This window comes from Stutzerimonas urumqiensis, from assembly GCF_003640395.1.
GTDB lineage: Bacteria > Pseudomonadota > Gammaproteobacteria > Pseudomonadales > Pseudomonadaceae > Stutzerimonas > Stutzerimonas urumqiensis.
This window is the reverse complement of the sequence record NZ_RBZQ01000008.1, coordinates 1-56,664: the sequence shown is the minus strand read 5'-3', so window position 1 is coordinate 56,664 and position 56,664 is coordinate 1. Positions and strand designations below refer to the sequence as shown.

Sequence of the window (56,664 nt, the reverse complement as noted above, 5' to 3'; positions counted from 1 at the left end):
GATTGCCGGAAGCCGGAGCCGGGGTTGTTCAGGCGGATTGCCAGCCACTTCGGATTGCCGGACCTGACGGGCGTTCCGGTAGTGGGCGACAGCCTGCGCGACCTGCAGGCAGGCATGCTGCTCGGCGGCGAACCATGCCTGGTTCGCACCGGCAAGGGTGAACGGACACTGCGTAGCGAGCTGCCGCCGGGTACTCAGGTGTTCGATGATCTATCCGCCGTCGCGGACCATCTACTCGAGTCGCGCCCATGAGAGCTCTGCAAAGCGTCCGCACCTTCGTTTTCTATTTCTTGCTGGCCTTCTCGGCGTTCGCCTGGTGCCTGGTGAGCATGGTCGTCGCGCCGTTTCTGTCCTTTCGCAAGCGCTACCGCTTCGTCGTCCAGGCTTGGTGCCGTAGCGCTGTCTGGCTGGCCCGCACGATCGTCGGCATCAACTATGAGGTCAGTGGCGCCGAGAACATCCCGCAGCAGCCGTGCGTGATCCTGGCCAAGCATCAGAGCACCTGGGAGACGTTCTTTCTCTCCGCCTACTTCGAACCCCTGAGCCAGGTGCTCAAGCGCGAACTGCTGTATGTCCCGTTCTTCGGATGGGCCATGGCCCTGCTGCGCCCGATCGCAATCGATCGCAACAACCCGAAGGCCGCGTTGAAACAGCTCGCCAAGCAGGGCGATGAGCGCCTGAAGCAAGGGGTCTGGGTGCTGATCTTCCCCGAGGGCACCCGAGTGCCGGTGGGCCAGATTGGCAAGTTCTCGCGCGGAGGCACGGCGCTGGCGGTCAACGCCGGCATGCCCGTGCTGCCAGTGGCACACAACGCCGGCGAGTTCTGGCCGCGCGATGGCTGGGCCAAGCGTCCGGGAACGATCAAGGTGGTGTTCGGTCCGGCCATGCATGCCGAAGGCAGCGGACCGCGCGCCATTGCCGAGCTCAACGACCGGGCGTTCGAGTGGGTCAAGCAGACCCAGGAAGCGCTCAGCCTCGAGAGCGGCACGGTGGAAGTGACGTCAGCGGCGCCTCTTTGACAGTACCCGCAACTTGCAAAGGCCCCTCGCGGGCCTTTCTTATTTCCGTCAGTGCGTCAGCGAAACCTGCCTTGCCTCCTGTCTGCCTGGACACAGTTTCCAGAACAGCGGCTCGTTCGCTCCGCTAGTAGGTGCAGCGATCCAGAGTCGGTGAAGTTCCGACGAGGGAGCTTGCCACGTTGAGCTTGGCGAATAAAAAACCGCGCCCTAAGGCGCGGTTTTGAAGGGCCGTGAGGGCCGATACTCAGAAATCCAGATTCGACACCGCCAGCGCATTGCTCTCGATGAAGTCCCGGCGAGGCTCAACGGCGTCACCCATGAGCGTATTGAAGATCTGGTCCGCCGCAATGGCATCTTCGATGGTGACCCGCAACATGCGGCGCACGTTCGGATCCATCGTGGTTTCCCACAGCTGGTCCGGGTTCATCTCGCCAAGCCCCTTGTAACGCTGGACGCTATGGCGCTTCGTACCTTCGGTCATCAGCCAATCGAGCGCCTCCTTGAACGACGCAACCGGCTTCTTGCGCTCGCCACGCTGCACGTAGGCACCCTCTTCAAGCAAGCTGTTGAGCTTCTCGCCGAGCGAGGTAACGGTTCGGTAGTCATTGCTGGAAAAGAAGTCACGGTTGAAGGTGATGTAGTTGGCCAGGCCATGCGACGTCATCTCGACCTCGGGTAGCCACAGGTGCCGTTCCTTGTCTTCCCGCAGCGAGGCCGTATAGGCCAGACCGGATTTTTCCACGTCCTTGAGCCGTGCCGAATACCCGGCCAGCCACGCGCCCATGGCCTTTTCGTCGGCCAGCATCTCGAGGCTGACACGCGGCAGATAGATGAAGTGTTCGGTCAGCTCCAGCGGGTACAGGCGAGACAGCCGCTGGAGCGTCTTCATCACCGTGCGGTAGTCGTTGACCAGAGCCTCGAGAGCAGGACCTGACAGGCCCGGGGCATGCTCGTTGACATGTAGGCTGGCATCTTCGAGCGCCGACTGCGTGAGGTACTCCTCCATCGCCTCGTCGTCCTTGATGTACTGCTCTTGCTTGCCGCGCTTGACCTTGTAGAGCGGCGGCTGGGCAATGTAGATGTAGCCTCGCTCGATCAGCTCCGGCAGCTGGCGGAAGAAGAACGTCAGCAGCAGCGTGCGGATGTGCGAACCGTCCACGTCGGCATCGGTCATGATGATGATGTTGTGATAGCGCAGCTTGTCGAGGTTGTATTCCTCGCGCCCGATCCCGCAGCCCAGCGCAGTGATCAGGGTGCCGACTTCGGCAGAGGAGAGCATCTTGTCGAAGCGTGCCTTCTCGACGTTGAGGATCTTGCCCTTGAGCGGGAGGATCGCCTGGGTACGGCGATTGCGCCCTTGCTTGGCCGAGCCGCCTGCGGAGTCACCCTCCACGATGTAGAGTTCGGAGAGCGCCGGGTCCTTCTCCTGACAGTCCGCAAGCTTGCCCGGTAGCCCGGCGATATCCAGGGCACCCTTGCGACGCGTCATCTCACGGGCCTTGCGAGCCGCTTCGCGGGCGCGTGCCGCGTCGATCATCTTGCCGACCACTGCCTTGGCTTCGTTCGGATGCTCAAGCAGGAAGTCCGCGAAATGCTTGCCCATTTCCTGCTCGACGGCGGTTTTCACTTCGGAGGAAACGAGCTTGTCCTTGGTCTGCGAGCTGAACTTGGGATCCGGCACTTTGACCGAAATGATGGCGGTAAGGCCTTCGCGCGCGTCGTCGCCGGTGGTGGCGACCTTCAGCTTCTTCGCCAAGCCCTCCTGCTCGATGTAGGTATTCAGGTTCCGAGTGAGTGCCGAACGGAAGCCCGCCAGGTGGGTGCCACCGTCACGCTGCGGAATGTTGTTGGTGAAGCAGAGAATGTTCTCGTTGAAACTGTCATTCCACTGCAACGCCACTTCCACACCAACGCCATCATCGCGTTGGACATTGAAGTGAAACACCTGGTTGACCGGCGTTTTGTTGGTGTTCAGATACTCGACGAATGCACGCAGACCGCCCTCGTAACGGAACAGCTCCTCTTTTGCCGTGCGCTCGTCGCGCAGAACGATGCCGACACCCGAGTTCAGGAACGACAGCTCGCGAAGACGCTTGGCCAAGATGTCCCAGCTGAAGTGTATATTCTGGAAGGTCTGCGCGGACGGCTTGAAATGTACCTCCGTACCCGAGCTATCGGTCTCGCCGACGGCCGAGAGCGGCGCCTGTGGAACGCCATGCCGATAAAGTTGCTCCCAGACCTTGCCGTCCCGTCGAATGGTCAGCTGTAGCTCTTCGGACAACGCATTGACGACCGAGACCCCGACACCGTGCAGGCCGCCTGAAACCTTGTAAGAGTTATCGTCGAACTTACCGCCAGCGTGCAGCACGGTCATGATGACCTCTGCTGCAGAAACGCCTTCTTCCTTGTGCATATCGACCGGAATGCCACGGCCGTTATCTCGCACCGTTATCGACTCATCCGTATGAATGGTGATGCTGATTTCGCTGCAATAGCCAGCCAGGGCTTCGTCGATCGAGTTATCGACCACTTCGAAAACCATGTGGTGAAGGCCGGTACCGTCATCGGTGTCGCCAATGTACATCCCTGGGCGCTTGCGGACTGCATCCAGACCTTTCAATACCTTGATGCTAGACGAGTCGTAAGTATGGTTTTCACTCATGCGTTCACTCCGAGGGGCCATGCATCTGAACGATGCGGCCGTGTTCCACGTGAAACATCGAGACTGGCGTAGTGGACTGCCAGCACTCACTTAAAGGTTCTCGATCTACACAGGTGATAAATACCTGGCAATCGAGTTGCTCCAGAAGTCGACACAGCGATTGGCGATGCAAGCCATCGAGCTCGGAAGGAAGGTCGTCAACCAGATAGATGCACTGGCCGTGTTTGACTTCACTGACCAAGTGACCCTGTGCAATACGCAGGGCGCAAACGACGAGCTTCTGCTGCCCCCTGGAAAGTACATCGGCGGCGTTATGCCCCTTGCTACGTAGGCGCAGATCCGCTCGCTGCGGTCCTGCTTGTGTGTACCCTACCAATCGATCGCGCTCGACGGATGCGTCGAGCACTTCGCCTAGCGAACGATCCTTATCCCAACCGCGGTAATAACTCAGCTGCAGCTCGTCATCCAGCGTGCACAACTGAGAAAGCGTGCGCTCGAAAACAGGCTTCAGCCTGGCGATGTAGGCTCTGCGATAGTCATCCAGCTCGTTGCTGGCTAGCTCGACTTCGCGATTCCAAGCGGCCTGTGAAACGGCGTCCAGTCTACCATGACGAAGCCACGAGTTTCGCTGGCGCAGGGCTTGCTGAACGCGGTGCCAAGCGGAAAGAAAGCGTCGTTCCACGTGGAACACACCCCAGTCGAGAAACTGCCGCCTGAGTTTCGGCGAGCCTTCCAGCAATCGGAAGCTGTCAGGATTGATCAGTTGGAGCGGAACACAATCGGCAAGCTCGGCAGCAGATCGGACGCTCTGTCCGTTGATGCGAATGGTGGTGTCTCCGGAGCGCTGCCGGGAGATCCCTATCGCACGCTGCTCTTGCGCAGCAAGTTGAACCTGACCGAAAAGCACACAGCCCTCGGCGTCGTGGTTGATAGCTGACTGGATGCGGGAACTGCGAAAAGAGCGCGCGAGACCAAGCATGTGCACGGCTTCAAGAAGGCTTGTCTTGCCGCTTCCATTGTCGCCGTACAGGATGTTGATGCGAGGAGAGAAGTGCAGCGTCACCGGGTGCAGATTGCGAACCCCGGTGACGTCTAACCGCTGGAGGGACATCAGTGAGGGCGATTACAACCGCATCGGCATGACGACATAGGCCGAGTCGTCGTTGTCGGCTTCTTGCACGAGCGCGCTGCTGTTGGCGTCGGAGAGCGTCAGTCGAACCTGGTCACAGGTCATGACACCAAGAACGTCCAGGAGATAGCTCACGTTGAAACCAATCTCCAGACTGCCGCCTTGATAGTCGACCGCGACTTCCTCTTCGGCTTCTTCCTGCTCAGGGTTGTTGGCCTGGATCTTGAGCAACTCGCTTTCCAGCGAGAGCCGGATGCCTCGGTACTTCTCGTTGGAAAGGATGGAAGTGCGGTTGAATGCTTCACGCAGCGCCTGACGATCGCCGGTAACCAGCTTGTCGCCACCACGCGGCAGTACGCGCTCGTAGTCGGGGAACTTTCCATCGACAAGCTTGGAAGTAAAGGTGAACTCGCCGGTGGTCGCGCGTACATGGTGTTGACCCACCACGATGTTGACCTCGCCATCCTGGTCGCTCATGAGGCGGGCAAGCTCCAGGATACCTTTGCGCGGCACGATCACCTGGTGCCGATCCGATTGCTCGATCGATGCCTGAAGCGTGCACATGGCAAGTCGATGGCCGTCGGTCGCCACCGCTCGAAGCTGTCCGGACGAAACCTCGAGCAGCATGCCGTTCAGGTAATAACGCACATCTTGCTGCGCCATCGCAAAGCTCGTCCGCTCGATGAGGCGGCGCACCTTGGCTTGCGGAAGAACGAACTGAAGGGAGCCCGGACCTTCCTCAACCGAAGGAAAATCGTTAGCCGGCAGCGTCGACAGGCTGAAGCGACTGCGTCCGGATTTGACCAACAACTTTTGATCGTCGAGCTTGATATCGATCGAGGCGTCGCTGGGCAGGCTCTTGCAAATGTCCATCAACTTGCGCGCCGGAACGGTGATCTCGCCATCGCCGGCCGACTCCTGCAAGGCGACACGCCCGATCAGCTCGACCTCGAGGTCGGTACCGGTAAGCGACAGCTGGGTGCCCTGGACCGAAATCAGCACATTGGACAATACCGGAAGCGTTTGCCGCCGTTCGACGACACCGGCGACCAGCTGCAAGGGTTTCAACAGGGCTTCGCGTTGGATGGTGAAATGCATCGTCGATGTCCTTCAGGTTGGGACCGGCTCACTTAGGTGGTCAGGGTACGCAGAAGATTTTTGTAGTCTTCTCGTATGTCCGCATCTATTTCCCGTAGCTCGGTGATTTTACGACATGCATGAAGCACTGTCGTGTGGTCACGGCCACCAAAGGCATCGCCGATTTCAGGAAGGCTGTGGTTGGTCAGCTCCTTCGACAGCGCCATCGCTACCTGCCGTGGCCGCGCCACCGAGCGCGATCGCCGCTTCGATAACAGGTCCGCGATCTTGATCTTGTAGTACTCAGCCACCGTACGCTGGATGTTGTCGACGCTGACCAGCTTGTCCTGAAGCGCCAGCAGGTCCTTGAGCGATTCCCGAATCAGCTCGATGGTGATGTCGCGCCCCATGAAATGGGCATGCGCAATGACGCGTTTGAGCGCGCCTTCCAGTTCACGCACATTCGAGCGGATCCTTTGCGCGATGAAAAACGCCGCATCGTGGGGAAGCTCTACCTTGGCCTGCGTCGCCTTCTTCATCAGGATCGCTACCCGGGTCTCCAGCTCCGGCGGTTCCACGGCAACGGTCAGACCCCAACCGAAACGGGATTTCAAGCGCTCTTCAAGGCCGTCGATCTCCTTCGGATACCGGTCACTGGTGAGAATGACCTGCTGCCCGCCTTCCAGCAGCGCGTTGAAGGTATGGAAGAACTCTTCCTGCGAACGTTCCTTCTTGGCAAAGAACTGGATGTCGTCGATCAGCAGCGCATCCACCGAACGGTAGAAGCGCTTGAACTCGTTGATCGCATTCAACTGGAGCGCCTTCACCATGTCGGCGACAAACCGCTCGGAATGCAGGTAAATCACCTTGGCGTTAGGGTTCTTCTTGAGCAGGTGATTGCCCACCGCGTGCATGAGGTGGGTCTTGCCCAAGCCGACGCCGCCGTACAGGAAGAGAGGGTTGTAGCCGTGCTTGGGATTATCGGCGACCTGCCAGGCCGCGGCGCGTGCCAACTGGTTCGACTTGCCTTCGACGAAATTCTCGAACGTGAACGCACGGTTGAGATAACTGGTGTGCTTGAGCGCGCCTTCGACCTGCACCTCCCGCGGCGCAGGGCTCGCCTCTGACGGTCTGGCCTGCTCGGCAGGGGTGGTCTGACGTTCAGCTCCGCTTGCGGCAGGCGTAGCGACAGCCGCCGGACTTGCCGACGTTGACAACGAAGAGGCCGGCAGAGCCCCGGTCGGCACACGGCGACTGCCGATCAGCAGGGACAAGGACGGAGCTGCACCATTGCCGCGTTCGTTCAGCAGCTCGAGCAGGCGCGTAAGGTACTTTTCGTTGACCCAGTCGAGAACGAAACGATTAGGCGCATAGACCTTCAATTCGTCGCCCAAGGCTTCCACCTGCAGGGGGCGAATCCAGGTGTTGAACTGCTGTGCCGGCAGCTCGTCTCGCATGCACTCGAGGCATTGCTGCCACAGCTCCAGGGACACGGTCATACCTCTTTCAAAGCGCCTGTCATGCAACCTGGAATTGAGCTGGTAGCAAGGCGGGCCGACATTCTACTGACCTCACGCTAAGTTATCCACACTCGCGCTTGGTAACCGAGCGATAAAGTCTGTGCATAACCGGTCGCGAGCCCTGCGGAAAAGCCTTTCAAAAACGATCGCCCGCCCCGGGCTGTTGGTAACTTCAACAATTATCAACAGGCAATCTGGCTGAAAGGCACAGGTCTCGGACTACCTTTTGCACAGTGCAAAAACCCTTGTAACGCCTGACACGCCTGCCTTCCGGGTTGTTTTCCACAGGCAGGCAAGGAGCCAACATAAATAGCTACCACCTTAAAAACTCTTCTCTCCTTACTTCGCTAGGTGAGCCGTACGAGCGCATCCAAAAGATCCGCTATGTGCGACCTTCTTGGGTACTGGTCCTTCGCACAAGGGATGGCTCATCCGAAATTGACCCGAGGCTTTCGCTTCACTACAATCGCCGGTCTCTCAAAACCCGGGGCTTCTTTTCGCCTCTTTCGATCACCAGGTAACGCATCATGAAACGCACCTTCCAACCCAGCACTCTCAAGCGCGCTCGCACCCACGGTTTCCGTGCTCGTATGGCGACCAAGAATGGCCGTCAGGTTCTGTCGCGCCGTCGTGCCAAAGGGCGCAAGCGTCTCACCGTTTGAGACTTCGGAAGTTCTGGTGAGTCGAGGTTTTGCCCGGGAAAAACGTCTGCTGACGCCCCGCCAGTTCAAGGCAGTCTTCGACTCCCCTTCCGACAAGGCTTCAGGTCGCTGCGTGTTGCTACTGGCACGCAACAACGACCTGGGATTTCCCCGATTAGGTCTGGTCATCGGCAAGAAGAGCGTCAAGCTTTCGGTCGAACGCAACCGGATCAAACGGCAGATCCGTGAATCCTTCCGGCATCACCAGGAACAGATCGGAGCTATGGATCTCGTGATCATCTCCCGGCGCGGTCTGGCCGATCTGGAAAATCCCGAGCTTGCCAAGCTATTCGCCAAGCTATGGCGACGCATTCGTCCCAACGGATCGGAAAACAGCGCTCCCTCGGCTGTTTCAGACCATGCGTAACCTGGCCCTGGCCTCCATTCGCGTTTACCGCTACGCACTCAGCCCCCTGATGGCACCTCGTTGCCGTTTCTACCCGACCTGTTCGGAATATGCGCTCGAAGCAATCGGAACGCATGGACTGGCACGGGGCGGCTGGCTGAGTGCCCGACGGATTGCCCGCTGCCATCCCTGGCATCCTGGCGGGTATGACCCCGTTCCACCCGTACCCACCACGAACCCTCCGACGGCCGAGTAATCATGGATATCAAACGCTCGATCCTGCTTGTCGCCCTGGCAATTGTGGCTTACCTGATGGTGCTGCAATGGAACCAGGACTACGGGCAAGCAGCCTTGCCTTCACCTGTTCAACAGACCACGGCAGATGAAACACTGCCGAGATTGCCGGAAGGGCAGCAGGCCGCCGCCACCCAGGACATCCCCAGCCTGAACGCCGACGCACCGGCAGCCGAATCCGCCCAGCCCAGGGGGCAGCTGATCGAAGTCCAGACCGATGTGTTCAACCTGCACATCGATCCGAAGGGTGGCGATATCGTCAGCCTGTCGCTGCGCGAATATCCCGTCAGTCAGCAACGGCCGGACGTACCCTTCCGTCTGTTCGAGCGCAGTGGCGAGCGCACCTATCTCGCGCAAAGTGGCCTGATCGGCGACGGCCCGGACCAGGCGAGCGGTCGTCCTCTCTACCAGAGCGCCAAGCAGCGCTACGAAATGGCGGAAGGCCAGGACCGTTTGGTCGTCGACTTGACGTACCAGGCCGAGGGCGTCGAGTACATCAAGCGCTTCACCTTCGAACGCGGCGATTACGATCTTGGCGTCAGCTATCTGGTCAACAACCAGAGCGGCGAGCCATGGACCGGCCACCTGTTCGGCCAGCTCAAGCGCGACAGCAGTGGCGATCCGTCCTCCAGCACGGCAACCGGAACGGCCACCTACCTCGGCGCCGCCATGTGGCTGCCGGACGAACCCTATCGCAAGATTTCCATGGACGACATGGATGAGCAGGCCGTTCGCGAGCAGGTCGAAGGCGGTTGGGTCGCCTGGCTGCAGCACTATTTCGTCACCGCCTGGATTCCTCAGGAAGGCAGCGTCAACCAGGTACAGACCCGCAAGGATAACCAGGGCAACTACATCATCGGCTTCACCGGTGAAGCGGTAACCGTTGCGCCTGGCCAGCAGGGCGAGCTGAGCGCCACGCTCTATGCGGGCCCGAAGATCCAGGAAGAGCTCGAAGCGCTCTCACCCGGCCTGCGCCTGACCGTGGATTACGGCTTTCTCTGGTTCCTTGCACAGCCGATCTTCTGGCTGCTCGAGAACATTCATGACCTGCTCGGCAACTGGGGCTGGTCGATCATCGTGCTGACCATCCTCATCAAGCTTGCATTCTTCCCGCTCTCGGCCGCCAGCTATCGCTCCATGGCCCGGATGCGCGCGGTGTCCCCCAAGATGCAGGCGCTAAAGGAGCAGTACGGCGACGATCGCCAGAAGATGTCTCAGGCGATGATGGAGCTGTACAAGAAGGAAAAGATCAATCCGCTCGGTGGCTGCCTGCCGATCCTGGTCCAGATGCCGGTCTTCCTGGCGCTGTACTGGGTATTGCTGGAAAGCGTCGAGATGCGCCAGGCGCCGTGGATGTTCTGGATCACCGACCTGTCGGTCAAGGATCCCTTCTTCATCCTGCCGATCATCATGGGCGCGACCATGTTCATCCAGCAGCAGCTCAATCCCACGCCGCCGGATCCCATGCAGGCCCGGGTGATGAAGCTGATGCCGATCATCTTCACCTTCTTCTTCCTCTGGTTCCCGGCTGGCCTGGTGCTGTACTGGGTGGTGAACAACGTCTTGTCCATCGCGCAGCAGTGGTACATTACGCGCCAGATCGAAGGCAGCGCCAAGAAGGCCTGATCGAACCAACCCAGCAAAACGCCCCGTGATCGGGGCGTTTTGCTATCTGACAGTCGGAGATTCGCCATGAACGCAGCTACGCAGACGATCGCCGCCGTCGCGACCGCTCCGGGTCGGGGTGGGGTGGGCATCGTTCGGGTCTCTGGGCCGCGCGCCAGGGCGATCGCGATTACCCTGAGCGGTCGCGAGCCGATACCCCGTCACGCGCATTACGGACCCTGGCACGCCGATGACGGCGAGGTCATCGATGAAGGCATCCTGCTGTTCTTTCCCGGCCCCCACTCCTTCACGGGCGATGACGTGCTCGAGCTGCAGGGGCATGGCGGCCCGGTCGTCCTGGATATGCTGCTCAGCCGCTGCATCGAGCTGGGTGCCAGGCCCGCTCGGCCGGGCGAGTTCAGCGAACGTGCCTTTCTCAATGACAAACTGGATCTCGCCCAGGCCGAAGCCATTGCCGATCTCATCGAAGCGAGCTCCGCACAGGCCGCGCGCAATGCGGTCCGTTCGCTTCAGGGGGCTTTCTCCGAGCGCGTCGCTGCCCTGACCGAAGCGCTGATCCGCCTGCGCATCTATGTCGAGGCCGCCATCGACTTTCCGGAAGAAGAGATCGATTTCCTGGCCGACGGTCATGTGCTGGGACAACTGGAGGTCCTGCAGGCCGAGCTGGATACCGTGATACGCGACGCCGGTCAGGGTGCGCTGCTACGCGAAGGCATGACCGTGGTCATCGCGGGTCGCCCCAACGCCGGCAAATCCAGCCTGCTCAATGCGCTGGCCGAACGGGAGGCGGCGATCGTCACGGACATCGCCGGAACGACGCGCGACGTGCTGCGTGAGCACATCCAGATCGACGGCATGCCCCTCCATGTCATCGACACGGCCGGACTGCGCCAAGCCAGCGATCAGGTCGAGCGCATCGGCGTGCAGCGCGCGCTGGCCGCTATCGAACAGGCCGACCGGATCTTGCTGGTCGTCGACGCCACGGCGGCTGATGCCGATGACCCCATGGCGCTCTGGCCGGAATTTTTCGAAATCGCGCCGGCCCCGGCCAAAATGACGCTCATCCGCAACAAGATCGACCTGCTTGGCGAGCCCGCCGGAATGACGCATCCCATCGGCGAGCCCACCCTCATTGCGCTTTCCGCCAGCAGCGGAGAGGGCATGCCGCTGCTGCGCGAACACCTCAAGGCCTGCATGGGCTACGACCAGACGGCCGAAGGCGGTTTCAGCGCCCGTCGCCGTCATCTGGACGCCCTTCGGCAGGCAGCGGCCAGCCTCGTTCATGGACGCACCCAGCTCACCGCGACCAGTGCCGGCGAACTGCTCGCCGAAGACCTCCGCCAAGCCCAGCAGGCCCTTGGCGAAATCACCGGCGCCTTCAGCTCAGATGATTTGCTTGGGCGCATCTTCTCGAGCTTCTGCATCGGGAAATAAGCCGCCGCAACTTCTCCTTTACCAACCGACCGAGCCTCCTTCGGTCGGTTCGGCATCGTCATACCCTGTGGAAAAAAAACCCTGAGCTCAGTAGACAACCCCTTGCGTGAAGGTTGGATAACCACCGCCTGTGGACAACCATCCTGTTTATGCACAGGCACTGTACGGGAGATGCACCGTGATCCCACCGGAATGTGACAACCTTATCCTCCAAGCAAGCCCAACAGAAACGGAGCCTCCAGGCGGTTATCCACAGAAATCTAGCGACATAAGAATAAACATAAAAACAGGCTCTTTAACTTTCTTTCCAAGCTATGAATGCAATGCGGCCGCGGCTATCGGCTCAGCTGGTCAAATTTTGCTCAAGGCGCTTCTTAAAGGACCTTGAATTCCCTATACTTGCGCGCCTGTTTTTCTCCCCTCTGACGAGGTTCCTGTGGATTTCCCGACCCGTTTCGACGTCATCGTCATCGGTGGCGGCCATGCCGGCACCGAGGCCGCGCTGGCTGCCGCTCGCATGGGCGTGCAGACCCTGCTGCTGACCCACAACGTGGAAACCCTCGGGCAAATGAGCTGCAACCCGGCGATCGGCGGGATCGGCAAAAGTCATCTGGTCAAAGAGATCGATGCACTTGGCGGCGCCATGGCCACTGCCACCGATCTCGGCGGCATCCAGTTTCGCGTCCTGAATAGCCGCAAGGGACCTGCCGTACGCGCCACTCGGGCGCAGGCCGATCGTGTGCTGTACAAGGCTGCGATCCGTCAGATGCTGGAAAACCAGCCCAACCTGTGGATATTCCAGCAGGCGGCGGATGACCTCATCGTCGAGCAGGATCAGGTACGCGGCGTGGTGACCCAGATGGGCCTGCGCTTCCTTGCCGATAACGTCGTGCTGACAACCGGAACCTTTCTCGGCGGACTTATCCACATCGGCCTGCAGAATTATTCCGGTGGCCGCGCCGGCGATCCGCCGTCGATTGCCCTGGCGCGCCGCCTACGCGAGTTACCGCTGCGCGTGGGCCGGCTGAAGACCGGTACGCCGCCGCGCATCGACGGACGCAGCGTCGATTTCTCGGTAATGAGCGAACAGCCGGGCGACACGCCGCTGCCGTTGATGTCGTTCCTCGGCCATCGTGAACAGCACCCGGAGCAGGTGAGCTGCTGGATCACCCATACCAATTCGCGCACCCACGACATCATCGCCAGCAACCTCGACCGCTCACCGATGTATTCGGGCGTCATCGAAGGCATCGGACCGCGTTACTGCCCCTCGATCGAAGACAAGATCCATCGCTTCGCCGACAAGGACAGCCACCAGGTCTTCCTCGAGCCCGAGGGGTTGACGACCCACGAGCTCTATCCGAACGGCATCTCCACATCGTTGCCATTCGACGTGCAGCTCCAGATCGTGCGCAGCATCCGAGGGATGGAGAGCGCCCACATCGTCCGCCCGGGCTACGCCATCGAGTACGACTACTTCGATCCGCGCGACCTGAAATACAGCCTGGAGACCAAGGTGATCGGCGGGCTGTTCTTCGCCGGGCAGATCAACGGCACCACCGGTTACGAGGAGGCAGGGGCCCAGGGCCTGCTCGCCGGCGCCAACGCAGCCCTGCGGGCGCAGGGCAAGGACAGCTGGTGTCCGCGGCGTGACGAGGCGTACATCGGTGTTCTGGTCGATGATCTGATCACCCTCGGCACGCAGGAGCCTTACCGGATGTTCACGTCGCGGGCCGAGTATCGGCTGATCCTGCGCGAGGACAACGCCGACCTGCGGCTCACCGAGCAGGGCCGCGCGCTGGGCCTGGTGGATGACGCGCGCTGGGCGGCCTTCTGCGCCAAGCGCGAGGGTATCGAGCGCGAGGAGCAGCGCCTCAAAGCCACCTGGGTACGCTCGGGCACGCCGCAGGCCGAGGCGCTTGCCAACCGATTCGGCAGCGCACTGACCCGCGAGTACAACCTCCTCAGTCTGCTCGCACGTCCGGAAATCGACTACGCGGGGCTGATCGAAGCGGTCGGTGGCGAGGCTGCCGAGCCACAGGTCGCCGAACAGGTCGAGATCAAGACCAAGTACGCCGGGTACATAGATCGCCAGCAGGATGAGATCGACCGCTTGCGGGCCAGCGAAGCGACCCGGCTGCCGGCGGATCTGGATTACGGCTCGATTTCCGGGCTGTCGAAAGAGATCCAGCACAAGCTCGGCCAGGCTCGCCCGGAGACGCTTGGCCAGGCTTCGCGTATTCCAGGGGTCACGCCGGCCGCGGTGTCGCTGCTGATGATTCATCTGAAAAAGCGTGGTGCTGGCGCCCGCCTGGAGCGAAGTGCCTGATGTTCCTTGCCACTGCCCGACAGGCCGAGCAACTCGACGCCGGGATCCGTGCCCTGGGTGTGTCTTGCACCACGGAGCAGCAACGGCAGCTGCTCGCCTACCTCGCCTTGCTGGTGAAATGGAACAAGGCCTACAACCTAACCGCGGTGCGCGACCCCGACGAGATGGTGTCTCGTCATCTGCTCGATAGCCTGAGCGTCGCGCCCCATGTCGAGGCCGGCGGCGACGCGTGGCTCGACGTTGGCAGCGGCGGCGGCATGCCAGGCGTCCCCTTGGCGATCCTGTTCCCCGAGCGGCGCTTCACGCTCTTGGATGCCAACGGCAAGAAGACCCGCTTTCTCACCCAGGTGAAGCTCGAACTCAAGCTGGTCAACCTCGAGGTGGTGCAGAGCCGAGTCGAGGCCTTCCACCCCCCGGTGCCCTTTGCCGGCATCGTTTCTCGAGCCTTCAGCTCCCTTGCCGATTTCGCCGACTGGACGCGCCATCTGGGCGACGAGGCCACGCGCTGGCTGGCGATGAAGGGTGTCCAGCCCGATGACGAACTGCAGGCACTGCCGCCCGACTTCCAGCTGGAACGCTGCCACCTGCTGACCGTGCCCGGTTGCCAAGGGCAACGCCATCTGCTGATACTGCGCCGCACTTCATGACCCGGACCGCCTGACCATGGCCAGAGTATTCGCCATCGCCAACCAGAAGGGGGGCGTCGCCAAGACGACCACCTGCATCAACCTGGCGGCATCGCTGGTCGCCACGCGTCGACGCGTATTGCTCATTGACCTCGACCCACAAGGCAATGCCACCACCGGAAGCGGGGTCGACAAGCTGGCGCTCGAGCATTCGATCTACGACGTGCTGATCGGCGAATGCAGTCTGGTCGACGCGATGCAGTTCTCCGAGCACGGCGGCTATCAGCTGCTGCCCGCCAACCGTGACCTCACCGCGGCCGAAGTCGCCTTGCTCAACCTGCCGGCGAAAGAGCACCGGCTGCGCGAGGCGCTTGCGCCGGTGCGTGAAAACTACGATTACATCCTGATCGATTGCCCGCCTTCGCTGTCCATGCTGACCATCAATGCGCTGGCGGCGGCCGATGGGGTCATCATTCCGATGCAATGCGAGTACTACGCGCTCGAGGGGCTCACCGACCTGGTCAACTCGATCCAGCGCATCGCCCAGCAACTCAACCCCGAGCTCCGTATCGAGGGCCTGCTCCGCACTATGTACGACCCGCGCAGCAGCCTGACGAACGACGTTTCCGATCAGCTCAAGGCGCATTTCGGCGACCGCCTGTACGAGACGGTGATCCCTCGCAACGTGCGCCTGGCCGAGGCGCCGAGCCACGGCATGCCAGCGCTGGTCTATGACAAACAGTCCCGAGGCGCCCTGGCCTACCTGGCCCTCGCCAGCGAACTGTCCCGCCGCCAGCGCCGTGTTGCGCGTGCGGCCACCGCCTAAGGAAATTGTTCATGGCAACGAAGAAAAGAGGCCTAGGCCGCGGTCTCGACGCCCTGCTGGGCGGCGCCAGCGTGGCGGCTCTGCAGGACGACGCGGCCAAGGCAGACACACGCGAACTGCAACACCTTCCGCTCGAACAGATCCAGCGCGGCAAGTATCAGCCGCGTCGCGACATGGACCCGGCCGCGCTGGAAGAACTGGCGCAATCGATCAAGTCCCAGGGCGTCATGCAGCCGATCGTGGTTCGGCCCGTGCGCGCCGATCGCTACGAGATCATCGCCGGCGAGCGTCGCTGGCGTGCCAGCCAACTGGCTGGTCTGGAGCGTATTCCGGCGCTGGTCCGCGAGGTTCCGGACGAAGCGGCGATCGCAATGGCGCTGATCGAGAACATCCAGCGCGAGGACCTCAATCCGGTCGAAGAGGCCCTGGCCCTGCAGCGCTTGCAACAGGAATTCCAGCTCACCCAGCAGCAGGTGGCCGATGCGGTCGGCAAATCGCGCGTGACGATCAGCAACCTCTTGCGCCTGATCGGCCTGCCCGAGGAGATCAAGACGCTGCTCTCCCACGGTGATCTGGAGATGGGGCATGCCCGGGCGCTGCTCGGTCTGCCGGTCGATCGGCAGGTCGAGGGCGCGCGTCACGTTGTCGCACAGGGGCTGACCGTCAGGCAGACCGAGGCGTTGGTACGGCAATGGTTGAGTCCCAAGGAGACACCCGCCGCGAAGGGCGCAAGCGATCCGGACATTACCCGCCTGGAGCAGCGCCTGGCAGAGCGCCTGGGCTCTCCGGTGCAGATTCGCCACGGCGCCAAGGGCAAGGGGCAACTGGTCATTCGCTACAGTTCGCTGGACGAACTGCAGGGCGTGCTCGCTCACATTCGCTGAAACAATTGCACATGGTTGCCGTGTAGCGGGCAGTCGGAAATCACTACCTCCCGGTTGAACGGGCCGGTAGCCGAACCTATACTCTGCGCGCATTTTGCTGGGCATAAAACATGCCAAGCGATTGATGGCGGTCATTTTCAGAGGGACGTCGACGATGGATGCCCGCACGCCGAACCGCCTGCCGTTCCATCGTTTACCCGTGTTTCCCCTGCTGCTGGCCGAGTTGGCGGTTGCAGTGATTGCCCCACTTGTCTTATGGGGCTGGCAAGGGACGGTAGCGGGCTATTCGGGGCTGTGTGGAGGCGTGATCGCCTGGTTGCCGAACCTCTACTTCGCCCACAAGGCCTTCCGCTTCAGCGGAGCGCGGGCGGCACAGAACATCGTCCGGTCGTTTTACGCCGGCGAGGCAGGAAAACTGATTCTCACGGCAGTGCTGTTCGCATTGACGTTTGCAGGCGTGAAACCGTTGGATGCGCTGGCCGTGTTCGGGGTTTTCCTCCTGACCCAGGGGGTCGGTTGGCTGGCACCCCTGCTGGTGAACAAAAGAATTTCGAATTGATGCGTTGAGGCAGAAATGGCAGCAGAGAATGCTTCGGGTTACATCCAGCACCACCTGACGAACCTCACCTTCGGCCAGCACCCGGTCAACGGCTGGAGCTTCGCGCATACGGCCGAAGAGGCCAAGGAAATGGGCTTCTGGGCGTTCCACGTCGATACCCTTGGGTGGTCGGTTTTCCTCGGGCTGGTGTTCATCTTCCTGTTCCGCATGGCAGCCAAGAAGGCGACTTCGGGCCAGCCTGGCGGCTTGCAGAACTTCGTCGAGGTGCTGGTCGAATTCGTCGACGGCAGCGTGCGCGACACGTTCCACGGGCGTAATCCACTCATCGCGCCACTGGCCCTGACGATCTTCGTCTGGGTCTTCCTGATGAACTTCATGGACCTCATCCCGGTGGATTGGCTGCCGATGGCAGCGGCGGCGATCACCGGCAACGAGCACCTGTTCTTCCGCGTCGTACCGACCACCGACCCGAACGCCACGCTCGGACTGGCGCTATCGGTGTTCGCGCTGATCCTGTTCTACAGCATCAAGGTCAAGGGTATCGGTGGCTTCCTCGGCGAGCTGACCCTGCATCCGTTCAGCAGCAAGAACATGGCCGTCCAGATCATCCTGGTACCGATCAACTTCCTGCTCGAGTTCGTGACCCTGATCGCCAAGCCGGTTTCGCTGGCGCTGCGACTGTTCGGCAACCTGTACGCCGGCGAGCTTATTTTCATCCTGATCGCGATCATGTTCGCCAACGGCGTCGTGCTCGGGGGTCTGGGTGTCGTGCTGCAGTGGGCATGGGCCGTGTTCCACATCCTGATCATCGTGCTGCAGGCGTTCATCTTCATGATGCTGACGATCGTCTATCTCTCGATGGCGCATGAAGACAACGATCACTGATCCTTTCGCAATACCAAACCCTTAAACCAAGACGACATAGTGTCGGAGGAAAAATGGAAACTGTAGTTGGTCTCACCGCGATCGCCGTTGCCCTGCTGATTGGTCTGGGTGCCCTGGGTACCGCCATCGGCTTCGGTCTGCTGGGTGGCAAGTTCCTGGAAGGCGCTGCGCGTCAGCCGGAAATGGTCCCGATGCTGCAGGTCAAGATGTTCATCGTCGCCGGCCTGCTCGACGCCGTGACCATGATCGGCGTTGGTATCGCCCTGTTCTTCACCTTCGCGAACCCCTTCGTTGGTCAGATTGCCGGCTAATTCCTTCCACCTTTCAGTGGAATGGTTTGACGGACAACGAACGAGCGAGGTGTTGGCGTGAACATTAATGCAACCCTGATTGGCCAGTCCGTTGCCTTCTTCATCTTCGTGCTGTTCTGCATGAAGTTCGTGTGGCCACCGGTCATCACGGCTCTGCGCGAGCGCCAGAAGAAGATTGCGGACGGACTGGATGCTGCCAACCGCGCCAATCGTGACCTGGAGCTGGCTCAAGAGAAAGTGGGCGAGCAACTGCGCGAGGCGAAGGCCCAGGCGGCGGAAATCATCGAGCAGGCCAAGAAGCGTGCTAACCAGATCGTCGACGAGGCGCGTGACCAGGCCCGTGGCGAAGGTGAGCGCATCAAGGCTCAGGCACAGGCCGAGATCGAACAGGAACTGAACAGCGTCAAGGATGCCTTGCGCGCCCAGGTGGGTGCTCTGGCCGTCGGCGGCGCCGAAAAGATTCTGGGTGCCACTATCGATCGAAACGCGCACGCGGAGCTGGTTAACAAACTGGCTGCCGAAATCTAAGCGAGGGCGATCATGGCAGAACTGACCACGCTGGCCCGACCTTACGCCAAGGCTGCTTTCGAGTACGCCCAGGCCCATCAGCAGCTGGCCTCCTGGTCGGCGATGCTTGGCCTGGCCGCAGCGGTCGCGAACGACGACCGCATGCAGCGCGTGCTCAAGGCCCCGCGTCTGACAAGTGCAGAGAAGGCCGATACCTTTGTCGAGGTGTGCGGCAACGAGCTCGATGCACAGGCCCGGAACTTCATTCACGTCCTGGCAGAGAATGAGCGCCTGGCGCTTCTGCCGGAGATCTCCGAGTTGTTCGAGCTGTACAAGGCCGAACAGGAACGCTCGGTGGACGTGGAAGTGACCAGTGCCTTCGCATTGAGCGCAGAACAGCAAGACAAACTCGCCAAGGTTCTCAGCGCACGGCTCAGCCGGGAAGTGCGTCTGCACGCCGCGGAAGACCCCGCCCTCATCGGTGGTGTCGTGATCCGCGCCGGCGACCTGGTTATCGATGGCTCGGTTCGCGGCAAGCTCGCGAAACTGGCCGAAGCGTTGAAATCCTGAGTTTGAAGGGGCAGCAGAGCAATGCAGCAACTCAATCCATCCGAAATTAGTGAAATCATCAAGGGGCGCATCGAGAAACTCGACGTCTCTTCCCAAGCCCGCAACGAGGGCACCATCGTCAGCGTTTCCGACGGCATCGTGCGCATCTACGGTCTGGCCGACGTGATGTACGGTGAAATGATCGAGTTCCCGGGCGGCGTTTACGGCATGGCCCTGAACCTCGAGCAGGACTCGGTCGGCGCGGTGGTACTGGGTAACTACCTGGGCCTGGCCGAAGGCATGAGCGCCAAGTGCACCGGACGCATCCTCGAGGTGCCGGTCGGTCCTGAACTGCTTGGCCGCGTGGTCGATGCGCTGGGTAACCCGATCGATGGCAAAGGCCCGATCAATGCCGCCGCTACCGATGCCGTCGAGAAGGTCGCCCCGGGCGTGATCTGGCGTAAGTCGGTCGACCAGCCGGTGCAGACCGGCTACAAGGCTGTCGACGCGATGATCCCGATCGGCCGTGGCCAGCGCGAGCTGATCATCGGTGACCGCCAGATCGGCAAGACTGCCCTGGCCGTCGACGCCATCATCAACCAGAAGAACAGCGGCATCCGCTGCGTCTACGTCGCGATCGGCCAGAAGCAGTCGACCATCGCCAACGTGGTCCGCAAGCTGGAAGAGCACGGTGCGCTGCAGAACACCATCGTGGTGGCTGCATCGGCCTCCGAGTCCGCTGCGCTGCAATTCCTGGCGCCATACGCCGGTTGCACCATGGGCGAGTACTTCCGCGACCGCGGCGAAGACGCGCTGATCGTCTATGACGATCTGTCCAAGCAGGCCGTGGCCTATCGCCAGATTTCCCTGCTGCTGCGCCGTCCGCCGGGACGTGAAGCCTACCCAGGTGACGTGTTCTATCTCCACAGCCGCCTGCTGGAGCGTGCCTCGCGCGTTTCCGAAGCCTACGTGGAGCAGTTCACCCAGGGCGCAGTGACGGGCAAGACCGGTTCGCTGACCGCGCTGCCGCTGATCGAGACCCAGGCCGGCGACGTATCCGCGTTCGTCCCGACCAACGTGATCTCCATCACCGACGGCCAGATCTTCCTCGAAGCGTCGCTGTTCAACTCGGGTATCCGTCCGGCCGTCAACGCCGGTATTTCGGTTTCCCGCGTCGGCGGTGCGGCCCAGACCAAGATCATCAAGAAGCTGTCCGGCGGCATTCGTACCGCACTGGCGCAGTACCGCGAATTGGCGGCCTTCGCCCAGTTCGCCTCGGACCTCGACGAAGCGACCCGCAAGCAGCTCGAGCACGGACAGCGTGTCACCGAACTGATGAAGCAGAAGCAGTACGCGCCGATGTCGATCGCCGAGATGGCGCTGTCGTTGTACGCCGCCGAGCGCGGCTACCTGAGCGACATCGAGCTGCCCAAGATCGGCAGTTTCGAAGCTGCGCTGATTGCCTACTTCAACCGTGATCACGCCGACCTGATGGCGAAGATCAACGAGAAGGGTGATTTCAACGACGACATCGATTCCGCCATCAAGGCAGGCATCGAGAAGTTCAAGAGCACCCAAACCTGGTAAGCCGCAGCGGGCGTCGATGACGCCCGCCTGCTAAACCGAAAGGTGTGAAATGGCAGGCGCAAAAGAGATTCGCAGCAAGATTGCGAGCATCAAAAGCACGCAAAAGATCACCAGCGCCATGGAAAAGGTGGCGGTCAGCAAGATGCGCAAGGCTCAAATGCGCATGGCGGCCAGCCGTCCCTATGCCGAGCGTATCCGGCAGGTGATCGGCCATCTGGCCAACGCCAACCCGGAGTACCGCCATCCGTTCATGGTCGAGCGCGACGTCAAGCGCGTCGGCTATATCGTGGTGACATCCGACCGCGGCCTGGCTGGTGGACTCAATACCAACCTGTTCAAGGCCCTGGTCAAGGACATGGGCGTTCAGCGCGAGCGTTCGGTCGAGATCGATCTGGCCGTGATCGGTAGCAAGGGCGCCTCGTTCTTCCGCAGCTTCGGCGGAAACGTCGTCGCCGCGATCAGCCATCTGGGCGAGGCGCCGGCGATTGGCGACCTGATCGGCAGCATCAAGGTGATGCTCGATGCCTATATGGACGGTCGCATCGATCGCCTGTACGTGGTCTCGAACAAGTTCGTCAACACCATGACGCAGAAGCCCACCGTCGAGCAGCTGGTCCCGCTGGTCGCCGACGATAGCCAGGAACTCCAGCATCACTGGGATTACCTGTACGAACCCGACGCCAAGCAACTGCTGGAAGGCCTGCTGGTGCGTTACGTGGAATCGCAGGTTTACCAGGCGGTGGTCGAGAACAATGCAGCCGAACAGGCGGCCCGGATGATCGCGATGAAGAACGCCACCGACAACGCGGGCGAGCTGATCAACGAGCTGCAGCTGGTCTACAACAAGGCCCGCCAGGCGGCGATCACCCAGGAAATTTCCGAAATCGTTGGCGGCGCAGCCGCGGTTTAAGACCGGTTCAACTAGTTAGAGGACCAGAAGATGAGCAGTGGACGTATCGTTCAAATCATCGGCGCCGTCATCGACGTGGAATTTCCGCGTGATCAGGTGCCGAACGTCTATGACGCGCTGAAAGTCGTGGGCGCGGAAACCACCCTTGAAGTCCAGCAGCAGCTGGGCGACGGCATCGTCCGTTCGATCGCGATGGGTTCCACCGAGGGCCTCAAGCGCGGCCTGGACGTGAGCAACACCGGCGCCGCCATTTCCGTTCCGGTCGGCAAGGCGACCCTGGGCCGGATCATGGACGTGCTGGGCAACCCCATCGACGAAGCGGGCCCGATCGGCGAGGAAGAGCGCTGGGGCATCCACCGCCCGGCGCCGAGCTACGCCGAACAGGCGGGCGGCAATGAACTGCTGGAAACCGGCATCAAGGTCATCGACCTGGTCTGCCCGTTCGCCAAGGGCGGCAAGGTCGGCCTGTTCGGCGGCGCCGGCGTGGGCAAGACCGTGAACATGATGGAGCTGATCCGCAACATCGCCATCGAGCACAGCGGCTACTCCGTGTTCGCCGGCGTGGGCGAGCGTACCCGCGAAGGGAACGACTTCTACCACGAGATGAAGGACTCCAACGTTCTCGACAAGGTGGCCCTGGTGTACGGCCAGATGAACGAGCCGCCGGGCAACCGTCTGCGCGTCGCGCTGACCGGCCTGACCATGGCCGAGAAGTTCCGTGACGAAGGCCGTGACGTTCTCCTGTTCGTCGACAACATCTACCGTTACACCCTCGCCGGTACCGAAGTATCCGCACTGCTCGGCCGTATGCCGTCGGCGGTGGGTTACCAGCCGACCCTGGCCGAGGAGATGGGCGTGCTGCAGGAGCGCATCACTTCCACCAAGAAAGGCTCGATCACCTCGATCCAGGCCGTATACGTTCCTGCGGACGACCTGACCGACCCGTCGCCGGCCACCACCTTCGCCCACCTCGACGCCACCGTCGTACTGTCGCGCGACATCGCCTCCCTGGGTATCTACCCGGCGGTCGATCCGCTCGACTCGACCTCGCGCCAGCTGGACCCGAACGTGATCGGCACCGAGCACTACGAGACCGCTCGCGGCGTGCAGTACGTACTGCAGCGCTACAAGGAGCTGAAGGACATCATCGCGATCCTGGGTATGGACGAACTGTCGGAAACCGACAAGCAGCTCGTATCCCGTGCGCGCAAGATCCAGCGCTTCCTGTCGCAGCCGTTCTTCGTGGCCGAAGTCTTTACCGGCTCGCCGGGCAAGTACGTGTCGCTGAAGGACACCATCGCGGGCTTCAAGGGCATCCTCAACGGCGACTACGACCACCTGCCCGAGCAGGCGTTCTACATGGTCGGCGGCATCGAAGAAGCCATTGAGAAAGCCAAAAAACTGTAATCCGTACGCCCGGCAACGGGCGTCGCGGTCTGTCGTTGCGTTAGCGGCCCGGTTGGCCGACGCGTCGCCTGCAGGGCGAGCGGAGCTACCGGCGTCGTTTCGGCCTGGCAGATCGTTACGTGAGGTTAGATATGGCCATGTCAGTCCATTGCGATATCGTCAGTGCAGAAGGGGAAATCTTTTCCGGTCTGGTCGAACTGGTCGTTGCTCATGGCAACCTCGGTGACCTCGGAATCGCTCCCGGCCACGCGCCGCTGATCACTGATCTGCGGCCGGGTCCGGTTCGCCTGGTGAAGCAAGGCGGAGAGGAGGAGGTGTATTACATCTCCGGCGGTTTCCTCGAAGTCCAGCCGAACATGGTGAAGGTCCTTGCCGACACGGCGCTTCGCGCGGGAGATCTGGACGAGGCGGCAGCGCAGGAAGCGGTCAAGGCCGCTGAAAAGGCGCTGAATGCCAAGGGTTCGGAGTTCAACTACGGAGCCGCTTCGGCTCAGTTGGCGGAAGCCGCGGCGCAGCTGCGGACCATCCAGCAGCTTCGGCGGCAAGCCAAGCGCTAAGGCGTTGAGCTAAATGAAGAAGGCAGCCTAGGCTGCCTTCTTGCGTTTCAGCCGTCAGAAGACGTCCGCGGTACCGGCCCTGCGTGCCCGCCGGTAGAATCCGGTCCAACCCATTCAATGCCCCGAGGGAGCAGATTCATGAGCCTGCAAGTCATCGTTCTCGCCGCCGGTCAAGGCACCCGCATGCGTTCGGCATTGCCGAAGGTGCTTCATCCCGTGGCCGGCAAATCGATGCTGGGCCATGTGCTGGACACCGCTCGGCTGCTGTCACCGGATGCGATTCGCGTGGTGATCGGGCACGGTGCCGAGCGTGTTCGCGAACAGTGCGGCGCCACTGATATCGCGTTCTTTCATCAGGCTGAGCAGCTCGGCACCGGACATGCGGTTGCCCAGGCTGCCGACGATCTGCAAGCCGAGCGGGTGCTCATTCTCTATGGCGATGTTCCGCTGATCGAAGTCGAGACCCTCGAGCGCTTGCTCGCCCAGGTCAGCGCCGAGCAGATCGCGCTGCTGACCGTGGAACTCGACGACCCTACCGGATATGGCCGTATCGTGCGCGGCGACGATGGCCAGGTGCGTGCGATCGTCGAGCACAAGGATGCCAGCGCCGAGCAACGGCTGATTCGCGAGGGCAACACCGGCATCCTGGCGGTGCCTGGGGATCGTCTGGCCGGGTGGTTGCAGCGCCTGTCCAACGACAATGCGCAAGGCGAGTACTACCTCACCGACGTGATTGCGCTGGCGGTGGCGGACGGCCTGCGCGTGGCCACCGAGCAGCCGCAGGACCCGGTCGAGGTCCAGGGCGCGAACGACCGTATCCAGCTGGCTCAGCTCGAACGCCATTACCAGCAGCGGGTGGCGCGACGGCTGATGGCGCAGGGGGTGACCTTGCGCGATCCGGCGCGCCTGGACGTTCGTGGCGAGGTGACGGTCGGGCGCGACGTCCTCATCGATGTGAACGTGGTGCTCGAAGGCCGGGTCGTGATCGAAGACGAGGTTCAGATCGGGCCGAACTGCGTGATTCGTGATTGCGTGCTGCGCCGCGGGGCGGTCATCAAGGCGAGCAGCCACCTGGAAGGTGCAGAGGTTGGCGAAGGGGCCGACTGCGGGCCATTCGCGCGCTTGCGCCCTGGCGCCGTACTGGAGGCCCGTGCGCATGTCGGCAATTTCGTCGAAGTGAAGAATGCGCGGCTTGGCGAAGGCGCCAAGGCCGGGCACCTGAGCTATCTCGGCGATGCGAGCATCGGTGCGCGCAGCAACATCGGCGCCGGCACCATCACCTGCAATTATGACGGTGCCAACAAGTACCGTACCGAGCTCGGCGAAGACGTATTCGTCGGCTCGAACAGTGCGCTGGTGGCCCCGGTGACGCTTGGCGCTGGCGCTACCACCGCGGCCGGCTCGGTGATCACCGGCGACGTTCCGGCGGGCAACCTGGCGGTAGGACGTGCGCGCCAGCGCAACATCGAGGGCTGGCAGCGGCCGGTGAAGAAGAAGCCGGTCTGAATCGTGCTCCGGCTGATCTTCGCCCTATCGCGGTGCGGCTGTTTGCGCATCAACGGGCGGGGTGAAGCCACCCTCGAATGTTCTGCTTTGCGGGTAAGGGCGACTAAGACTGCCTTTCGGCCCACCAAGGACGCTGCCCGCTTCTTGCACGGCATCGCTTGCGGAGGCTCCCCACGGCATGTTTTGATTCGCGCCTGATAACTTACGAATCGAAACTATCGATGTCGAAGCGAAATACCCCGCAGCGTCGTCACGCCATTCTCGCCACGCTCGCCGAGCAGGGCGAGGTGAGCGTGGAAGCGCTCGCTCGCGAGTTCGCCACCTCCGAGGTGACCATTCGCAAGGACCTCACCGCGCTGGAGAACAACGGCCTGCTGCTGCGGCGCTACGGCGGGGCGGTGCCGATGCCCCACGATCTCATCGCCGACAACGCGCAGCCGGTTTCAGCCCACAAGCTGGGCATTGCGCGCGCCGCGGTCGGCTGTATTCGTGAACATGCGCGCATCATTCTCGACAGCGGCAGCACAACGGCGGCCATGGTGCCGGAGCTCGGCCGCACGCCGGGGCTCGTCGTGATGACCAATTCGCTGAACGTGGCCAACGCCCTGCGCGAGCTCGAGCGTGAGCCGGTGCTGCTGATGACCGGGGGAACCTGGGACCCGCACTCCGAATCCTTTCAGGGACAGGTGGCCGAACAGGTTCTACGTTCCTATGACTTCGATCAGCTGTTCATCGGCGCCGATGGCATCGACCTGGAACGCGGCACCACGACGTTCAACGAGTTGCTCGATCTCTCGCGGGTCATGGCGGAGGTGGCGCGCGAAGTCGTGGTGCTGGCCGAGTCGGACAAGATCGGCCGCCGCATGCCGAACCTCGAACTGCCGTGGGGCAGCATTCACACCCTCATTACCGATGAGCGCCTTTCGAACGAGGCGCGCGATCGAATCCAGGCCAGGGGCGTCAGGTTGATCTGCGCACCGGCCGCCCATTCCTAGGAGATAGCTCATGTGTGGCATCGTTGGCGCCATCGCCGAACGCAACATCACCGCCATCCTGCTCGAAGGGCTCAAGCGGCTTGAATACCGCGGTTACGACAGCGCCGGGCTGGCCGTGCTCGATGCCAGCGGGGCGCTGCGGCGCCTGCGTCGTAGCGGCAAGGTCGCCGAGCTGGAAAGCGCCCAGCGGGAAGCCGAACTCGGCGGTCGGCTTGGCATCGCCCACACCCGTTGGGCCACCCATGGTGCGCCCTGCGAACGCAACGCCCATCCTCATTTTTCCGGCGACGACCTGGCGGTCGTCCACAATGGCATCATCGAGAACCACGAAGCGCTGCGTCGCCAGCTGAAGGCCGACGGCTATGTGTTCAGCTCGGACACCGACACCGAGGTCATCGTCCACCTGCTGCACCAGAAGCTCGACGAACTCGGCGACCTGACCGTGGCGCTCAAGGCGGCCGTCAAGGCGCTGCACGGTGCCTACGGGCTGGCTGTGGTCAGCGCCCGTCAGCCCGACCGGATCCTGGCGGCACGTAGCGGAAGCCCGCTGGTGGTGGGGCTGGGGCTGGGGGAGAACTTCCTCGCGTCCGACCAGCTGGCGCTGCGCCAGGTCACCGACCGCTTCATGTACCTGGAGGAGGGCGACATCGCCGAGATTCGTCGCGATTCGGTCCAGGTCTGGAATCAGGCCGGCGATGCGGTCAATCGGGAGGTCGTGCAATACCACGAGGGCGCCGAAGCGGCCGACAAGGGCGAGTTCCGGCACTTCATGCTCAAGGAGATTCACGAGCAGCCAAAAGTCGTCCAGCGCACCCTCGAGGGCCGCCTGGCGCAGGATCACGTGCTGATCGAGGCCTTCGGACCGACCGCAGCAGAACTGTTCGCCAGGGTTCGCAATGTACAGATCGTCGCCTGCGGCACCAGCTACCACGCTGGCATGGTCGCGCGTTACTGGATCGAGGAATTGGCCGGCATTCCGTGCCAGGTCGAGGTCGCCAGTGAATTCCGCTATCGCAAGGTCGTGGTCCAGCCCGACAGCCTCTTCGTCACCATCTCCCAGTCCGGGGAGACGGCCGATACCCTGGCCGCCCTGCGCAACGCCAAGGCTGCGGGCTACCTGGCCAGCCTCGCCATCTGCAACGTCGGAACCAGTTCGCTGGTGCGCGAATCCGACCTCACCCTGCTGACCCAGGCGGGTCCGGAAATCGGCGTCGCCTCGACCAAGGCGTTCACCACCCAGCTTGTTGCCCTGATGTTGCTCACGCTGAGCCTCGGCCGTGCGCGCGGCGCGCTGGCGGCCGACGTCGAGCGCGAGCTGGTCGACGAGCTGCGCCGCTTGCCGACGCGGCTGGGCGAGGCGTTGGCGATGGACCCGACCATCGAAAAAGTTGCCGAGAACTTCGCCGAAAAGCAGCACACCCTGTTTCTCGGACGTGGCGAGCAGTACCCGGTGGCGATGGAAGGTGCGCTCAAGCTCAAGGAAATTTCCTATATCCACGCCGAAGCCTATCCGGCCGGCGAGCTCAAGCACGGCCCGTTGGCGCTGGTCGACAGCCATATGCCGGTCGTCACGGTGGCGCCGAACAACGAGCTGCTGGAAAAGCTCAAGTCGAACCTCCAGGAGGTGCGCGCCCGCGGCGGCGAGCTGATCGTCTTCGCCGACGGCAGTGCCGGCATCGAGGACGGCGAGGGCACCGTGCTGGTGAAGATGCCGCACATCCACGATGCCCTGTCGCCCATCCTCTACACCGTGCCGCTGCAGCTGCTGTCCTACCATGTCGCGGTGCTGCGCGGCACCGACGTGGACCAGCCGCGCAACCTGGCCAAGTCCGTCACGGTGGAGTGATGCAGCGCTGCCGGCGCGCTAGTTTTTAAAGGGAGGCGGCTGCTGTATCGGCTTGGCGGCCGACTCGGCAGGCCGGGTCGGCGTTCAGCGAAGACTGGCGCGGCTAGCCAGCGAGGCGCTGCCGCAGCAGCCAGTCGTAGATGCGCCGGTCGCGGTAGGCCAGCCGGGCCGATCCCACGTGATCGGCGCCTTCGTCAAGGTAGAGGCGATCGCCCTGGGGTTCCGGGCCGGCCGGTGCCAGGTTCAGCGTCTCGACGAAGCGCATTTCCAGCCGGCGTGCGACCTGTCCGATCGACAGCCAGACGGGCCCATCGAGCGCGTCGCGTGGCAGGCGGGTCGGATCGACCGGCCAGCTCGCCGCCCAGCGTTCCGGCGACGCGGCGGCGATGTCGAACACGCCGTTGCCGCCGTAGCTGAACCCCGACAAGTAGCAACGGCGCGAATCGCAGGCGTGGTCCCGTTGGACCTGCGCCTGGATCGCGAGGACGTCATCGGCGTAGTCCAGCCAATGGTCGCCGGCCTCCGGTAGCTGCGGCGCGACAATGACGAAGGTCTCGAGAACCCACGACGGATTGGCCGGGTTGAGCGGTCCGTGGCGGGTCAGGGCGCGCTCGGGCGGTAGCGGCGCCGCTTCATCGTAGCCATGAAGAAAGACCAGCAGCGGCCATCCACCCGGCGCGGCGGGCATGTCGGGCGTCCAGCACAGACCGTTCAATGCGAGCCCTTCGAGCGGTTGCAGCATGAGGGTGTCCCTCTTGTGTTTCCGCCTTAGACGTCGCTTTGGCCATCGCGCTCGGCCGTTGGTCGATCGGCGGGCGGACCGGCTGTCTGCCGTTGCACACCGCTACGGGGTTGCGAGAAGTGTACCTTTGCAGGCGCCGCGTTCGAGGCGGGACGCCGTGAGGAACAGCGCGAATGCCGCCTCGGCGCCGGCCAGCAGCGGCGCGCCGAAGGCTGGCGGACCGGCCGTTTCGAGCCGTTCGAGGAAGGTGGGCCAGAGCGATCGATCGGCACCGTGCGTGAGGTAGGCGAGCGGCGCCGGCCGGTCACCGCAATCGACCCGGCGCGACAGCACCTGTGCCCCGAGGCGCGAGCCTTCGAGCACGTAGACCGCGCCCCAGAGGCCCTCGAGCGAGGCAATACGAGGCGCCGGCAGCGGCGTTGGTGGCTCGATCCCGAGCCGTTCGAGATCGGCGCTCAGCGCCATGCGGCGTGTGCGCTGCGGCCAATCCGACAGCAGGCGATCAATGCCGGCCTGCTCCAGGCAGCATTCCAGCGGCTGCACGGCCCGCCAGTGGGCGCTAAGAAATTGCACATAGCCAGTGCGCGAATCCAGGCGAAACCCCGCGAAGGCCTCGTCCACCGCCTCGTGCAGCGGCGCGGTGGCGGCCCTCAGCTGCTGCCGCAAGCCGGTCACTGGACGCTCTCGCTGAGCGCCGCATGCAGCTGGCGGGCCAGCTCCTCGCCACGGAAAGGCTTCTGGATGATCTGCGCATCGCTCATGCCGAGCCCTTCGAGTTCCGCGTAGCCGGTGACGAACACGACCGGCAGGCCCGGATGGCGCACCCGCACTGCGCGTACCAGCTCGCCGCCATTCATGCCCGGCATGGCGAAGTCGGCCAGCAGCAGGTCGACCGGATTCTGCTCCAGCGCCTGCAACGCCTTCTCGCCGCTTTCGGCCTCGATGACCAGGTAGCCGAGGTCGAGCAGCATCTGCGCTGTCACCTCGCGCACGCTGTGATCGTCATCGACCAGCAGCACCCGGCGCTGGTCGCCATCCATGCCGGCGGTGGCGGCGTTCGGCAGGTGGCTGGCGGCGTCGCTGGCCGGAGCGGGCACGCGAGGCAGGAAGACCATCACGGTGGTGCCCACGCCCAGTTCGGTCTCGATGCGCGCGCCGCCGCCCGATTGCTTGGCGAAGCCGAACACCTGCGCCAGCCCGAGCCCCGAGCCCTTGCCGACTTCCTTGGTGGTGAAGAAGGGTTCGAAGGCTTTCTCGACGACTTCGGCATCCATGCCGCTGCCGTTGTCCTTGACCGAGAGCATCACGTATTCGCCGGGTTCGGGGTCTTCGGCGCGCACGGGGGCATCGGTGACCACCACGTTCTGCGTGCCGACCACCAGGGTGCCGCCGACTTCCATCGCATCGCGGGCATTGATGGCGAGGTTGAGGATGATCAGCTCGATCTGCGTGGGGTCGACCAGCGCGTGCCAGAGCCCGCGTCCGGTGTTGGTCTCGATCGACACGCTGCCGCCGAGCGTGCTCTGCAACAGGTCGAGCATGCCCACCAGGGTGTCGTTGAGGTCGATCGGCTTGGGCGCCAGTTGCTGACGACGGGAAAAGGCCAGCAGCTGGCCGGTCAGCTTGGCGCCGCGCTCGCCGGCGTCGCGGATGTTGTCCAGCCGTTGCAGCATCTTGCCCGGCGCGCCGCTCAGTTGAAGGTCGCGTGTGAGGAAACTGGCGCTGGTGAGGATCACGGTCAGCAGGTTGTTGAAATCGTGGGCCACGCCGGCGGTCAGCTGGCCGACCGCCTCGAGCCGCTGCATCTGTTGCAGGGTGGCTTCGACGCGCTCGCGTTCCTTGATCTGCTCGACCAGCTGCCGGTTGGCCGCGGCCAGCTTGTCGATCGCGGCGATTTCGCTGGTGATATCGCGCGCCGCCGCGTAGACCATGCCGCTGTCGGGCACCGCCGTCCAGGACAGCCAGTGGTAGCTGCCGTCGGCATGGCGCATCCGGTTGACGAACCGGTGGGTGACCTGACCCTGCCGCACCTGTTCGCGCTCTTCGTAGGTGGCGTCGAGGTCATCGGGATGCACCAGGCGCGTCAGGGGCGCTTCGGTGAGCTGTTCGACCGTCCAGCCGAGGGTGCTTTCCCACGCCGGGTTGAGCGCGACCGGGCTGCCGTCGAAGCGCATCACCGCCAGCAGATCGCGCGACAGCTCCCAGGTACGGTCCCGCTCGCGGGTGCGCTCCTGCACCCGGGCATCGAGCAGTTCGTTGAGCCGCTCGAGCGACTCGGTGGCCAGCTTCTGCGGCGTGACGTCCATCAGCACGCCGATGAAGCGCTTGCACAGGCCGTCTTCGAAGAACGACTGGCCGCGCGTCTGGATCCACCGCAGGGTGCTGTCTGGCAACAGGATGCGGTACTCGGCGCTGTACTCGTGGCTGCCTTCCTCGGAAAGCGCACGGCGGACGTCGTCGCGCAGGCGCTCCTGGTCCTCGGGATGGCAGCGCTGTTCGAAGGTCGAGAAATCCACCGGCGCGTCCGGCGGCAGACCGAACATCGCCCGGCTACGCGCGTCCCAGATCAGGGTGCCGCTTTGCGGCTCGTAGTCCCACATGCCCAGGCGCGCCGCGTCGATCGCCAGCCGGGCGCGCACCTCGACTTCCTGCAGGGCCTCCTCCGCGCGCAGCCGGCCGCGGCGTTCGCGCACTTCGGAGAGGGCACGGTCCACCGCGCGCGGCAGGAATTTCAGGTTGCGCTTGAGGACGTAATCGATCGCACCCGAGCGCATCATGTCGACCGCATGTTCTTCACCGAAGACCCCCGAAAGGAGGATGAACGGCGTATGGGGGGCGAACTGCTGAGCCTGCTGGAGGGCTTCGGCACCGGAGAAACCCGGCAGGATGAAGTCCGACAGGATCAGATCGAACGTCTGCCGCTCGAGCGCCGCGGCGACACCGTTCCGGTCGTAGACCACGGTGGCTTCGATCTGATACCCGGCGCGTTCGAGCGTGACGAGGGCCAGCTCGGCATCGTGCGGGCTGTCTTCGATGAAGAGGATGCTTATCTGCTTGGACGCTGGCATAACCTTCCCACTGCTGCGGCGACCCACGGGGCGCCCGGATTCCGGCTTTCGGCGTCAGGTATCGTCGTCACTGGCGGACCCGCCGTGGCGACGCGCCAGCCGCAGCGAACCGGGTGGCGGTTCGTTGAGCACGGCCCAGAAGATGCCGAGATCGGAAATGGCGGCGACGAAATCCTTGAATTCAACGGGCTTGACGACGTAGGCGTTGACGCCCAGTTCATAGGCACGCTTGAGGTCGGGTTCTTCACGGGAGGACGTGAGCATGACCACCGGAATGCTGCGCAGCTCCGGGTCTTCTCGTACGGTCTTCAGCACTTCGAGGCCGTCGACCTTTGGGAGTTTCAAATCCAGCAGCATGACGGCGGGGTTGCCGTCGACGCGACCGGCGAACGGGCCGGAGCGCTGGAGGTAATCCAGCGCTTCGGCGCCATCGCGCAGGACAATGACGTCGTTGGCCAGCTGGCTGCGCTCGAGGGCGACCAGTGTCAGTTCCAGATCGTGCGGGTTGTCTTCCACCAGCAAGATGGGTTTCAGCATCGATGTTCTCTAGTGTTGCGAGGCGGAGTAGGGGGTTTTTGGCAGCGAGAAGAAGAAGGTAGCGCCCTTGTCGGGTTCGCTCTCGGCCCATACGCGGCCGTCATGGCGCTCGACGATGCGCCTGACGCTGGCCAGGCCGATGCCGGTGCCTTCGAATTCTTCCATCCGGTGCAGGCGCTGGAACACGCCGAACAGCTTGCCGGAATACTTCATGTTGAAGCCGACGCCGTTGTCGCGGACGTAGACGATCACCTCATCGGTACGCTCTTCGGCGCCGATCTCGATCGTCGCGGGCGTGCGACCGCGGGTGTACTTGATGGCATTGGCGATCAGGTTGCGCAGTGCCAGGTGGATGAAGGCGGCATCGGCGACCACGATCGGCATCGGATGCAGGCGCCATTCGATCGCGCGGCCTTCGTAGTCGGGGGCCATCTCGCGGTGGATCGACTCGACCAGCGCAGCGAGGTTGACGTCCGACAGGCGAAGCGCCGAGCGGCCCATTTGCGAAAAGCTCAGCAGGTTGTCGACGAGCGTGCCGGCAAAGCGCGCCGCATCGCCGATGTTGTCGAGAAAGCGCAGGCCGCGCTCGGAGAGCTTGCCGCCCTCCAGATCGGCCAGCAGCTCGGCATAGCCTGCGATGTGGCGCAGGGGCGCGCGCAGGTCGTGCGACACGCTGTAGGAAAACGCCTCGAGCTCCTGGTTGCTCTCCTTCAGCTCGCCGGCCAGCTGCGCCATTTCCTCGGCCTTACGCAGGACGATGCCAAGCACCGCGTTGCGCAGCTCCAGCGCGCACTCGACTTCGACCGGCTCCCAGGGGCGCGAATGGCCGCGCACGGTCTGCTGCCAGCTGTCGAAACTGTGGCGCGGGCTGAGCGCACCGCTGTCCGCATCCACAAGCTTTTCCGGCTTGCCGGCCCAGCGGATCGACTTGACCCGCTCCTGGCGGAACCAGATGAGGTAATGCGGGTGCAGGCGGGAAATCGAGATGGCCAGGATGCCGGCCGCCTGCTCGGTCAGCTGTGGCAGCTGGGGCAGGTCACGGCCGAGGTTGTCGGTCTGGAAGGCCACCTGGTCGCTGTGCTCGCCCAGCCAGCGGGTGAGGGCGAGGATGGCCTCGCTCGGCGGCGTGCTGCCGGCACATTCGCACTGCTCGCCGGAAACGATGGCGGCGCCGTCGGCGCTGGCGAAATTCAGGACCACGTCCTGCAGGCACATGAAGCCTTCGACGACGCTATCGCGATCGGCCATTGCCGAGAGCAGGTGGACCAGCTGCTGGCGCAGCACCAGCTTGCGCTGGGCCAGCGCGTGGGATTCCTTCGCCTCGATCTGCAGGGCCAGCATGCGGCCGAGCAGCTCGCAGGCGGTGCGCGTGTGGTAGCTGACGACGCGCGGCTGCGCATGGTGGCAGGAGATCAGGCCCCAGAGCCGGTCGCCGATGACGATGGAAATCGACATCGACGCCAGCGTGCCCATGTTGCGCATGTATTGCAGATGCACCGGCGAGACGCTGCGCAGCGAGGCGAAACTGAGGTCGAGCGGTCGGTCGGGCGCGGCCGGCAGCAGCGGTGCCGGACGATAGGTGGCGTCCGGGATGACCCGCACGAGGTTGTCGCGATACAGGCGCCGGGCCTGGGGCGGGATGTCCGATGCGGGAAAGCACAGACCCAGGTAGCTGGGATAGCCGGCATCGGCCTCTTCGGCGAGGACCGTGCCGTTGCCCTCGTCATCGAAGCGATACGCCTTGACCCGTCCGAAACCGGTGATGCGCTTCACTTCGCGCACGGCCAGCGCGCACAGGCTTTCCAGCCCGCTGGCCTGCTGCAAGTGCAGGACGAAGGTGCGCATCAGCGGGTAGAGGGTGTCATAAGCCTGGCTCGGGTCCACGGCACGCTCGAACTCGACGATCAGGCGGCCCTTGTAGCGATGGCCCATCAGGGCGAAGGTCGTCGAGGCGTCATGGCCGGTGGTCAGGCGGACGTCGCTCAGATGAAACGGGTTGGGATCGCCTTCTTCCAGCGACTCGAGCCGGCTGGCCAGCGCCGGGTCATCGATCAGCTCGGTCAGTGGGCGGCCGATCAGCGTGGTTGCCTCGATGCCCAGCCACTCTCGCGTATTGGCGCTGGCGCGGACGACCCGCAGGCCGGGTTCGTCGAGCACGAACAGGAAACCGTGCGGCTGGATGCTCTCGGGGATATGGATCGGTTCGTTGGCGCAATTGGCGATGGCATGCGCGAGCGCGGCGGGGTCTTCGACGGTGGCCATAGGCCTCCTCTCTTCTGGCCGGACGGACTGGATGCGACGTACAGGCGCCAGAAAAAACGATGGCTGCCACCCATGCCCTCGGCCGGATGAACCGGACCGCACGACTCCCTTGCTGAAGACAACATCACATTCCAGGGCGGCAAGCACTTTAGCGCGTCGCCCAGTGCCTTAGCTACCTTGCTTCGGGGGGACTCGGGCAGGTACCCGGCGGCGGCGCCTCACGGGCGGGGCTGTCCACACCCCGAGCCGCCTTTTATGCTCTGCCACGCCATTGCAGGAGGAAACGCCTTGGAAGATGTGATCGATGAACTTCGCGAACGCAACGAGCCGGTGCCCGTTCCGCTCGAATTGCCCGACGACGACGTGCTGGTGGAGGTCGAGGAACAGATTCTGATCGGCCTGCCGTTCGACCTTCGCCAGTTCCTGCTGCAGGTCAGCGATGTCGTCTACGGCCGGCTCGAACCGGTGACCGCCGCGGATCCGCAATCGCACACCTACCTGCCGGAGGTGGCCGCCAACGCCTGGGATGCCGGCGTGCCACGGCATCTGGTGCCGCTCTGCCAGGACGGCAGCGATTACTACGCGGTCGACCCGGAGGGCGAGGTGTTTCTCTGGGAAAGCGACAGCGGCGAGCTGAGCGAAGAGAGCTGGGAGTCGGTCTGGCACTGGGCGCGCGACGTCTGGCTCGAAAGCTGAGCCTCAGGCGGGCTGGCGACCGAGCTCGGCGAGCGACAGCCGTTTGAGCAACCGGCCCGGCTCGCGCTCCACGTCCACCCAGCCATTGGCCGCATCGATGCGGTAGGTCAGGTCGTAGAGTTGCACCGGCTGGCTGAGCGGCTCGGCGCGGAAGGCGGCCAGGCAGTCGCCCTGCCAGCGCGCCGACGGGTAGAGCAGCCCGGGCAGGCCTTCATGGACCAGGCGCTTGCCGATGGCTTGCGTGCGGCCGTAGTCGTCGGCGATCAGCTCTGGAAACGCGTCCAGCTTGGCCCGCAGGTCGATGAACAGGCCGCTGGCCTGGACGCGCCAGACCTTGCGATAGCGCGTCACGACCCGGTCGACGCCCTCGACGTCGCGCAGCATCTGGATCTGGTGGTAGCAGGTTTCCGCCAGCGCGGTGTCTTCATCGAGCGCGCCGTACCAGACGCGGTTGGTGCCATCTCCGTAGCGACTGGCGACGCTGGTATCCGCTTCGAACGGATAGCCGATCGCTTCGCTGTAGGCCAGGCCGCGCTCGATGACGCCGGTCGCGCGGGTACGCACGCGCATTTCGGCGGCCAGCGCCACGTCGCGCGCCTTGGCATCGGGCACCAGGTCATCGAACAGGTCGGCCGACACGCGCAGCGAGACGATATTGCGGTAGACCGGCGCGCAGAAATCGCAGGTGGTGTCCAGCAGGCCCATTCACCGTCCTCGCTGGAAGTCGACCAGGCGGGCGATGCGTGCGATGCCCAGCAGGCCGTCGCGCATCATCACTTCCAGCGGCGTAGCGCCTTCGAGCACGCGATTGCGGCGATGAATCCAGCTGAACCGAAGCTGCTCGTCTTCCGGGAACAACAGGCGCAGCCCCTTGTGGATGCCCAGCAGGTACCCCGCCCGGTCGAGGGCATCGCGGCTGCTCGGTAGCGGCTGGTCGCCGTTGCGATAGCGCGGCAGCAGCTTGCGGCTCTTCGGGCTCATGCCGAGCAATTGCATCTGCTGGTCGGTGTCGAGTTGCCAGCGATCGAACAGCGCACCGATGACGCGCGCCAAATCGCGCCGGCTGTCTTCGTCGGCGAGGCGGGCGGGATCGAGTTCGGTAGCGGCAGAAAGCATGGTCGGTCTCTCGGGATGCGGTAATGTCTACAGTGTACGTAGAAAAAGCTACATGTCCAGTTTGCCACCCGATCCTTTTCGGGCTGCGTTAAGCTGCGGAACCTTTTCGCTGGAGGCCGGCCGTGTTCGATCTCACCACCCTGTTCCTGCTCATGTGCGCGCTGGGTGCCGGTGCCTGGTTCTGGCATGCGCAGGGCATTCGCGAGCGGGCGCTGGCGGCGGTCGTGCGGCATTGTCGGCAGGAGGGCGTCGAGCTGCTGGACGATACGGTGGCCTTCGCCCGTTTCGGCCTGGAGCGGGATCTTCGGGGCCGCCGGCGGCTGGGGCGGCGCTATCGCTTCGAATTCACGGTAACCGGCGAGCGGCGCCACCACGGCGAGGTGGTGATGTTCGGGCCGCGGGTCGGCGGCATTCGCCTCGACGCCTATGCCGTCGAGACGCCGCCCGAGGCCCCCGACGCACGGGAAAAGGAAGGCGCCAAGGCACCGGCCAAGGTGGTGATGCTCGATCAGTGGCGGCGCGAGCGTTCGTAAGCCCTACGCCTGCCGGCAGGCCAGCATGCCGGCGCTCAGCGCGCTCGCGTCTTGCGGCCGATCGAAGATCAGTTCGATGCGTGAATCGCGACGCCATTCGCTGGGTCGCAGCACGACGGCATCCCCAACGGTCGCGTTGCCCGACAGCCAACGACCGCCGTCGTCCTGAAGCACCAGCTTGGCGCGCTGCCAGGCGAGCGTGCCCAGCCAGTCCAGCAGATGCTCACGCACCAGCCGCTGGCTTGGGTGCCAGCGCCAGCCAATGCTCCAGCCCTCGCCCTGTGACTGGACATCGCACTGCGGCTGCGTCGGATCGAGCCACAGCCGTGGCGGCTCGGCGACGGGCTCGGCCGGATCGCTCGTTCCGCCGGCCCGCCGCGCAATGCCGGGCAGTTGATCGATCGGCAGCTCACCCTGTTGGGTCCAGTACAGCCGGTGATCGGCGAATCGCCCCGCCAGCGAGGCGCGCCCGGTCGTATCCAGCGCCTCGGACTTGTTCATCACCAGCAACTCGGCCAGCGCCAGGGCGTCGTGCTGGCTCGGCGGCAGCGCGGCGCCCTGCGCCAGCGCGGAGGCGTCGAGCACCATCACACAAGGCTGCACGGCGAGCACATCGTTCCACGGCGAACGGCTCAACTGAGCGAGCAGCGTCTGGGGATGCCCGAGACCGGAAGGCTCGATGAACAGCCGGTCCGGCTGGGCCTGGCGCAGCAGGCGTGCGAGGCCGATCTGGAACGGCGCGCCGTTGACGCAGCACAGGCAGCCGCCGGCGATCTCGGCCAGGTGCGCGCCGTTGCCGGCGGCGTCCTGGAGCAGGGCGAGGTCGAGGCCGATCTGGCCGAACTCGTTGATCAGCACGGCCCAGCGCTCACCGGCGGGACGCTGCGTCAGCAGGGCGCGCAAGGTGCTGGTCTTGCCGGCGCCAAGCGGGCCAGCGATCAGGTGGGTGGGGATATGGCGGAGCATGCGCCGGATGGTGCGCCGCTTCGCGACCGCCGTAAAGCAGCGGGCCCGATCGGCATGCTAGAGTCGCGCGCCTTCGAGGAGGATCGCCGATGCGCTGCCTGGGGTTGTTGCTTCTATCGTGCCTGGCCGGCGATGCGCTGGGGCAGGCCTGTGTCGTGCATTCGCGATCCGAGCGGGTGGAGGTCACCGTCTGCCAGGAGAACCGCACCATTCCCGATGCGATGTTTCGCACCGGCTTCTGCAAGCCGTCGTTGCCTGGCCAAACGGTGGAAGTCGAGTTCGTCGAGCGCTGCCCGGCGGGTGCGTTCGGGGTCTGCCAGAACGCCCAGGTGTCGAACATGCCCTATCGGCAGGACATCCACTACTACGGCGTGGCGACGGATGCGCGCTTTCTGAAGCCTGCCTGCGAAGGGGCCAGCAAGGGACAGTGGCAGGCGAGGTGAGCGGTTCCACGTGGAACCCGCGGGCCGGCGTGGCCGGCCGCTGGTTTCAATCCTCGACCGGGTAGGACGAAGAGGTGGGGCTGGCGGCCGTCGAGACGGTGCAGCTCCACAGTTCGAGCGCCGGCTGGCTCGCTTTTGGCGGGCCGAGCCATTCGCTCATCGGGTGGCAACGTTGATCGAAGCACAGTTGGTAATCCCCGGCTTCGGGCGTTCGCCCGACGCGCAGGGGTTGCAGGGGCGGGAGCTGGCGCTTGTAGTGCCAGGCGCCCTCGCGCAGTTCGGCGTCGGCGGGAATTTCCATGCCGGCGCCTGAACCCTTGACCCGCGCGCCCTGGAGTAGCAAACCCTCCGGCGCGACGCGGTAATCCTCTTCCCAGCGAATCTTCTCGATGGTGTGTTTCCAGGCCAGCGTGAAGGTGGGTGTGGGCACCTCGGCCCACACCACCCCCGCCAACCCCAGGCACAGACCGAGCATCAGGCGATCGCCGGTGCCGCGCGACGGGCGCGCCAGTAGTGCTGCGCGACGAAGATCGCACCGAGCGCGAAGCCGATCTCATCGGTCATCGGCATCGCCAGGATCATCGCAACGCCGGCAGCGAAGGCCAGGATGCGTTCCCACCAGGTCATCGGCTGCTGCAGATAGCCGGTGAAGACCGCGCCCCACAGGCCGATCGCGAAGGCGGCCTTGAGCAGCATGTAGATCGTCGCGCCCCAGTCGCCGCCTTGCATCATCAGCGCCGGGTCGTACACCGACATGAAGGGCACCACGAAGCCGGCGACGGCGATACGCACCGCCCACAGGCTGATCTTCAGCGGTCGCTCCTTGGCGATCGGCGCCGCGGCGAAGCAGGCCAGCGCCACCGGCGGCGTGAGGTCGGCCATGATGCCGAAGTAGAAGACGAACATGTGCGAGACGATCAGCGGCACGCCCAGGTCCAGCAGCGCCGGCGCTGCGATCGAGCTGGTGATGATGTAGTTGGGAATGGTCGGGATGCCCATGCCCAGCACCAGGCAGGTCAGCATGGTCAGCACCAGCGACAGGAACAGGTTGTCCTTGCCGATGGCCAGCACGTAGCCGGCGAAGGTGGAGGCCACGCCAGTGAGCGTCACGATGCCGATGATCACGCCGACCAGCACGCAGGCGATGCCGACCGGGATCGCATGGCGCGCACCTTCGACCAGGGCATGCAGGCAGATGGTCAGGGTGTCGCGGCCGCCCTTGATGAACCAGCAGACCGCCACCAGCAGGCCGATCACCGCGAAGACCACGCCGATCCCGAGCTGGAAGAAGCCCGCGCAGAGCACGCCGAGCGCCACCCAGAAGGCGATACGCAGCGCGGTCGAGGACACCTTGAGGATGATCGCCGAGCCGAGGATGACGATCGCCGTCAGCGCCAGCCCGATGGTGCCGGAGAACATCGGCGTGCGGCCGGAGAACAGCAGGAAGATCAGCACGCCCAGCGGGATGAGCAAGTACCAGCGCTCCTTCACCGCGCCCCAGGCGCTCGGGCATTCCTCCTTGGGCAGGCCGCGCAGGTTGGCGCGCTTGGCCTCGAGGTGGACCATCCAGAAGGTCGAGCCGAAGTACAGCAGCGCCGGAATGAGCGCCGCCTTGGCGACTTCGACGAAGGGCACGTTGATCGTCTCGGCCATGATGAAGGCGACGGCGCCCATCACCGGCGGCATGATCTGGCTTCCCATGCTTGACGTGGCCTCGACCCCGCCGGCGAATGCCGCGCGGTAGCCGAAACGCTTCATCAGCGGGATGGTGAACTGGCCCGTGGTCACCACGTTGGCCACGCCGGACCCGGTGATGGTGCCCATCAATGCCGAAGACACCACCGAGACCTTTGCCGGGCCGCCGAGCTTGTGGCCGAACAGGCCCATCGCGAAGTCGGTGAAGAGCTTGATCATCCCCGCCTGCTCGAGGAACGAGCCGAACAGGATGAACAGGAAGATGTAGGTCGCCGAAACGTAGGTCGGCGTGCCGTAGAGCCCTTCGGTACCGAAGGACAGCTGGTTGACGATCTGGTCGAGGCCATAGCCGCGGTGGGCCAGGTCACCCGGCAGGTATTCGCCGAACAATCCATAGGCCAGGAACAGGCCGCAGATGATCGGCAAGGCGAGGCCCATGACGCGTCGCGCGGCTTCGAATACCAGCACGATCAGCATGATGCCGATGATCATGTCCGCGGTCGTCAGGCTGCCGGAGCGCTGGATCAGGTCCGCCTCGAACCACCACTGGTAGAACGCGGTCGCCATGCCGGCCAGGCCGAGCAGCCAGGCCAGGGGTTGCCAGGGTCGGCCCTGGCCAGCCGCGGGATAGCACAGGTAGACCAGCAGCAGCAGGAAGCCCACGTGCCCGGCGCGCAGAATCTGGCTCGAAAACGGGTGAAAGGCGGCGGTGATGATCTGATACGCCGAAAACAGCAGCGCGACGTAGAAGATCGCTTTCGGCCATTGGCTGGGGCTGTCGTGCAGCCCTTGGCTCTCGCTCATGGGAATACTCTCACTGCAAGGGTGATCTCGCGGATTAGGGGTGTTCGCGTCGACCAGAGGACCTGGCCGCGAACCGGTGGCGGGAGCGGTGAGCCCGCTCCCGCGGGGCGCTTACTTGAGCGCGCCGACTTCTTTGTAGTAGCGCTCGGCGCCGGGGTGCAGCGGGATCGGCAGGTTCTTGGCCGCCGTGTCGAGGTTGATCGACTTGGCTGCCGAGTGGGCGTTGGCCAGGCTGTCGAGGTTTTCGAACATCAGCTTGGTCATCTGGTAGGCGATCTCTTCCGGCACCTTTTCATGGCTGACCAGGATGTTGTTGATCGCGACCGTGGGCACGTCCTTCTCCTGGCCGTCATAGGTACCGGCCGGGATGACGCCAGGCTGGTAGGCCGGGCTGCCGATCTTCTCGACGACTTCGGCCGGGATGGCGACGAAGTTCACCGGCATGGTCGAGGCCAGGTCGCGGATCGCGGCCATGCCCAGGCCCGAGGACTGCAGGGTGGCGTCGAGCTGGCGGTTCTTGATCAGCTCGACCGACTCGGCGTAGGGCAAAAATTCCACCCGGTCCATGTCGTCGTAGCTCATGCCGGCGGCCTTGAGGATCGCGCGGGCGTTGAGTTCGGTGCCCGACTTGGGCGCGCCGACGGAGATGCGCTTGCCCTTGAGGTCTTCCAGGGTCTCGATGCCCGACTCTTCGCTGGCGACGATCTGGATGTAGTTGGGGTACGCCACGGCGATCGCGCGCAGACGCTTGAGCGGGGCCTTGAAGCCGGCGTCTTCGACGCCGTTCCAGGCATCGGCCACCGAGTCGCCGAGGGCCAGGGCCAGCTCGCCGCGACCGGCTTGCAGCAGGGTCAGGTTCTCGACCGAGGCCTTGGTGGCCTGCACCGAGGTCTTGGCGCCGTCGATCTCGTTGTACAGCTGCGACAGGCCCACACCGATCGGGTAGTAAACCCCGCTGGTGCCGCCGGTGAGGATGTTGATGAACGTGGGCGCTGCGATCGCAGCCGTGCTGGCAGTGAATGCCGCGGCGGCGGCAAACAGGGTGACGCGCTTGGACAGTCTCATGGAGCTTCTCCGTCATTGTTATTGGTCGTTGGGCCGGAGCCCGGCGCTGGCGGAGCCGGCGCTGGTGCGCACGGGGCGCAGCCGTTGGCCGCTGGGCGGCACGCCTAAGCTATAGCACATGCCGTGCCATCATTTGGATGGCTCTGGCCTGCGGGTTCAGGCCGTCCGATAAGCGGAAAATTGCCGATGGACAGGAATCGATAGGCGGAAAACTGCCGAGGCCGGGACCCGTCAGTCGTCTTCGGCGCCCGCGGGAAGGTAGTCCTGCCGCGAGATGCCGTGGCGCTGCATCTTCTCGTTCAGGGTGCGGCGGGGCAGTTGCAGCAGCGCCATCACCTCGCCGATGTTGCCGCGGCACTGTTGCAGCGCCTTGTGCAGGCACTGCGCCTCGAAGGCTTCGAGCTGCGCGGCGAGGGATTGATCGCTGGCGGGCGGCGATGAATGGCCCGACAGGCCCAGGGCATGGCGTTCGGCGGCGTTGATCAGCTCGCGCACGTTGCCCGGCCAGTCGTGGCCGAGCAGATGGGCCAGCTCGGCGGGCGCGAGGGCAGGTGCCTCGCGGCCATGGCGCTCGGCCGCCTGGGCGGCGAAATGCTCGAACAGCACCGGGATGTCCTCGCGCCGCTCGCGCAACGGCGGGATATGCAGCTCGGCGAGATTCAGCCGGTACACGAGGTCCTCGCGAAAACGCCCGGCGCGGGCTTCGTCGAGCAAGTCCGGCTTGGCGGCGCTGATCACCCGCAGGTCGACCTGGATGCTGCGGTTGGAGCCGAGTCGCTCGAACGTCCGCTCCTGCAGCACGCGCAGCAGCTTGGCCTGCTGGGCGAGCGGCAGGCTTTCCACCTCGTCGAGGAACAGCGTGCCGCCGTCGGCGTGCTCGATGCGCCCGATGCGCTTGCCCTGCGCGCCGGTGAAGGCACCGCTCTCGTGGCCGAACAGCTCGCTCTCGAAGATGGTCTCCGGGATGGCCGCGCAATTGAGCGCCACGAAGGGCTTGGCGGCACGCCGGCTGAAGTCGTGCAGGCAGCGCGCCACGCGTTCCTTGCCACTGCCGGTCTCGCCGCGCAGCAGCACGTTGACGCTGGTGCCGGCGAGTTCGAGCACCTGCCGGCGCAGGGTTTCCATGGCCCGGGAAACGCCCAGCAACTGGGATTCGATGCGGTCCTTGCGCTGGAACTGTTCGCGCAGCTGCCGGTTTTCGCAGACCAGGCGGCGCTTGTCCTGGGCGCGTCGCACGCTGTCGAGCAGGCGCTCGGGAGTGAAGGGCTTTTCGATGAAGTCATAGGCGCCCTGGCGCAGGGCCTGCACCGCCATCGGCACGTCTCCGTGACCGGTAACCATGATCACCGGCAGCTCGGCATCCAGCGCCACCAGTTGCTCCAGCAACGACAGACCATCGATGCCGGGCATGCGCACGTCGCTGATGACCACGCCGGCGAAGTGGCGATCGATGAGATTTAGCGCCTGCTGGGCGCTGTCGCAGGTGCGCACGGAAAAGCCCGACAGCTCGAGCCATTGCTGCACGGCCTGACGGATGGCCGCTTCGTCATCGATGAAGATCACCTGTCCGTTCATGTCTGCTGCTCCGTGACGAGAGGGCCCGGCCGGCCGGTGCTGCGTGCGTCGTCCACGGCCGGCAGGCGCAGGGTGAAGACCGCGCCATCCGCGTGGTTGCCCGCTTCCAGCTCGCCGCCGAGGTCGCGCACGATGCCATAGGAAACGGCCAGCCCCAAGCCGAGGCCCTGTCCGACCGGCTTGGTGGTGAAGAAGGGCTCGAAGACGTGGGCCAGATCCGCCTCGGCGATGCCTCCGCCGTTGTCGGCGATGCGCAGCACCCAGCGCTCGCCCTCGCGCCCACAGGCCAGATCGAGCCGGCGCTCGGTGTTGTCGGCCATCGCGTCGAGCGCGTTGTGCAGCAGGTTGATCAGCACCTGCTCCAGCCGAATGGCATCGCCGGCGACCCAGGCGTCGGTGCAATCGCGGCGATCGACCTGAACCTGCTCGGCGCGAATGCGCGGGGCCAGCAGTTGCAGGGCCTGTTCGAGCACGTCGTTCAGGCGCAGCCGTTCGGCGAGGCCCGCCGGGCTCTTGCGGGCGAAGGTCTTGAGGTGGCCGGTCAGGCCGGCCATGCGTTCGATCAGCCCCTCGACCCGGCCCAGCCCTTCGCGGACCTCGCCGGGACGATCGCTGTCGAGCAGCAGGCGCAGGCTGCCAAGCTGCATGCGCAGCGCCGTCAGGGGCTGGTTGATCTCATGGGCGAGGGCCGCCGACATCTGTCCGAGCGCGGCCATGCGGGCGGCATGCACCAGGCCTTCCTGCGCCTGCCGCAGTTCCTGCGTGCGGGCCTGTACCAGGTGTTCCAGTTCGCTGCGGCTGCGCTGTTCGAGACGGCGCGTCTTGCGGCGCTGCGCCAGAAACAGGAGCAGGAAGGCCAGCGTCATCCAGACGCCGGCCGCCGCCATGCGGTAGCTGCGCACGCTTTCCGAAATCATCTGCGGCTCGAGCAACAGGTGCAGCGTCCAGCCCTCTTCCGGTAGCTCGAGGCGCTGCCAGAGGTAGTTGCGCCGCCCGTCAGGCCCGTCGACTCGCCAGCGTGGCGCCTCTGTGTCGAATGGCTGGATCGGCTCGGCCATCAGCGGCTGCAGGCTCTGCTCGGCATAGCGCCGCGCGGCCACCAGGCGCGCCCGGGTTTCGTCGCTGAGCGGGTGCAGGTAGCGAAAGCGCCAGGCGGGACGGTTGGCCAGGATGACGATGTCCAGCGAATCGGCGACCAGCAGCACGCCCGGCTGGCCGACCCATTCGCGTTGCAGGGCTTCGAGCTCGAGCTTGACGACGAGGACGCCGATCACGGCGCCGTGGTCGTCGCGCACCGCATGGGAGAGGAAATAGCCCGGGATACCGGTGGTGACGCCCACCGCGAAATAGCGGCCGGAGCCGTTGGCGATGGCATCGCGAAAGTAAGGCCTGAAGCCATAGTTATTGCCGACGAAGCTGCTCCAGTCGTTCCAGTTGCTGGCCGCGATGGTCTGGCCGTCGCGGTCGAGCAGGTAGAGCACGGCGGAGCCGGCGGCTTCGTTCTGGTGTTCCAGGCGTCGGTTGAGCTGCTCGCGCAGCAGGCGATCCTCGGGATTCTGCAGCAGCGTGCGGATGTCGCTGTCGAGCGCCAGCAGGGCCGGAACCGACTGGAAGCGCTCGACCAGGGTGTTGATCGCCTGGCCATACAGCTCCAGCTGGCCATGCGCCTCCTGGCTGCGCTCGGCCCAGGCGCGGCGCTCGGCGACCTTGCCCGCCCAGAGCATGCTCAGCAGTAGGCCGAGCAGAATCGCCAGGCTGATCAGGACAACGCGGAGGCGGACGTTCGGTAACGACATGGCGGACTCGCCGGCGGGAATCCGCGCACGCTACCGCTGGCTTCGGCCGGCGGCAAGCGTGCCGTCCGCTCAGCGATACAGGTCGGCACGGCTCCAGGGCAGCTCGTGCGAGCCATCGGGCAGCGGCTTGCTGGCGAGGATCTGGTGCAGGTTGATCCAGTTGCGCCGGAAGCCGTAGGCACAGCCCGCCAGGTAGATGCGCCAGATGCGCAATGCCTTTTCCGGCACCAGGCTGCGTGCGGCGTCCAGCTGCGCTTCGAGCCGCTCGCTCCAGAACGAGAGGGTACGGGCGTAGTGCAGGCGCAAGCTCTCGACGTCGACGATCTCCAAGCCGTGTTCGCTGATGCAGCTGCCGATCTTGACCAGATGCGGCAGCTCGCCATGGGGGAACACGTAGCGGTCGATGAATTCACCTGCACCATGCCCGACCGGGCGCCCGTCGACATGCCGGGCCGTGATGCCGTGGTTCATCACCAGGCCGCCGGGGCGCACCGCGTTGGCGAGCGTCTGGCAATACAGCGTCAGGTTGGCATGCCCGACGTGTTCGAACATGCCGACGCTGACGATCTTGTCGAAGCGCTCATCCTGCGGCAGGTCGCGGTAGTCCATCAGCTCGAACCGGATGCGGTCCTGCAAACCTTCGGCCGCGGCGCGCTCCCGCGCGAGCGCCAGCTGCGCCTGGCTCAGCGTGATGCCGAACACCTCTGCACCGAACTCGCGTGCGGCGAACCGCGCCAGGCCACCCCAGCCGCAACCGACATCGAGCAGGCGCTCGCCGGGCTTGAGGCGCAGCTTGCGGCACAGGTGGCGCAATTTCGCCTGCTGGGCCTGTTCGAGGTCTTCCTGGCCTGTCTCGAAATACGCACAGGAATAGACCATGTCGCGATCGAGCCAGAGGCGATAGAAATCGTTGGACAGGTCGTAGTGATAGGAAATCGCCTGGGCGTCGGTTTCCTTGTCATGGGGGAGGCGCTGCGGCGTTGATTCGACGTCCTGGCCAAGACGGCTGGCGAGGGTATCGCCGATCTGGATGATGTCCAGCGGTGGCCCGTCGAGATCGATGCGGCCTTCGACGTACGCCGAGCCGAGCAGGTCGAGACTGGGGTGCGCCAGGTCGGTGATGAGATTGGGGTCCCGGAGCGACAGGGTCACGGTGGGCGAGGGGCCGAGGTCCATTTCCCGGCCATCCCAGAGTCTCAGGCGCAGCGGTAGCGCCAGTTCACGCAGTGCAGGTAGCAACGAGGCCAGCATGCAAGGTCTCCTCTCTCCGGACGAAACTGGAGAAAAGGTAGACCAATCTGGCGTCGCGCCAAGCTATCGGTGCGATAGCCTTTTTCAACCGAAGCGCCCGGACGGGTCGTCCGGGCGCTGGGGGTCAGGCGTTCTGACGGATGCCTGCGACCAGCCACGGCTGGTTTTCGCCCGCGGCACGTTCCATCCGCCAGCTTTCGCTGAAGGCTTCACCCTGATCGAAGCGGGAGGTCTTGGCCACGCCGCTGAAGGTCAGGGTCGCGACCGTCTTCTCGGCATTGTCGTCGACGCCGTCGAGCTGGATGCTCAGGTCATCGATGTAGGTCGACTGGTAGCCATCACCCAGCTCGGCGCGTTCCTTCTTGAGGAATTCCAGCAGCTGCGGCGTGACGAACTCGCTGATCTTGTCCATCTCGTTCGCGTCCCAGTGCTGCTGCAGCGAGAGGAAGTGTTCGCGAGCCGCCTCGATGAAACGCTGTTCGTTGAACCACGCGGGGGCATTGATCACCGGAGCCGGTGCGACGCCACCGAAGAGAGGGGCCGCTGCGGGCGCCTCGCGGTGCATGGGCGCATGCCCGGCCATGGCGGGCTGCTGCTGGCGCTTGCGTGCCGCCAGGAAGCGGAACAGCAGGAAGGCGATCAGGCCGAAGAGGAGGATGTCGAGCAGTTGCAGCCCCTCGAAGCCATCGCCCATGAACATCGAGGCCAGCAGACCGCCCGCCGCGATGCCGGCCAAAGGGCCGAGCCAGCGTGATGCACCGCTGGTGGCGGGCTGACGGGCAGCGGTCGGGGCGACGGCGTCGTTGCGCTGTTGCTGGATCTGGCGCGTCTGATGGCTCGGTGCCGAACCGAAGCTCTTGCCGCCGCCAAAGCGCTTGGCATGAACGTCGAGGCTCAACGTCAGGGCGACGCTGAAGGCCAGGAAAAGGCTGAGAACACGTTGCATACGGCTATCCCAATGGGTTGTTTACGCAGGCCATCTTGCCGACCCGGCTGCGGCTTTGCCACCGGCAGGTTGTTTCGGGCTTTTACCCGGTGATGGCACCGCGCAGCGCCGGCAGGCGCAGCCGGCGTTCAGCGGCTCGCCAGATTGTCGCCGCATCCCTGTTCGCTGCCGCGGGCGAGCAGGAAGTCGTGCTGGTCATAGAGCTTGGCCCAGGGGCGGAAGCCATGGCCGCCGGCTTCGAGACGGTAACGGTCGCCGGCCTTGAACTCAGGGAACTCGACCACGAGCAGGCATTCGCGCTCCAGCGGCCCCGCAGCGCCACCGACATTCTCGGGGGCCACCTGGAAGCGATAGAGGACGCCGAGGGTGTGGCTGCCCGGGCTGACCTGGAAAAAGCGATGATCGTCCAGCGCCGCGTCGTCGACTTCGAGGGCGTGCAAGTGGGTGTCGGCTTCGGGTGCCAGCGTGACCCAGGCCTGGTCCGGGTCATGCCGTGGCATCCACAGGGAACAGCCGCCGAGCAGGACGAGCGGCAGTAGCGTCAGCAACAAGCGCATGGTGAAACTCCATCGATGCGCCGCCGGCGGCTGGCGCGATTGCGGCTCACCGAGACGGCGCGCCGGATCTGCGGTCAGACTGTCGAGCCTCGTCCCGTATCGCATGCGATCGCGCAAGGCACGGGGATGCGTTCATCTGGCGTTGGAGCTGCCATGCCTACCCGCAAGACCGCCAGTGCTGACATCCGAAGGTACCTTTGGGTTCCGTTGTTGCTGGCGCTGACGACCAGCGGTTGCAGCACCTATTACGGGCAACTGGCCGCCGGGCATCTGCGCCTGTTGACGGCGCGCGAGCCGGTCGCCGAGATCATTGCCGATCCGGCGCGCGATCCGCGCTTGCGTGCGCGACTGGCCACGGCGCTGGACGCCCGCCGGTTCGCTTCGGCGCGGCTGGGCCTGCCGGACAACGACAGTTATCGCCTCTACGCCGACCTCAATCGTCCCTATGTGGTGTGGAACCTCTTCGCCACGCCGGCGTTTTCGGTCGAGCCGATCGAGCACTGCTTTCCCGTCGCCGGTTGCGTGGCGTACCGCGGTTATTTCGACCAGGGCCGGGCCCGAGCCCAGGCGGCCCGGCTGGCGCTGCGCGGCTTGGATACCGATGTCGCCGGGGTCGAGGCCTACTCGACGCTCGGCTGGTTCGACGATCCGCTGCTGAGCAGCATGTTGCGGCGAGACGATCAGGCGCTGGCCGCGCTGATTTTTCACGAGCTGGCCCATCAGCGCGTCTATGTCGAAGGCGATACGGCCTTCAACGAGTCCTACGCCAGCTTCGTCGCCCGTGAAGGCCTGGGCCAGTGGCGCGTCGCACGCGGTTTGCCGGCGCCGGACCCGGCGGTCGAAACACGGCGGCGGCAATGGGTGGCGCTGATGTTGGCAACGCGGGAGCGGCTGCGCGCGCTCTATGCCCAAGCCATCCCGGATGCCGTCAAGCGTGCGCGCAAGGAGGCCGAGTTCCTGCGTTTGCGTAGCGATTATGCGGCGCTGCGCGACGGGCCCTGGCAGGGCGATCGACGCTTCGACGGCTGGTTCGAGCAGCCGCTCAACAATGCCGTGCTGGTGCCGTTCGGCCTGTACGACCAATGGGTCGATGCCTTCGCCGCGCTGTTCGCCGAGGTGGACGGCGATTGGCACCGCTTCCATCGGCGTGTCGCCGACCTCGCCGCGCTGCCAGCCGACGAACGGACGGCGCGGCTCCGTGCCCTCGACATTCGCTGAGCGAAACGGCCGAGCCCCCAGCTCAAAGGGCTGCGTCTTCCGGCGCGTTCAACCGTAGGGACGAGCAGCAAACCGTCCGTCTTGTCAGCGGAAAGACCCTGCCGTTATTCGGGAATTGTTAAGTCCGGCCTCCGTCTCTTCTGGAGCGGCCCTTTCGATAGGGCTCTTTCCGATTCGTCCTTTTCCGCCCGGAGGCGTCATGACCCGACTCGATGGAATCCTCGACAACAAAGGCACGCCACTGGAGAAACAGCAGTTCACATGGAAGGAAATGGCTGGCAAGCCGATCAGCAAACTCGACGATGATGCCTTCACCCGCGTACGCATTATCCTCATGAACGGTGTCGAGACGGACGCGTTGCGTCTGAAGCACGGCATCTCCCGTATCACCGGCCAGCTGCGCCAGCCGCTCGCCGAGATTCGCCGCGTTGAGCAGCACCAGGCAACGATGGTCAACTGGCTGATCGGTGCCGATCACTCGCCGCTGGAAACCACCATCGCCTATGAGCAGGTGGCGATCGAAGTCACCGCCGCCGTGGCCCAGAGCGAACCCGACCCTTATCAGGCGCAGACGTATCGCTACGGCCTACTCGAAGACTTCGACCACCTCTATCGCTACTCGGCCATGCTCGACCGCCTGGAAGGCAAGGACCCCAACAACATCCTCCAGGGGTACACCGACATCGTGCCCGGCCGGCCGACCTCAGAACACCATCGCCACCCCGACAACGATCTGCGCGACAGCTACGCCAAGGACGAGGCGGCGCTCATCACCAAGATCCACTGCGCGCTGATCACCGCCGCCGAATTCCAGACGCATGACTACTACCAGAACGTCGGTCCGCTGTTCGCCGATCCGCTGGCACGCCAGCTCTACGCCGAGATCGCCTCGGTCGAGGAGCAGCATGTGACCCAGTACGGCTCGCTGGCCGACCCGATGGAAAGCTTCATGGAGAAATGGCTGGTCCACGAAGCGATGGAGGTCTACGCCTATGCCAGCTGCGCCGACCAGGAAACCAACCCGCGTATCAAGGCGATCTGGGAGCGCTTCCTCGACTACGAACTCGGCCACCTGAACATCGCCTGCGAGCATTTCAAGCAGATCGAACGCCGCGACCCGGCAGAAATCCTCGGCGGGCCGCTGCCCCAGATGGTCCAGTTCAAGAGCCAGCGCGATTTCGTCCGCAAGGTACTGGCCGCCGAAGTCAACCTGCGTTCCAGCGGTACCCAATATGTCGACAAGGCGCAGGAGCCGCAGAACTCGCTCGCTTACCGCACCCAGCTCAATTCCCAGGGCATTGCCGCGGACATCGTCTCGGCCGGCTACCAGTGGGCGCCGGGCACCGAACTGATGCGCAAGGCTTCCTGATAAGAAACGAGGAGATCAACCATGGCACACGCAGCGAAACTGGGAACCAACCTCACTGGCATACAGATGTCGCCGAAAGACACCGAGCGCCTGCTCGACGCCGTCAATGACATTCACCCCGACGTGCCCGGCGATTCCGCCGGCATGATGGCCGAGCGCGCGGTACGAACGGCCGAAGCGGATCGAATCGGCTCGGTGCCCATTCCGGGCTCAGCCAAGGGCATGCTGAAGTCGTCCTTCGACATGATGCGCGGCAAGAGTCCCGAGGTCCTGCTGGACAAGATGGGCGAGCGCCTGGCGTATGAACGCAACGGGGTACGGCTCTACGACGCCATGATCGCCAAGGTCAAGGGCTCGGATACGCCGGACAGCGCGCTGATCGGCACGCTCCAGCACATCCGCGACGAGGAGTACGAGCACATGATGCTCGTGGCGAAGCACATCGAAACCCTCGGCGCCGACCCGACTGCACAAACCCCATGTGCCGATGTGGTGGGCGTGCTGGGCGTCGGCCCGCTGCAGGTCATCACCGACCCGCGCACCAACGTCGAACAATGCATGAACGCGCTCCTGACGATCGAACTGACCGACAACGCCGCCTGGGAGCTGCTGATCGAACTGGCCGAAGCCGGCGGCCACAGCAACATCGCCAAGGACTTCAAACACGCCCTCGATCAGGAGAATGATCACCTGGTGAAGGTCAAAACCCTGATGCGCCGGGATTTGAAGGCACAAGTGAAGTAATACCGCGTGCGCTTGATCTTTAGCGCGCCTTCGGGCGCGTTTTTTTTAATGGTCCTCAGGATGAAAGCAATATGCTCTGAAAATGGTTGGGCTGCAGCGCGCGCAGGTTCGGCAGGATAATCAGTGTCACCTGCTGGCACATTCGAGAGTGTCCTTGCACTGTATCCATCCCTTAATTTCCACTTTTTTGTTGTTTTGAAACACTATCTCCAGCCAACCTGCTTTGTGATCAAGCACTAGAACTTCGTCGCCAGCTATTAAATACTTTGCAGTTCGGTCCGCGACGTTGGCTTGGTCATGTAAGTATGTCTTGCGCAATATGCGGGTAATGATGCGCTTCTGCTCGAGCCAAGCTTTGTATTGTGCGGAAGCTAGTCTGCTTTTGATGGCAGTCTCGGATTTGTAAGGGTAATCGTATATGACTTTGTCACTCGTAGGTGATGACAGAACGTCCCCTCCCGCACCGAAGTATGCACTGATGCGCTCGTTCCGTTCGTATACGAGGGGATCTAGGCGTTTGTATACCTGCGTTGTAAAGTAGTCGGAGCCGTAACTGATACCGGTATCGGAGTTCAGAGCCACTCTATGAATGACGAAGAGTTCTGCCTTGCCGTCGAAATCTGAGTCTGCCAAGAAGGCGCTATCCACTTCCCCTAGATCACCCAGATAGGGTAGCTCTGCGAACTGCGTTTCGCTTCCCGTATCGCATTCCTCGGCCACTATTATGATTGGGAAAATATTTCCATCCGGATCAATTGGCGTTTCTGATTTTTTGAAACGTATTGCAGTGTCATCACCCAGCAGGATCGGGTTGTATATATCGTCTACGGTTTTTTCCGCACACGCTAAACTGTCAGCGTAAGATTTGTTAATTGAAAAAATAAGAGAAATTGCGCACAGTACAAGATTGGTTGTATTCATACAGAGCAGTCTCCGTACAATTTAATAAATTCCTTAGTGATCTCGCGTTTGAACTGCTTTCTTTCTGCGAGCCCTTTTGTTCCGCCGTTAATTATCCGCGTGATTTTTTCTACGGCATCTTCTTCGGTCAGGCTAGCATCTTCTGCGTAGGTTTTCAGTCTGTTACTTTTCCAAAACCAAAGCCCGGTTTCGACAATTACCGCTACGTCACTTTCTACCAGTGTAGGTACAGCAGCGATCGGCTTCCCTATTGCCAAGGCACACGACTTATAATTCGAGTAATGCGTAAGATGTAGTAAACCGCGCCCCCGGTAATCATTTTCTGGATATTCGCTGCTGCCAAAGCAATGCTGGCCATATCCTGCATCATTCTTCAGAAGATGATCTTCGATATATCTAAGCTTTTCCGTATGTGTGGCAAAGGTTAGGCCTTTGCGGGTGAAGCCATTGTTGATTGCTGTGGGTGCCATGTTATATAGGCTTTGTGCAGTATAGCTGGAGTAATAGAGTGACTCACGAAATGCGGTAAATTTTCTTGTTTCATGCTTGGCCTGTGCGAGCAGATGGGTTACTTGGGCGCAAGAAGTTATTTCGTATTTCTCAAACAATCTATCGGTGTGTAGGATAAAGCCCTTTATGAAGTCGTCTGTTGTACTGCTTGGGCATATCTTTTTCATCAGCTCATAAGTTATAGAGATTTTTTTATTGCATTTTGAGCAGGTATTTTTTTCAGCTCGCGTGAAGCTGACCGCGATCATGGGAGCATGGACGTGCCAAGCTAATCCTTCCCCGCTAATGCCATGCTGTCCCGCTAGCTCTTTCCACCAGCCCAGCTTCTCGATTCGCTGCTTTTCCGCTTCCCAAACAAGGTTTGGCGCTCCGGGCTCTTCCGCTAACAATGGATCAAGCTCATCCCACTTGCTCTTGTTCCAGAACCACTCGCTTTCATATCGGGTTATCAGCTGACCGAAGAGCTGCGCCTGCCAGGGTTTGGCTAGCGCGGCCCGAATTTCCTTGCTGGTCAGCACACCGTTCTTGTCGATGTCGACGATGTCATGCAGCCGGGTTAGCGCCAAGATGGGGCCGCCATCTGCCTTGTTGATCTGCGCCCGGTAGTTCTGCTGTTCGTCTGCGCTCAACAGACTGCGGGCATTCAAGGCGTAGGCGAGTTTTTCGACGGGTGTTCCGGTTTCCTCGATGCATTGAAAACCTTCCCACTCCCAGGGGCTGTGGCGCGTGGTGATCAGCTCTTGCTCGGCGAGCCAGCCGTCGATGGGATTGCCGTTAGCGTCGGCGAACAGGCCGTCCAGCCGCCACCAGTGCATGGTGTGGGCGCCATTCTTGACCTGGATTTTGCTCGAAGCGGGGAGTCCATCCAGTAAAGATTGAGGAATGATCAGGTCGACGCCGATCTGCGTGCCGTCGTCGCCCAGCTTGGGTGGGTTATCGGCGTTGATGCCGTCCCGGTGCGCGATCAGTTTGCTGGCGCCTTTATGGACCTTGAGCAGGGTTTTCTGGCCGTCGGGCAAGCGGCTGGCCCAGGCGCGGCTTTGGGCGATAAAGGCGGGGACATCGTCGCAGCTGAAGAACTCGACATGGACCATCTGCTGGACAGCGCTGTCGTGATTCTGGTACAGGCCCGGATGACCGATCAGGTCGCCGGCCCTGATCGGCAGCCCGCTATCGAGGACGACGACACTGCCGTACTTCGCCGGCGCGCTGTGGGGTTTGAGCAGCTTGGTGAATACATAGCCGGGCAGTTGACCGTTCTCGTCGGCAGCCAAGGCGGGTTGGGTCGTTCCGCCGACCACGCTGACCAGCTTGCTGAATTCGCCTTTCGTTTCGCCAATGACGATTTCGGCGCCTTTGGACAGCTCGGCTAGCTTGGCGGCGTTCTTGCTCGGGCCGGCGCGGACGGTCAAGCCGTCATCCCGCGTATTGACGGTGTGCCGGGTAGTCGGCCAGAAGGCGGGCCGAGGCAGGTCCGGTTGCGCCTGGTAGCCCGTCCAGTCCAGCAGGTGCATGTAGAGGCTATAGAGCGTCAGGCTTGGAGGCGTTTGCCCGACGGAGATGCTGCCGTCAGCGTTCCTGAGCGGTGGCGGCTGAAGACTGTGCTTGACGAGCACGAACCCCGTGGAAAAGGGCGCGCGCCTGACCTGTGGAGTGCCGTCTGTGAACTCGCTGACCGGGTAGCGTTCGTCGACGCGGTAGGCGATCACTTCGCCGTCGGCCATGCAGCGTACGCTCGACTGATCGAACACTGGCGCCGTGCCCTCGTCGAAATGCACGCCGCCATGCCAAAGCCCATTCTCGCCAAAAGGATAGAAGCCGCTTTTGGCTTTGCTCAATCCAGTCAGGTGCTGCAGTGCATGGCCTGCCGAAGGTGTGCAGGGATAGCACCAACGGCCTTGATTAGGACGTGTTGCTCGTTCGTCGACTGCCGGCTCGGGCCCATCCGGGCTCAGGGTGCCGTTGGCGATGTCTGCGATGTAGCGTTTGAAAACGCTCTCCTCGAGTTCGGCGTGAACGTGAATGGCGTAGCGCTGCCCTCCAGCCCTGTCCGTTCCGGCCTGGAGGCCAACGTGCTGCCCGTAGGTGATTGAGTCTCCGTCCTTCACCTTGAAGGCCGGGTCAAGGTGGAGGATCTGCCCGATCAGCTGGCCGTTGGTTGGTGCGTCATAGATTTTCAGCGTGCCGTAAGCGCGGCTGGTTTTGACATAGCCGGCCAGCGGGCTGGGAACAGGGATGGAACGGTTGCTGCCGTCTACGAGCAGCACGAAGTCCTTTTTGATGAGGGTGCGGCCGCCGACATGGCGCACCTCTTCGAGCCGACCGTTGAGGGTCCCGTAATCCCGGTTTGGCTCCCGCCCCACGGAAGGGTGGTGCTTGGCAAGATCTTCGTAGCCGTTCACGTCTTCGATGCGGCTGCCAACACTTTCAACGATTTTGTAGCGACGCCTTGTCATGTCCTGTCCTGGTTGATCATGTTGACGCTCAGAGGCCGCAGGCCGCTCCGAAGGTTTTGTAGGTTTCTGTCTTGCCGTCCGCCTCGAAGACAAGGTCGACGTGCCGGTCGTCCGATTCGTTGTATTCCGAATGGTTGAACTGCCTGACCGTGGTGAGCGTGGCGGCCATATCGTCATGGGCGTAGGCCGTCCGGGTCTCGGTGATATCGGTCTGTTGCAGTGCCTGGACGGTGCCGTGGAGTTTGACGAACAGCACTTCATCTATTTCGACGGCGATCGGTTGGGCATCACGCAGGGCGTGATACTGCTCATCGGCCGGAACCAGCGCGCAACGGTAATTCTCGATACCGCCGCCTTCCTGATACCGAGTGGCCGCTTCCTGATAGGTGATGGGTTCGAGCGGTAGGGCTGAACAGCCAGCCAAGTACCCGCAAGACAGGAGTAGCAGCAGTACTTGGCCGGTGAGGTGTGCGAAGGGACGTTTCGTGGTGCTGGCGTTCATCATTTGGTTCAGCCCGAAAAATTAAGGGTTCTTTTCACGTTCTTCTTGGGTTGGAGCAAACCGGCCGATGCCTGCTCCAGCAACCCTCCCGCCTTGTCACTGTCCGCCATCCCCGGTTGTACCGGCGACTTGATCGTGATCCCCGAGCCCTTACCCGGCGCGCCGCCGGCGTTGATCTTTGCCAGCGGGCCGTTGATCGTGATGCCGCCCGGGTCGAGCTTGATGAAGCTGCCACCGGCCTTGAGGGTCAGTTCGATGCCGGCTTCGATGACCATTTTCTGCCCGGCCTTGAGGTGGATTTCGCGGCCAGCCTTGGTCAGTTGGGCGGTGCCGAGCTTGATGTGTTGAGTCTGGCCGACCGTGAGGTGGTCGTCGGGTTTGACTTCCACTTTGCGGTCGCCGATGACGGTCAGGTGCTCTTCGGCCTTGAACTCGCTATAGCTGTTCGCTTCCACCGTGTCATGACGTTCACGGCCGACGCGGATCTTCTGGTCGTGCTCGATGTTCTCGTCCCAGTCGCGCTGGGCGTGGACATAGATCTGCTCGGCGCCCTTGCGGTCTTCGATGCGCAGCTCGTTGTAGCCGCCGCCTCCCGGTGAGCTCAGGGTCTTGAACAGGGTGCGGGTCTTGTTCGCCGGCAGGTCATAGGGCACGGCATGCTCGGCGTGGTACAGGCAGCCGGTGACCAACGGTTGGTCGGGGTCGCCTTCGAGAAAGGTCACCAGCACTTCCATGCCGACCCGCGGAATGGCGATGCCGCCGTAGCGGTCGCCGGCCCAGCTACTGGAGACGCGCAGCCA

At 63.5% G+C, this 56,664-nt stretch carries 53 protein-coding genes (1 of these 53 only partly in view); 29 read left to right on the top strand and 24 right to left on the bottom strand.

Annotated features, from left to right (window positions below; all coding sequences use genetic code 11):
* Both gmhB and D7325_RS15390 read left to right on the top strand, forming a co-directional pair.
* Positions 1-252, top strand: the final stretch of a protein-coding gene (gene gmhB / locus D7325_RS15395) for a D-glycero-beta-D-manno-heptose 1,7-bisphosphate 7-phosphatase (protein ID WP_425452323.1). Its footprint begins 303 nt before the window's first position; 252 of the gene's 555 nt are visible here — the last part of the coding sequence; its start codon lies beyond the left edge, outside the window; it ends in the stop codon at positions 250-252.
* Positions 249-1,019 (top strand): lysophospholipid acyltransferase family protein, encoded by a 771-nt coding sequence (locus D7325_RS15390; protein ID WP_120997164.1) that lies wholly within the window; start codon positions 249-251, stop codon positions 1,017-1,019. Before gmhB ends, D7325_RS15390 begins: the two co-directional genes overlap by 4 nt.
* Positions 1,020-1,263: 244 nt before the next feature.
* Here D7325_RS15390 and gyrB read toward each other — a convergent pair whose 3' ends face one another.
* Genes gyrB through dnaA form a run of 4 tightly spaced genes read right to left on the bottom strand, consistent with a single transcriptional unit; the run spans position 1,264 to position 7,380 of the window.
* A complete protein-coding gene (gene gyrB / locus D7325_RS15385; protein ID WP_120997162.1) occupies positions 1,264-3,681 on the bottom strand; it encodes a DNA topoisomerase (ATP-hydrolyzing) subunit B in 2,418 nt (805 codons plus the stop codon).
* Positions 3,682-3,685: 4 nt separating this feature from the next.
* Positions 3,686-4,792, bottom strand: a complete 1,107-nt coding sequence (gene recF, locus D7325_RS15380; protein ID WP_120997160.1) for a DNA replication/repair protein RecF — start codon at positions 4,790-4,792, stop codon at positions 3,686-3,688.
* A 12-nt stretch (positions 4,793-4,804) separates the two neighbouring features.
* Positions 4,805-5,908, bottom strand: coding sequence for a DNA polymerase III subunit beta (gene dnaN / locus D7325_RS15375; RefSeq protein ID WP_120997158.1), 1,104 nt, complete (start codon positions 5,906-5,908; stop codon positions 4,805-4,807).
* 32 nt (positions 5,909-5,940) lie between these two features.
* Positions 5,941-7,380 carry a chromosomal replication initiator protein DnaA gene (dnaA, locus tag D7325_RS15370; protein ID WP_120997469.1) on the bottom strand — a complete coding sequence of 480 codons (1,440 nt, stop codon included), beginning with the start codon at positions 7,378-7,380 and terminating at the stop codon, positions 5,941-5,943.
* A 554-nt stretch (positions 7,381-7,934) separates the two neighbouring features.
* On the opposite strand from dnaA, the gene rpmH reads away from it, so the two are divergent.
* The 21 genes from rpmH to glmS all read left to right on the top strand — a co-directional run bounded on the left by rpmH (position 7,935) and on the right by glmS (position 28,092).
* Positions 7,935-8,069, top strand: a complete 135-nt coding sequence (gene rpmH / locus D7325_RS15365; protein ID WP_003458028.1) for a 50S ribosomal protein L34 — start codon at positions 7,935-7,937, stop codon at positions 8,067-8,069.
* A 16-nt stretch (positions 8,070-8,085) separates the two neighbouring features.
* Positions 8,086-8,475 carry a ribonuclease P protein component gene (gene rnpA / locus D7325_RS15360; RefSeq protein WP_120997157.1) on the top strand — a complete coding sequence of 130 codons (390 nt, stop codon included), beginning with the start codon at positions 8,086-8,088 and terminating at the stop codon, positions 8,473-8,475.
* The gene (gene yidD / locus D7325_RS15355; RefSeq protein ID WP_120997155.1) at positions 8,468-8,710 is read left to right on the top strand and encodes a membrane protein insertion efficiency factor YidD; all 243 of its coding nucleotides are present in this window, start codon (positions 8,468-8,470) and stop codon (positions 8,708-8,710) included. Before rnpA ends, yidD begins: the two co-directional genes overlap by 8 nt.
* 2 nt (positions 8,711-8,712) lie before the next feature.
* Complete coding sequence (gene yidC / locus D7325_RS15350) at positions 8,713-10,374, top strand: membrane protein insertase YidC (protein WP_120997153.1); 1,662 nt, start codon at positions 8,713-8,715, stop codon at positions 10,372-10,374.
* A gap of 66 nt (positions 10,375-10,440) precedes the next feature.
* Positions 10,441-11,808, top strand: coding sequence for a tRNA uridine-5-carboxymethylaminomethyl(34) synthesis GTPase MnmE (gene mnmE / locus D7325_RS15345; RefSeq protein ID WP_120997151.1), 1,368 nt, complete (start codon positions 10,441-10,443; stop codon positions 11,806-11,808).
* A 436-nt stretch (positions 11,809-12,244) separates the two neighbouring features.
* On the top strand, positions 12,245-14,137 hold the full coding sequence (gene mnmG / locus D7325_RS15340; protein WP_120997149.1) for a tRNA uridine-5-carboxymethylaminomethyl(34) synthesis enzyme MnmG: 1,893 nt from the start codon (positions 12,245-12,247) through the stop codon (positions 14,135-14,137).
* On the top strand, positions 14,137-14,784 hold the full coding sequence (gene rsmG / locus D7325_RS15335; RefSeq protein ID WP_120997147.1) for a 16S rRNA (guanine(527)-N(7))-methyltransferase RsmG: 648 nt from the start codon (positions 14,137-14,139) through the stop codon (positions 14,782-14,784). The genes mnmG and rsmG overlap by 1 nt, the downstream gene beginning before the upstream one ends.
* 16 nt (positions 14,785-14,800) lie before the next feature.
* Positions 14,801-15,589, top strand: coding sequence for a ParA family protein (locus D7325_RS15330; protein ID WP_120997145.1), 789 nt, complete (start codon positions 14,801-14,803; stop codon positions 15,587-15,589).
* Between the two features lie 11 nt (positions 15,590-15,600).
* Positions 15,601-16,473, top strand: coding sequence for a ParB/RepB/Spo0J family partition protein (locus D7325_RS15325; RefSeq protein WP_120997143.1), 873 nt, complete (start codon positions 15,601-15,603; stop codon positions 16,471-16,473).
* A 154-nt stretch (positions 16,474-16,627) separates the two neighbouring features.
* Positions 16,628-17,032, top strand: a complete 405-nt coding sequence (locus D7325_RS15320; RefSeq protein ID WP_120997467.1) for a F0F1 ATP synthase subunit I — start codon at positions 16,628-16,630, stop codon at positions 17,030-17,032.
* A 15-nt stretch (positions 17,033-17,047) separates the two neighbouring features.
* The gene (gene atpB, locus D7325_RS15315) at positions 17,048-17,917 is read left to right on the top strand and encodes a F0F1 ATP synthase subunit A (RefSeq protein ID WP_120997141.1); all 870 of its coding nucleotides are present in this window, start codon (positions 17,048-17,050) and stop codon (positions 17,915-17,917) included.
* A 53-nt stretch (positions 17,918-17,970) separates the two neighbouring features.
* A complete protein-coding gene (atpE, locus tag D7325_RS15310) occupies positions 17,971-18,228 on the top strand; it encodes a F0F1 ATP synthase subunit C (protein ID WP_003097235.1) in 258 nt (85 codons plus the stop codon).
* A gap of 57 nt (positions 18,229-18,285) precedes the next feature.
* Positions 18,286-18,756: a F0F1 ATP synthase subunit B gene (locus D7325_RS15305; RefSeq protein ID WP_120997139.1), complete on the top strand. Its 471-nt coding sequence runs from the start codon at positions 18,286-18,288 to the stop codon at positions 18,754-18,756.
* A 12-nt stretch (positions 18,757-18,768) separates the two neighbouring features.
* Positions 18,769-19,305, top strand: coding sequence for a F0F1 ATP synthase subunit delta (locus D7325_RS15300; RefSeq protein WP_120997137.1), 537 nt, complete (start codon positions 18,769-18,771; stop codon positions 19,303-19,305).
* A gap of 21 nt (positions 19,306-19,326) precedes the next feature.
* Entirely contained in the window at positions 19,327-20,871 is a 1,545-nt protein-coding gene (gene atpA / locus D7325_RS15295) for a F0F1 ATP synthase subunit alpha (protein ID WP_120997135.1), read from the top strand.
* Positions 20,872-20,920: 49 nt separating this feature from the next.
* The gene (atpG, locus tag D7325_RS15290) at positions 20,921-21,781 is read left to right on the top strand and encodes a F0F1 ATP synthase subunit gamma (protein WP_120997133.1); all 861 of its coding nucleotides are present in this window, start codon (positions 20,921-20,923) and stop codon (positions 21,779-21,781) included.
* Positions 21,782-21,811: 30 nt separating this feature from the next.
* Positions 21,812-23,188, top strand: coding sequence for a F0F1 ATP synthase subunit beta (atpD, locus tag D7325_RS15285; protein WP_120997131.1), 1,377 nt, complete (start codon positions 21,812-21,814; stop codon positions 23,186-23,188).
* Between the two features lie 131 nt (positions 23,189-23,319).
* The gene (locus D7325_RS15280; protein WP_120997129.1) at positions 23,320-23,745 is read left to right on the top strand and encodes a F0F1 ATP synthase subunit epsilon; all 426 of its coding nucleotides are present in this window, start codon (positions 23,320-23,322) and stop codon (positions 23,743-23,745) included.
* A gap of 138 nt (positions 23,746-23,883) precedes the next feature.
* Positions 23,884-25,251: a bifunctional UDP-N-acetylglucosamine diphosphorylase/glucosamine-1-phosphate N-acetyltransferase GlmU gene (gene glmU, locus D7325_RS15275; protein ID WP_120997127.1), complete on the top strand. Its 1,368-nt coding sequence runs from the start codon at positions 23,884-23,886 to the stop codon at positions 25,249-25,251.
* Between the two features lie 221 nt (positions 25,252-25,472).
* Positions 25,473-26,246, top strand: coding sequence for a DeoR/GlpR family DNA-binding transcription regulator (locus tag D7325_RS15270; protein WP_120997126.1), 774 nt, complete (start codon positions 25,473-25,475; stop codon positions 26,244-26,246).
* A gap of 10 nt (positions 26,247-26,256) precedes the next feature.
* Positions 26,257-28,092: a glutamine--fructose-6-phosphate transaminase (isomerizing) gene (glmS, locus tag D7325_RS15265; protein WP_120997124.1), complete on the top strand. Its 1,836-nt coding sequence runs from the start codon at positions 26,257-26,259 to the stop codon at positions 28,090-28,092.
* 103 nt (positions 28,093-28,195) lie between these two features.
* On the opposite strand, the gene D7325_RS15260 is transcribed toward glmS, so the two are convergent.
* The 5 genes from D7325_RS15260 to D7325_RS15240 form a co-directional block, all read right to left on the bottom strand.
* Positions 28,196-28,834, bottom strand: a complete 639-nt coding sequence (locus D7325_RS15260; protein ID WP_120997122.1) for a hypothetical protein — start codon at positions 28,832-28,834, stop codon at positions 28,196-28,198.
* Positions 28,835-28,936: 102 nt separating this feature from the next.
* The gene (locus tag D7325_RS15255) at positions 28,937-29,509 is read right to left on the bottom strand and encodes a biliverdin-producing heme oxygenase (RefSeq protein ID WP_120997120.1); all 573 of its coding nucleotides are present in this window, start codon (positions 29,507-29,509) and stop codon (positions 28,937-28,939) included.
* Positions 29,506-31,902, bottom strand: a complete 2,397-nt coding sequence (locus tag D7325_RS15250) for a hybrid sensor histidine kinase/response regulator (protein ID WP_120997118.1) — start codon at positions 31,900-31,902, stop codon at positions 29,506-29,508. The genes D7325_RS15255 and D7325_RS15250 overlap by 4 nt, the downstream gene beginning before the upstream one ends.
* Before the next feature lie 54 nt (positions 31,903-31,956).
* Positions 31,957-32,439: a response regulator gene (locus D7325_RS15245; protein ID WP_120997116.1), complete on the bottom strand. Its 483-nt coding sequence runs from the start codon at positions 32,437-32,439 to the stop codon at positions 31,957-31,959.
* 9 nt (positions 32,440-32,448) lie between these two features.
* Positions 32,449-34,701 (bottom strand): ATP-binding protein, encoded by a 2,253-nt coding sequence (locus D7325_RS15240; protein ID WP_120997114.1) that lies wholly within the window; start codon positions 34,699-34,701, stop codon positions 32,449-32,451.
* Positions 34,702-34,989: 288 nt separating this feature from the next.
* Here D7325_RS15240 and D7325_RS15235 point away from each other — a divergent pair, with 288 nt between their 5' ends.
* Entirely contained in the window at positions 34,990-35,397 is a 408-nt protein-coding gene (locus D7325_RS15235; protein ID WP_120997112.1) for an SMI1/KNR4 family protein, read from the top strand.
* A gap of 3 nt (positions 35,398-35,400) precedes the next feature.
* On the opposite strand, the gene D7325_RS15230 is transcribed toward D7325_RS15235, so the two are convergent.
* Complete coding sequence (locus tag D7325_RS15230) at positions 35,401-36,102, bottom strand: RES family NAD+ phosphorylase (protein WP_120997110.1); 702 nt, start codon at positions 36,100-36,102, stop codon at positions 35,401-35,403.
* A complete protein-coding gene (locus tag D7325_RS15225; RefSeq protein ID WP_120997108.1) occupies positions 36,103-36,513 on the bottom strand; it encodes an antitoxin Xre/MbcA/ParS toxin-binding domain-containing protein in 411 nt (136 codons plus the stop codon).
* A gap of 122 nt (positions 36,514-36,635) precedes the next feature.
* On the opposite strand from D7325_RS15225, the gene D7325_RS15220 reads away from it, so the two are divergent.
* A complete protein-coding gene (locus D7325_RS15220) occupies positions 36,636-37,046 on the top strand; it encodes a DUF3301 domain-containing protein (RefSeq protein ID WP_425452321.1) in 411 nt (136 codons plus the stop codon).
* 3 nt (positions 37,047-37,049) lie between these two features.
* Here the strand turns inward: D7325_RS15220 and D7325_RS15215 are convergent, their stop codons facing one another.
* A complete protein-coding gene (locus D7325_RS15215; protein WP_120997106.1) occupies positions 37,050-38,012 on the bottom strand; it encodes a CobW family GTP-binding protein in 963 nt (320 codons plus the stop codon).
* A gap of 89 nt (positions 38,013-38,101) precedes the next feature.
* Between D7325_RS15215 and D7325_RS15210 the strand changes: the two genes are divergently transcribed.
* Positions 38,102-38,455 (top strand): NADH:ubiquinone oxidoreductase, encoded by a 354-nt coding sequence (locus D7325_RS15210; protein ID WP_120997104.1) that lies wholly within the window; start codon positions 38,102-38,104, stop codon positions 38,453-38,455.
* Positions 38,456-38,501: 46 nt separating this feature from the next.
* Here D7325_RS15210 and D7325_RS15205 read toward each other — a convergent pair whose 3' ends face one another.
* The 8 genes from D7325_RS15205 to D7325_RS15170 form a co-directional block, all read right to left on the bottom strand.
* Complete coding sequence (locus D7325_RS15205; protein ID WP_120997102.1) at positions 38,502-38,930, bottom strand: DUF1850 domain-containing protein; 429 nt, start codon at positions 38,928-38,930, stop codon at positions 38,502-38,504.
* Positions 38,930-40,954, bottom strand: coding sequence for a TRAP transporter permease (locus D7325_RS15200; protein WP_120997100.1), 2,025 nt, complete (start codon positions 40,952-40,954; stop codon positions 38,930-38,932). The genes D7325_RS15205 and D7325_RS15200 overlap by 1 nt, the downstream gene beginning before the upstream one ends.
* A 111-nt stretch (positions 40,955-41,065) precedes the next feature.
* Positions 41,066-42,019 carry a TAXI family TRAP transporter solute-binding subunit gene (locus D7325_RS15195; RefSeq protein ID WP_120997098.1) on the bottom strand — a complete coding sequence of 318 codons (954 nt, stop codon included), beginning with the start codon at positions 42,017-42,019 and terminating at the stop codon, positions 41,066-41,068.
* A 231-nt stretch (positions 42,020-42,250) separates the two neighbouring features.
* Positions 42,251-43,594: a sigma-54-dependent transcriptional regulator gene (locus tag D7325_RS15190; RefSeq protein ID WP_120997096.1), complete on the bottom strand. Its 1,344-nt coding sequence runs from the start codon at positions 43,592-43,594 to the stop codon at positions 42,251-42,253.
* On the bottom strand, positions 43,591-45,390 hold the full coding sequence (locus D7325_RS15185; protein ID WP_120997094.1) for a sensor histidine kinase: 1,800 nt from the start codon (positions 45,388-45,390) through the stop codon (positions 43,591-43,593). The genes D7325_RS15190 and D7325_RS15185 overlap by 4 nt, the downstream gene beginning before the upstream one ends.
* A gap of 69 nt (positions 45,391-45,459) precedes the next feature.
* Complete coding sequence (cfaB, locus tag D7325_RS15180; RefSeq protein ID WP_120997092.1) at positions 45,460-46,641, bottom strand: C17 cyclopropane fatty acid synthase CfaB; 1,182 nt, start codon at positions 46,639-46,641, stop codon at positions 45,460-45,462.
* Positions 46,642-46,765: 124 nt separating this feature from the next.
* Positions 46,766-47,587, bottom strand: coding sequence for a Tim44 domain-containing protein (locus D7325_RS15175; protein WP_120997091.1), 822 nt, complete (start codon positions 47,585-47,587; stop codon positions 46,766-46,768).
* 128 nt (positions 47,588-47,715) lie between these two features.
* A complete protein-coding gene (locus D7325_RS15170; protein ID WP_120997089.1) occupies positions 47,716-48,144 on the bottom strand; it encodes a PA0061/PA0062 family lipoprotein in 429 nt (142 codons plus the stop codon).
* A 153-nt stretch (positions 48,145-48,297) separates the two neighbouring features.
* On the opposite strand from D7325_RS15170, the gene D7325_RS15165 reads away from it, so the two are divergent.
* From D7325_RS15165 to D7325_RS15155, 3 genes are all read left to right on the top strand, one after another.
* Positions 48,298-49,362: an aminopeptidase gene (locus D7325_RS15165; RefSeq protein WP_120997087.1), complete on the top strand. Its 1,065-nt coding sequence runs from the start codon at positions 48,298-48,300 to the stop codon at positions 49,360-49,362.
* 199 nt (positions 49,363-49,561) lie between these two features.
* Positions 49,562-50,731 carry a hypothetical protein gene (locus D7325_RS15160; RefSeq protein WP_120997085.1) on the top strand — a complete coding sequence of 390 codons (1,170 nt, stop codon included), beginning with the start codon at positions 49,562-49,564 and terminating at the stop codon, positions 50,729-50,731.
* Between the two features lie 21 nt (positions 50,732-50,752).
* On the top strand, positions 50,753-51,475 hold the full coding sequence (locus D7325_RS15155; RefSeq protein ID WP_120997083.1) for a ferritin-like domain-containing protein: 723 nt from the start codon (positions 50,753-50,755) through the stop codon (positions 51,473-51,475).
* Positions 51,476-51,601: 126 nt separating this feature from the next.
* On the opposite strand, the gene D7325_RS15150 is transcribed toward D7325_RS15155, so the two are convergent.
* The 4 genes from D7325_RS15150 to D7325_RS15135 form a co-directional block, all read right to left on the bottom strand.
* Positions 51,602-52,396, bottom strand: coding sequence for a hypothetical protein (locus tag D7325_RS15150; protein WP_162988059.1), 795 nt, complete (start codon positions 52,394-52,396; stop codon positions 51,602-51,604).
* On the bottom strand, positions 52,393-55,362 hold the full coding sequence (locus D7325_RS19310) for a glycoside hydrolase family 19 protein (RefSeq protein WP_245962095.1): 2,970 nt from the start codon (positions 55,360-55,362) through the stop codon (positions 52,393-52,395). The genes D7325_RS15150 and D7325_RS19310 overlap by 4 nt, the downstream gene beginning before the upstream one ends.
* A gap of 28 nt (positions 55,363-55,390) precedes the next feature.
* Positions 55,391-55,864, bottom strand: coding sequence for a hypothetical protein (locus tag D7325_RS15140; protein ID WP_120997461.1), 474 nt, complete (start codon positions 55,862-55,864; stop codon positions 55,391-55,393).
* Between the two features lie 8 nt (positions 55,865-55,872).
* A partial coding sequence (locus D7325_RS15135) for a type VI secretion system Vgr family protein (protein ID WP_120997079.1) occupies positions 55,873-56,664 on the bottom strand: 792 nt, incomplete at its 5' end.

Excerpts from the sequence above, each read along its gene's own strand:
- D7325_RS15240 (WP_120997114.1), bottom strand. The coding sequence starts at position 34,701 with ATGGCCACCGTCGAAGACCCCGCCGCGCTCGCGCATGCCATCGCCAAT.
- dnaN (WP_120997158.1), bottom strand. The coding sequence starts at position 5,908 with ATGCATTTCACCATCCAACGCGAAGCCCTGTTGAAACCCTTGCAGCTG.
- cfaB (WP_120997092.1), bottom strand. The coding sequence starts at position 46,641 with ATGCTGGCCTCGTTGCTACCTGCACTGCGTGAACTGGCGCTACCGCTG.
- D7325_RS15185 (WP_120997094.1), bottom strand. The coding sequence starts at position 45,390 with ATGTCGTTACCGAACGTCCGCCTCCGCGTTGTCCTGATCAGCCTGGCG.
- D7325_RS15150 (WP_162988059.1), bottom strand. The coding sequence starts at position 52,396 with ATGAATACAACCAATCTTGTACTGTGCGCAATTTCTCTTATTTTTTCA.
- glmS (WP_120997124.1), top strand. The coding sequence starts at position 26,257 with ATGTGTGGCATCGTTGGCGCCATCGCCGAACGCAACATCACCGCCATC.
- atpB (WP_120997141.1), top strand. The coding sequence starts at position 17,048 with ATGGCAGCAGAGAATGCTTCGGGTTACATCCAGCACCACCTGACGAAC.
- atpD (WP_120997131.1), top strand. The coding sequence starts at position 21,812 with ATGAGCAGTGGACGTATCGTTCAAATCATCGGCGCCGTCATCGACGTG.
- glmU (WP_120997127.1), top strand. The coding sequence starts at position 23,884 with ATGAGCCTGCAAGTCATCGTTCTCGCCGCCGGTCAAGGCACCCGCATG.
- mnmE (WP_120997151.1), top strand. The coding sequence starts at position 10,441 with ATGAACGCAGCTACGCAGACGATCGCCGCCGTCGCGACCGCTCCGGGT.
- D7325_RS15175 (WP_120997091.1), bottom strand. The coding sequence starts at position 47,587 with ATGCAACGTGTTCTCAGCCTTTTCCTGGCCTTCAGCGTCGCCCTGACG.
- D7325_RS15195 (WP_120997098.1), bottom strand. The coding sequence starts at position 42,019 with ATGAGACTGTCCAAGCGCGTCACCCTGTTTGCCGCCGCCGCGGCATTC.
- D7325_RS19310 (WP_245962095.1), bottom strand. The coding sequence starts at position 55,362 with ATGACAAGGCGTCGCTACAAAATCGTTGAAAGTGTTGGCAGCCGCATC.
- D7325_RS15325 (WP_120997143.1), top strand. The coding sequence starts at position 15,601 with ATGGCAACGAAGAAAAGAGGCCTAGGCCGCGGTCTCGACGCCCTGCTG.
- D7325_RS15170 (WP_120997089.1), bottom strand. The coding sequence starts at position 48,144 with ATGCGCTTGTTGCTGACGCTACTGCCGCTCGTCCTGCTCGGCGGCTGT.
- D7325_RS15390 (WP_120997164.1), top strand. The coding sequence starts at position 249 with ATGAGAGCTCTGCAAAGCGTCCGCACCTTCGTTTTCTATTTCTTGCTG.
- D7325_RS15155 (WP_120997083.1), top strand. The coding sequence starts at position 50,753 with ATGGCACACGCAGCGAAACTGGGAACCAACCTCACTGGCATACAGATG.
- D7325_RS15245 (WP_120997116.1), bottom strand. The coding sequence starts at position 32,439 with ATGCTGAAACCCATCTTGCTGGTGGAAGACAACCCGCACGATCTGGAA.
- atpG (WP_120997133.1), top strand. The coding sequence starts at position 20,921 with ATGGCAGGCGCAAAAGAGATTCGCAGCAAGATTGCGAGCATCAAAAGC.
- D7325_RS15200 (WP_120997100.1), bottom strand. The coding sequence starts at position 40,954 with ATGAGCGAGAGCCAAGGGCTGCACGACAGCCCCAGCCAATGGCCGAAA.
- D7325_RS15190 (WP_120997096.1), bottom strand. The coding sequence starts at position 43,594 with ATGAACGGACAGGTGATCTTCATCGATGACGAAGCGGCCATCCGTCAG.
- yidD (WP_120997155.1), top strand. The coding sequence starts at position 8,468 with ATGCGTAACCTGGCCCTGGCCTCCATTCGCGTTTACCGCTACGCACTC.
- D7325_RS15250 (WP_120997118.1), bottom strand. The coding sequence starts at position 31,902 with ATGCCAGCGTCCAAGCAGATAAGCATCCTCTTCATCGAAGACAGCCCG.
- D7325_RS15230 (WP_120997110.1), bottom strand. The coding sequence starts at position 36,102 with ATGGGCCTGCTGGACACCACCTGCGATTTCTGCGCGCCGGTCTACCGC.
- D7325_RS15215 (WP_120997106.1), bottom strand. The coding sequence starts at position 38,012 with ATGCTCCGCCATATCCCCACCCACCTGATCGCTGGCCCGCTTGGCGCC.
- D7325_RS15300 (WP_120997137.1), top strand. The coding sequence starts at position 18,769 with ATGGCAGAACTGACCACGCTGGCCCGACCTTACGCCAAGGCTGCTTTC.
- D7325_RS15210 (WP_120997104.1), top strand. The coding sequence starts at position 38,102 with ATGCGCTGCCTGGGGTTGTTGCTTCTATCGTGCCTGGCCGGCGATGCG.
- D7325_RS15140 (WP_120997461.1), bottom strand. The coding sequence starts at position 55,864 with ATGAACGCCAGCACCACGAAACGTCCCTTCGCACACCTCACCGGCCAA.
- rsmG (WP_120997147.1), top strand. The coding sequence starts at position 14,137 with ATGTTCCTTGCCACTGCCCGACAGGCCGAGCAACTCGACGCCGGGATC.
- D7325_RS15260 (WP_120997122.1), bottom strand. The coding sequence starts at position 28,834 with ATGCTGCAACCGCTCGAAGGGCTCGCATTGAACGGTCTGTGCTGGACG.
- D7325_RS15165 (WP_120997087.1), top strand. The coding sequence starts at position 48,298 with ATGCCTACCCGCAAGACCGCCAGTGCTGACATCCGAAGGTACCTTTGG.
- D7325_RS15270 (WP_120997126.1), top strand. The coding sequence starts at position 25,473 with ATGTCGAAGCGAAATACCCCGCAGCGTCGTCACGCCATTCTCGCCACG.
- gyrB (WP_120997162.1), bottom strand. The coding sequence starts at position 3,681 with ATGAGTGAAAACCATACTTACGACTCGTCTAGCATCAAGGTATTGAAA.
- D7325_RS15225 (WP_120997108.1), bottom strand. The coding sequence starts at position 36,513 with ATGCTTTCTGCCGCTACCGAACTCGATCCCGCCCGCCTCGCCGACGAA.
- atpA (WP_120997135.1), top strand. The coding sequence starts at position 19,327 with ATGCAGCAACTCAATCCATCCGAAATTAGTGAAATCATCAAGGGGCGC.
- D7325_RS15160 (WP_120997085.1), top strand. The coding sequence starts at position 49,562 with ATGACCCGACTCGATGGAATCCTCGACAACAAAGGCACGCCACTGGAG.
- D7325_RS15330 (WP_120997145.1), top strand. The coding sequence starts at position 14,801 with ATGGCCAGAGTATTCGCCATCGCCAACCAGAAGGGGGGCGTCGCCAAG.
- recF (WP_120997160.1), bottom strand. The coding sequence starts at position 4,792 with ATGTCCCTCCAGCGGTTAGACGTCACCGGGGTTCGCAATCTGCACCCG.
- D7325_RS15205 (WP_120997102.1), bottom strand. The coding sequence starts at position 38,930 with ATGCTCGGTCTGTGCCTGGGGTTGGCGGGGGTGGTGTGGGCCGAGGTG.
- D7325_RS15320 (WP_120997467.1), top strand. The coding sequence starts at position 16,628 with ATGGATGCCCGCACGCCGAACCGCCTGCCGTTCCATCGTTTACCCGTG.
- D7325_RS15280 (WP_120997129.1), top strand. The coding sequence starts at position 23,320 with ATGGCCATGTCAGTCCATTGCGATATCGTCAGTGCAGAAGGGGAAATC.
- yidC (WP_120997153.1), top strand. The coding sequence starts at position 8,713 with ATGGATATCAAACGCTCGATCCTGCTTGTCGCCCTGGCAATTGTGGCT.
- atpE (WP_003097235.1), top strand. The coding sequence starts at position 17,971 with ATGGAAACTGTAGTTGGTCTCACCGCGATCGCCGTTGCCCTGCTGATT.
- rpmH (WP_003458028.1), top strand. The coding sequence starts at position 7,935 with ATGAAACGCACCTTCCAACCCAGCACTCTCAAGCGCGCTCGCACCCAC.